At 72.0% G+C, this 54,924-nt stretch carries 61 protein-coding genes and 3 tRNA genes (1 of these 64 running past the window's edge); 29 read left to right on the top strand and 35 right to left on the bottom strand.

Annotated elements, in window-relative coordinates; genetic code table 11:
- Together ASG04_RS16840 and ASG04_RS16835 are read right to left on the bottom strand one after the other, a co-directional pair.
- Positions 1-87, bottom strand: partial view of an MATE family efflux transporter gene (locus ASG04_RS16840; RefSeq protein WP_056126658.1) — the 5' end (the start) only. 1,224 nt of this gene lie to the left of the window's left edge; 87 of the gene's 1,311 nt are visible here — the first part of the coding sequence; its start codon is at positions 85-87; its stop codon lies off the left edge, out of view.
- A gap of 118 nt (positions 88-205) precedes the next feature.
- Complete coding sequence (locus ASG04_RS16835; RefSeq protein ID WP_056126656.1) at positions 206-1,543, bottom strand: uracil-xanthine permease family protein; 1,338 nt, start codon at positions 1,541-1,543, stop codon at positions 206-208.
- A gap of 76 nt (positions 1,544-1,619) precedes the next feature.
- On the opposite strand from ASG04_RS16835, the gene ASG04_RS16830 reads away from it, so the two are divergent.
- Both ASG04_RS16830 and ASG04_RS16825 read left to right on the top strand, forming a co-directional pair.
- Positions 1,620-3,584, top strand: a complete 1,965-nt coding sequence (locus tag ASG04_RS16830; protein WP_056126655.1) for a M13 family metallopeptidase — start codon at positions 1,620-1,622, stop codon at positions 3,582-3,584.
- Positions 3,584-4,522, top strand: a complete 939-nt coding sequence (locus ASG04_RS16825; protein ID WP_056126653.1) for a serine hydrolase — start codon at positions 3,584-3,586, stop codon at positions 4,520-4,522. Before ASG04_RS16830 ends, ASG04_RS16825 begins: the two co-directional genes overlap by 1 nt.
- A 99-nt stretch (positions 4,523-4,621) precedes the next feature.
- Here ASG04_RS16825 and ASG04_RS16820 read toward each other — a convergent pair whose 3' ends face one another.
- From ASG04_RS16820 to ASG04_RS16770, 11 genes are all read right to left on the bottom strand, one after another.
- Positions 4,622-4,813: a hypothetical protein gene (locus tag ASG04_RS16820; protein WP_056126650.1), complete on the bottom strand. Its 192-nt coding sequence runs from the start codon at positions 4,811-4,813 to the stop codon at positions 4,622-4,624.
- 32 nt (positions 4,814-4,845) lie between these two features.
- Positions 4,846-5,268: a hypothetical protein gene (locus ASG04_RS16815; protein WP_056126648.1), complete on the bottom strand. Its 423-nt coding sequence runs from the start codon at positions 5,266-5,268 to the stop codon at positions 4,846-4,848.
- Positions 5,265-6,407 (bottom strand): Asp23/Gls24 family envelope stress response protein, encoded by a 1,143-nt coding sequence (locus tag ASG04_RS16810; RefSeq protein WP_056126647.1) that lies wholly within the window; start codon positions 6,405-6,407, stop codon positions 5,265-5,267. Before ASG04_RS16810 ends, ASG04_RS16815 begins: the two co-directional genes overlap by 4 nt.
- 75 nt (positions 6,408-6,482) lie before the next feature.
- Positions 6,483-6,656 (bottom strand): CsbD family protein, encoded by a 174-nt coding sequence (locus tag ASG04_RS16805; protein WP_056126645.1) that lies wholly within the window; start codon positions 6,654-6,656, stop codon positions 6,483-6,485.
- 92 nt (positions 6,657-6,748) lie between these two features.
- The gene (locus ASG04_RS16800; protein WP_056126643.1) at positions 6,749-7,312 is read right to left on the bottom strand and encodes a hypothetical protein; all 564 of its coding nucleotides are present in this window, start codon (positions 7,310-7,312) and stop codon (positions 6,749-6,751) included.
- Positions 7,309-7,884, bottom strand: a complete 576-nt coding sequence (locus ASG04_RS16795; protein WP_056126641.1) for a DUF6286 domain-containing protein — start codon at positions 7,882-7,884, stop codon at positions 7,309-7,311. Before ASG04_RS16795 ends, ASG04_RS16800 begins: the two co-directional genes overlap by 4 nt.
- 8 nt (positions 7,885-7,892) lie before the next feature.
- Positions 7,893-8,207, bottom strand: coding sequence for a hypothetical protein (locus ASG04_RS16790; RefSeq protein ID WP_056126639.1), 315 nt, complete (start codon positions 8,205-8,207; stop codon positions 7,893-7,895).
- A complete protein-coding gene (locus ASG04_RS16785) occupies positions 8,204-8,395 on the bottom strand; it encodes a DUF2273 domain-containing protein (protein ID WP_056126637.1) in 192 nt (63 codons plus the stop codon). Before ASG04_RS16785 ends, ASG04_RS16790 begins: the two co-directional genes overlap by 4 nt.
- A complete protein-coding gene (locus ASG04_RS16780) occupies positions 8,392-8,847 on the bottom strand; it encodes an Asp23/Gls24 family envelope stress response protein (RefSeq protein ID WP_056126635.1) in 456 nt (151 codons plus the stop codon). Before ASG04_RS16780 ends, ASG04_RS16785 begins: the two co-directional genes overlap by 4 nt.
- Before the next feature lie 160 nt (positions 8,848-9,007).
- Positions 9,008-10,204: a helix-turn-helix transcriptional regulator gene (locus tag ASG04_RS16775; protein WP_056126633.1), complete on the bottom strand. Its 1,197-nt coding sequence runs from the start codon at positions 10,202-10,204 to the stop codon at positions 9,008-9,010.
- Between the two features lie 24 nt (positions 10,205-10,228).
- Positions 10,229-10,894, bottom strand: a complete 666-nt coding sequence (locus ASG04_RS16770; RefSeq protein ID WP_056126729.1) for a DUF4232 domain-containing protein — start codon at positions 10,892-10,894, stop codon at positions 10,229-10,231.
- 111 nt (positions 10,895-11,005) lie between these two features.
- Between ASG04_RS16770 and ASG04_RS16765 the strand changes: the two genes are divergently transcribed.
- Positions 11,006-11,302, top strand: a complete 297-nt coding sequence (locus tag ASG04_RS16765; protein ID WP_056126631.1) for a hypothetical protein — start codon at positions 11,006-11,008, stop codon at positions 11,300-11,302.
- A 71-nt stretch (positions 11,303-11,373) separates the two neighbouring features.
- Here the strand turns inward: ASG04_RS16765 and ASG04_RS16760 are convergent, their stop codons facing one another.
- Together ASG04_RS16760 and ASG04_RS16755 are read right to left on the bottom strand one after the other, a co-directional pair.
- Positions 11,374-11,781, bottom strand: coding sequence for an NUDIX hydrolase (locus tag ASG04_RS16760; RefSeq protein ID WP_268750911.1), 408 nt, complete (start codon positions 11,779-11,781; stop codon positions 11,374-11,376).
- Positions 11,781-13,097 carry a glutamyl-tRNA reductase gene (locus tag ASG04_RS16755; protein WP_056126724.1) on the bottom strand — a complete coding sequence of 439 codons (1,317 nt, stop codon included), beginning with the start codon at positions 13,095-13,097 and terminating at the stop codon, positions 11,781-11,783. The genes ASG04_RS16760 and ASG04_RS16755 overlap by 1 nt, the downstream gene beginning before the upstream one ends.
- Before the next feature lie 52 nt (positions 13,098-13,149).
- Here ASG04_RS16755 and hemE point away from each other — a divergent pair, with 52 nt between their 5' ends.
- The 11 genes from hemE (at position 13,150) to hemL (ending at position 22,934) form a co-directional block, all read left to right on the top strand.
- The gene (gene hemE / locus ASG04_RS16750; protein ID WP_056126629.1) at positions 13,150-14,262 is read left to right on the top strand and encodes a uroporphyrinogen decarboxylase; all 1,113 of its coding nucleotides are present in this window, start codon (positions 13,150-13,152) and stop codon (positions 14,260-14,262) included.
- Positions 14,259-15,575: a protoporphyrinogen/coproporphyrinogen oxidase gene (locus tag ASG04_RS16745; protein WP_056126626.1), complete on the top strand. Its 1,317-nt coding sequence runs from the start codon at positions 14,259-14,261 to the stop codon at positions 15,573-15,575. The genes hemE and ASG04_RS16745 overlap by 4 nt, the downstream gene beginning before the upstream one ends.
- Positions 15,576-15,670: 95 nt before the next feature.
- A complete protein-coding gene (locus tag ASG04_RS16740; protein WP_056126623.1) occupies positions 15,671-15,925 on the top strand; it encodes a hypothetical protein in 255 nt (84 codons plus the stop codon).
- Positions 15,922-16,380 carry a phage holin family protein gene (locus ASG04_RS16735; protein WP_056126621.1) on the top strand — a complete coding sequence of 153 codons (459 nt, stop codon included), beginning with the start codon at positions 15,922-15,924 and terminating at the stop codon, positions 16,378-16,380. The genes ASG04_RS16740 and ASG04_RS16735 overlap by 4 nt, the downstream gene beginning before the upstream one ends.
- Before the next feature lie 41 nt (positions 16,381-16,421).
- Positions 16,422-16,658, top strand: coding sequence for a DUF3618 domain-containing protein (locus tag ASG04_RS17675; protein WP_056126619.1), 237 nt, complete (start codon positions 16,422-16,424; stop codon positions 16,656-16,658).
- 104 nt (positions 16,659-16,762) lie between these two features.
- Positions 16,763-17,524, top strand: a complete 762-nt coding sequence (gene hemQ, locus ASG04_RS16725; protein WP_056126617.1) for a hydrogen peroxide-dependent heme synthase — start codon at positions 16,763-16,765, stop codon at positions 17,522-17,524.
- A complete protein-coding gene (locus ASG04_RS16720; RefSeq protein ID WP_082518324.1) occupies positions 17,521-18,756 on the top strand; it encodes a ferrochelatase in 1,236 nt (411 codons plus the stop codon). Before hemQ ends, ASG04_RS16720 begins: the two co-directional genes overlap by 4 nt.
- Positions 18,753-19,730 (top strand): hydroxymethylbilane synthase, encoded by a 978-nt coding sequence (hemC, locus tag ASG04_RS16715; protein WP_056126615.1) that lies wholly within the window; start codon positions 18,753-18,755, stop codon positions 19,728-19,730. The genes ASG04_RS16720 and hemC overlap by 4 nt, the downstream gene beginning before the upstream one ends.
- A gap of 35 nt (positions 19,731-19,765) precedes the next feature.
- Positions 19,766-20,539, top strand: a complete 774-nt coding sequence (locus tag ASG04_RS16710; protein ID WP_082518322.1) for a uroporphyrinogen-III synthase — start codon at positions 19,766-19,768, stop codon at positions 20,537-20,539.
- Positions 20,536-21,591, top strand: a complete 1,056-nt coding sequence (gene hemB / locus ASG04_RS16705) for a porphobilinogen synthase (protein ID WP_268750909.1) — start codon at positions 20,536-20,538, stop codon at positions 21,589-21,591. The genes ASG04_RS16710 and hemB overlap by 4 nt, the downstream gene beginning before the upstream one ends.
- Positions 21,588-22,934: a glutamate-1-semialdehyde 2,1-aminomutase gene (gene hemL / locus ASG04_RS16700; RefSeq protein ID WP_056126608.1), complete on the top strand. Its 1,347-nt coding sequence runs from the start codon at positions 21,588-21,590 to the stop codon at positions 22,932-22,934. Before hemB ends, hemL begins: the two co-directional genes overlap by 4 nt.
- Positions 22,935-23,005: 71 nt before the next feature.
- On the opposite strand, the gene ASG04_RS16695 is transcribed toward hemL, so the two are convergent.
- From ASG04_RS16695 to ASG04_RS16675, 5 genes are all read right to left on the bottom strand, one after another.
- Positions 23,006-23,800 carry an ABC transporter ATP-binding protein gene (locus tag ASG04_RS16695; protein WP_056126607.1) on the bottom strand — a complete coding sequence of 265 codons (795 nt, stop codon included), beginning with the start codon at positions 23,798-23,800 and terminating at the stop codon, positions 23,006-23,008.
- Positions 23,800-25,158, bottom strand: a complete 1,359-nt coding sequence (locus tag ASG04_RS16690; RefSeq protein WP_056126605.1) for a hypothetical protein — start codon at positions 25,156-25,158, stop codon at positions 23,800-23,802. Before ASG04_RS16690 ends, ASG04_RS16695 begins: the two co-directional genes overlap by 1 nt.
- A 2-nt stretch (positions 25,159-25,160) precedes the next feature.
- Complete coding sequence (locus ASG04_RS16685; RefSeq protein ID WP_082518338.1) at positions 25,161-25,829, bottom strand: GntR family transcriptional regulator; 669 nt, start codon at positions 25,827-25,829, stop codon at positions 25,161-25,163.
- Positions 25,830-25,917: 88 nt separating this feature from the next.
- Complete coding sequence (locus ASG04_RS16680) at positions 25,918-26,895, bottom strand: MDR family oxidoreductase (protein WP_056126601.1); 978 nt, start codon at positions 26,893-26,895, stop codon at positions 25,918-25,920.
- Between the two features lie 61 nt (positions 26,896-26,956).
- Positions 26,957-27,985, bottom strand: a complete 1,029-nt coding sequence (locus tag ASG04_RS16675) for a 6-phosphofructokinase (protein ID WP_056126599.1) — start codon at positions 27,983-27,985, stop codon at positions 26,957-26,959.
- Positions 27,986-28,057: 72 nt separating this feature from the next.
- Between ASG04_RS16675 and ASG04_RS16670 the strand changes: the two genes are divergently transcribed.
- Complete coding sequence (locus ASG04_RS16670; protein WP_056126597.1) at positions 28,058-29,008, top strand: DNA-3-methyladenine glycosylase family protein; 951 nt, start codon at positions 28,058-28,060, stop codon at positions 29,006-29,008.
- A gap of 47 nt (positions 29,009-29,055) precedes the next feature.
- Here the strand turns inward: ASG04_RS16670 and ASG04_RS16665 are convergent, their stop codons facing one another.
- Positions 29,056-29,520 (bottom strand): MarR family winged helix-turn-helix transcriptional regulator, encoded by a 465-nt coding sequence (locus ASG04_RS16665; RefSeq protein WP_056126596.1) that lies wholly within the window; start codon positions 29,518-29,520, stop codon positions 29,056-29,058.
- A gap of 115 nt (positions 29,521-29,635) precedes the next feature.
- Here ASG04_RS16665 and ASG04_RS16660 point away from each other — a divergent pair, with 115 nt between their 5' ends.
- On the top strand, positions 29,636-33,193 hold the full coding sequence (locus ASG04_RS16660; protein WP_056126594.1) for a proline dehydrogenase family protein: 3,558 nt from the start codon (positions 29,636-29,638) through the stop codon (positions 33,191-33,193).
- On the opposite strand, the gene ASG04_RS16655 is transcribed toward ASG04_RS16660, so the two are convergent.
- Positions 33,174-33,791, bottom strand: coding sequence for a hypothetical protein (locus ASG04_RS16655; RefSeq protein WP_056126592.1), 618 nt, complete (start codon positions 33,789-33,791; stop codon positions 33,174-33,176). The two genes, ASG04_RS16660 and ASG04_RS16655, sit on opposite strands and share 20 nt — an antisense overlap.
- Before the next feature lie 49 nt (positions 33,792-33,840).
- On the opposite strand from ASG04_RS16655, the gene ASG04_RS16650 reads away from it, so the two are divergent.
- A complete protein-coding gene (locus ASG04_RS16650; RefSeq protein WP_056126589.1) occupies positions 33,841-34,566 on the top strand; it encodes a tyrosine-protein phosphatase in 726 nt (241 codons plus the stop codon).
- Between the two features lie 27 nt (positions 34,567-34,593).
- Here ASG04_RS16650 and ASG04_RS16645 read toward each other — a convergent pair whose 3' ends face one another.
- From ASG04_RS16645 to ASG04_RS16635, 3 genes are all read right to left on the bottom strand, one after another.
- Positions 34,594-34,794, bottom strand: a complete 201-nt coding sequence (locus tag ASG04_RS16645) for a hypothetical protein (RefSeq protein WP_056126587.1) — start codon at positions 34,792-34,794, stop codon at positions 34,594-34,596.
- 346 nt (positions 34,795-35,140) lie between these two features.
- Positions 35,141-35,485 (bottom strand): hypothetical protein, encoded by a 345-nt coding sequence (locus tag ASG04_RS16640; protein ID WP_056126584.1) that lies wholly within the window; start codon positions 35,483-35,485, stop codon positions 35,141-35,143.
- A complete protein-coding gene (locus ASG04_RS16635) occupies positions 35,482-36,477 on the bottom strand; it encodes an SDR family oxidoreductase (RefSeq protein ID WP_056126582.1) in 996 nt (331 codons plus the stop codon). Before ASG04_RS16635 ends, ASG04_RS16640 begins: the two co-directional genes overlap by 4 nt.
- 79 nt (positions 36,478-36,556) lie before the next feature.
- Between ASG04_RS16635 and ASG04_RS16630 the strand changes: the two genes are divergently transcribed.
- Positions 36,557-37,171, top strand: a complete 615-nt coding sequence (locus tag ASG04_RS16630; RefSeq protein WP_056126581.1) for a hypothetical protein — start codon at positions 36,557-36,559, stop codon at positions 37,169-37,171.
- Positions 37,172-37,377: 206 nt separating this feature from the next.
- Here the strand turns inward: ASG04_RS16630 and ASG04_RS16625 are convergent, their stop codons facing one another.
- From ASG04_RS16625 to ASG04_RS16610, 4 genes are read right to left on the bottom strand one after another with little or no spacing between them, the layout of a single operon-like run.
- Entirely contained in the window at positions 37,378-38,163 is a 786-nt protein-coding gene (locus ASG04_RS16625; RefSeq protein ID WP_235515580.1) for a YqjF family protein, read from the bottom strand.
- On the bottom strand, positions 38,160-38,990 hold the full coding sequence (locus ASG04_RS16620; protein ID WP_056126579.1) for a nitroreductase family protein: 831 nt from the start codon (positions 38,988-38,990) through the stop codon (positions 38,160-38,162). The genes ASG04_RS16625 and ASG04_RS16620 overlap by 4 nt, the downstream gene beginning before the upstream one ends.
- A gap of 20 nt (positions 38,991-39,010) precedes the next feature.
- A complete protein-coding gene (locus tag ASG04_RS16615) occupies positions 39,011-39,385 on the bottom strand; it encodes a hypothetical protein (protein ID WP_056126577.1) in 375 nt (124 codons plus the stop codon).
- 9 nt (positions 39,386-39,394) lie between these two features.
- Complete coding sequence (locus ASG04_RS16610) at positions 39,395-39,832, bottom strand: Lrp/AsnC family transcriptional regulator (RefSeq protein ID WP_056126575.1); 438 nt, start codon at positions 39,830-39,832, stop codon at positions 39,395-39,397.
- 216 nt (positions 39,833-40,048) lie between these two features.
- Here ASG04_RS16610 and ddaH point away from each other — a divergent pair, with 216 nt between their 5' ends.
- Positions 40,049-40,939 carry a dimethylargininase gene (ddaH, locus tag ASG04_RS16605; RefSeq protein ID WP_056126574.1) on the top strand — a complete coding sequence of 297 codons (891 nt, stop codon included), beginning with the start codon at positions 40,049-40,051 and terminating at the stop codon, positions 40,937-40,939.
- Positions 40,939-42,171 (top strand): ornithine--oxo-acid transaminase, encoded by a 1,233-nt coding sequence (gene rocD / locus ASG04_RS16600; RefSeq protein WP_056126572.1) that lies wholly within the window; start codon positions 40,939-40,941, stop codon positions 42,169-42,171. Before ddaH ends, rocD begins: the two co-directional genes overlap by 1 nt.
- A 109-nt stretch (positions 42,172-42,280) precedes the next feature.
- Here the strand turns inward: rocD and ASG04_RS16595 are convergent, their stop codons facing one another.
- Positions 42,281-43,279: an NAD-dependent epimerase/dehydratase family protein gene (locus ASG04_RS16595; RefSeq protein ID WP_056126571.1), complete on the bottom strand. Its 999-nt coding sequence runs from the start codon at positions 43,277-43,279 to the stop codon at positions 42,281-42,283.
- Positions 43,280-43,352: 73 nt separating this feature from the next.
- A complete protein-coding gene (locus ASG04_RS16590) occupies positions 43,353-43,979 on the bottom strand; it encodes a hypothetical protein (protein ID WP_162241737.1) in 627 nt (208 codons plus the stop codon).
- Positions 43,980-44,216: 237 nt separating this feature from the next.
- Between ASG04_RS16590 and ASG04_RS16585 the strand changes: the two genes are divergently transcribed.
- On the top strand, positions 44,217-45,227 hold the full coding sequence (locus ASG04_RS16585; protein WP_056126567.1) for an aldo/keto reductase family protein: 1,011 nt from the start codon (positions 44,217-44,219) through the stop codon (positions 45,225-45,227).
- A 129-nt stretch (positions 45,228-45,356) separates the two neighbouring features.
- On the opposite strand, the gene ASG04_RS16580 is transcribed toward ASG04_RS16585, so the two are convergent.
- From ASG04_RS16580 to ASG04_RS16570, 3 genes are all read right to left on the bottom strand, one after another.
- Positions 45,357-45,429, bottom strand: a tRNA-Phe gene (locus ASG04_RS16580).
- Between the two features lies 1 nt (position 45,430).
- Positions 45,431-45,507, bottom strand: a tRNA-Asp gene (locus tag ASG04_RS16575).
- A 53-nt stretch (positions 45,508-45,560) separates the two neighbouring features.
- Positions 45,561-45,633 (bottom strand) — tRNA-Glu (locus ASG04_RS16570).
- A 311-nt stretch (positions 45,634-45,944) separates the two neighbouring features.
- Between ASG04_RS16570 and ASG04_RS16565 the strand changes: the two genes are divergently transcribed.
- Both ASG04_RS16565 and ASG04_RS16560 read left to right on the top strand, forming a co-directional pair.
- Complete coding sequence (locus ASG04_RS16565) at positions 45,945-47,279, top strand: M23 family metallopeptidase (RefSeq protein ID WP_056126565.1); 1,335 nt, start codon at positions 45,945-45,947, stop codon at positions 47,277-47,279.
- 32 nt (positions 47,280-47,311) lie between these two features.
- Complete coding sequence (locus ASG04_RS16560; protein WP_056126563.1) at positions 47,312-48,769, top strand: NlpC/P60 family protein; 1,458 nt, start codon at positions 47,312-47,314, stop codon at positions 48,767-48,769.
- Positions 48,770-48,893: 124 nt separating this feature from the next.
- On the opposite strand, the gene ASG04_RS16555 is transcribed toward ASG04_RS16560, so the two are convergent.
- Positions 48,894-49,385 carry an inorganic diphosphatase gene (locus ASG04_RS16555; protein WP_056126560.1) on the bottom strand — a complete coding sequence of 164 codons (492 nt, stop codon included), beginning with the start codon at positions 49,383-49,385 and terminating at the stop codon, positions 48,894-48,896.
- 64 nt (positions 49,386-49,449) lie between these two features.
- Between ASG04_RS16555 and tilS the strand changes: the two genes are divergently transcribed.
- The 6 genes from tilS to folK all read left to right on the top strand — a co-directional run.
- On the top strand, positions 49,450-50,469 hold the full coding sequence (gene tilS, locus ASG04_RS16550) for a tRNA lysidine(34) synthetase TilS (RefSeq protein ID WP_056126558.1): 1,020 nt from the start codon (positions 49,450-49,452) through the stop codon (positions 50,467-50,469).
- Positions 50,470-50,488: 19 nt separating this feature from the next.
- The gene (hpt, locus tag ASG04_RS16545; RefSeq protein ID WP_056126556.1) at positions 50,489-51,040 is read left to right on the top strand and encodes a hypoxanthine phosphoribosyltransferase; all 552 of its coding nucleotides are present in this window, start codon (positions 50,489-50,491) and stop codon (positions 51,038-51,040) included.
- Positions 51,041-51,156: 116 nt separating this feature from the next.
- Positions 51,157-53,145 (top strand): ATP-dependent zinc metalloprotease FtsH, encoded by a 1,989-nt coding sequence (ftsH, locus tag ASG04_RS16540; protein ID WP_056126554.1) that lies wholly within the window; start codon positions 51,157-51,159, stop codon positions 53,143-53,145.
- Positions 53,146-53,151: 6 nt separating this feature from the next.
- Positions 53,152-54,036, top strand: coding sequence for a dihydropteroate synthase (gene folP / locus ASG04_RS16535; protein ID WP_082518319.1), 885 nt, complete (start codon positions 53,152-53,154; stop codon positions 54,034-54,036).
- Positions 54,033-54,467, top strand: coding sequence for a dihydroneopterin aldolase (gene folB, locus ASG04_RS16530; protein WP_056126550.1), 435 nt, complete (start codon positions 54,033-54,035; stop codon positions 54,465-54,467). Before folP ends, folB begins: the two co-directional genes overlap by 4 nt.
- On the top strand, positions 54,464-54,924 hold a 461-nt coding region (folK, locus tag ASG04_RS16525), incomplete at its 3' end, for a 2-amino-4-hydroxy-6-hydroxymethyldihydropteridine diphosphokinase (protein ID WP_156463728.1). The genes folB and folK, both read left to right, overlap by 4 nt.

The raw sequence follows: 54,924 nt of genomic DNA, 5'->3' as shown, positions 1-54,924 counted from the left end.
GAACAGCGGCTCGACGACGAGCGCACCGAGCGCCGGCAGCGCCAGGCGGACGATGTCGCGGTCGACGGCGCGACGGGACGGGGGCATCAGGTCATCATGCCGGACCGGCCGGGAGGCCCTGGTCGCCCCGCGTGCACACCGTGCGGTGCGTGGACACGGCGACCACGGCCTCCCGTCCGGGGGGCGGGACCGGACCGGCTGCGCGTCAGTCGGCGCGCGGTTCGGCGGGGACGCCGCCGGTGGCGGCGTGCGCGGTCTCCGACGCGTCCGGGACCGCGGGGTCGGTGCCCCGGGCGCGACCGATCAGGTCCATCAGGTGGTAGACGACGATCGCGGCGACGGTACCGACGATGATGCCGCCGAAGCTGGCCTGCCCGAACGAGAACGTGAAGTCCGCGATGCCGATGATGAGCGCGATGCCCGCGGTGAGCTGGTTCTTCGGCTTGGCGAAGTCGACGCGGTTCTCGACCCAGATGCGGATGCCGATGACGCCGATCAGGCCGTAGAGCGCCGTGGTCGCTCCGCCCAGGACACCCGCCGGCACGCTCGAGATGACCGCGCCGATCTTCGGGGACAGCCCGAGCAGCACGGCGGCGATCGCGGCGACCCAGTACGCGGCGGTCGAGAAGACCCGCGTGGCCGCCATCACGCCGATGTTCTCGCCGTAGGTCGTGGTCGCGGACCCGCCGCCGACACCGGCCAGCACCGTCGAGATGCCGTCCGCCATCAGGGCCCGGCCGGTCAGCGGGGTGAGGTCACGGCCGGTGAGCTGTCCGACGCCCTTGACGTGCCCGACGTTCTCGGCGACCAGCGCGAGCACGACCGGCACGAACGCCAGGTAGATCGGCAGCTGCGCGGGGTCGAACGCCGGCGCGGTGAACTCGGGCAGGCCGATCCAGGGCTTGTCGGCCACCGTCGAGAAGTCGACCTGCCCGCCGATGAGCGCCGCGACGTACCCGATGACGACACCGATGACGATCGACAGCCGCCCGAGCAGGCCCTTGAAGAGCACCGTGACCAGGATGATCGACAGCAGGGTGATGAGCGCGACGACGGGGGACTTCGTGAAGTTGTCGCGGGCCGCCGGCGCGAGGTTGAACCCGATCAGGGCGACGATCGCGCCGGACACGATCGGCGGCATCAGCCGGTCGATCCACCCCGCGCCCGCCAGGTGCACGACCAGGCCGACCACGGCGAGCAGGGCACCGACCACGATGATGCCGGACAGGGCGAGCGGGATGCCGCCGATCTTCGTCGCGGCACCGATCGGCGCGATGAACGCGAACGAGGAGCCGAGGTAGCTCGGCAGCCGGTTGCCGGTGATGAGCAGGAACAGGATCGTCCCGATGCCGCTGAACAGCAGGGTGGTCGACGGCGGGAACCCGGTCAGCAGCGGGACCAGGAACGTCGCGCCGAACATCGCGACGACGTGCTGGACGCCGAGCCCGATCGTGCGCCCCCAGGTCAGGCGCTCGTCGGGCGCCACGATCGTCGTCGCGGAGACGGTCGTGCCGTCGCCGTGCAGCTTCCACGGAAGTCCCATGCGACGACCGTACCGGCCGGGCGCGGATCCCCGACGCGGGGTGGACCGCAGGGCACCGGTGACTATCGTGGATCGCATGACCGACGTCGCAGGCACCACAGGGATCCAGACCGACGAACTCGACGAGACCGTGCAGCCCGGGGACGACCTGTACCGCCACGTCAACGGACGGTGGATCGACGCCACGCCCATCCCGGACGACAAGGCGCGCTACGGCTCGTTCACCGTGCTGGCCGAGGCCGCCGAGGTCGCCGTCCGCGAGATCATCGAGCGCTCGCAGCAGGCCGCACCCGGCACCGAGGAGCGCAAGGTCGGGGACCTCTACACGTCGTTCACCGACGAGACCGCACTCGAGGCACTCGGCACCGGCCCGATCGAGCCCCTGCTGGCCGAGGTCGCCGCCGTCGAGACCACCGCTGACGTCATCCGCATGGTCGGCCGCTTCGAGCGACTGGGCCTGCCGAGCTTCCTGCAGCTCTTCGTCGACAACGACCCGGGCGACCCCGAGTCCTACGTGGTGTTCCTCGAGCAGTCCGGTCTCGGGCTGCCCGACGAGTCGTACTACCGCGAGGAGCGCTTCGCCGACATCCGCGACAAGTACCGCGAGTTCGTCGCGGCGATGTTCCCGCTCGCCGGGTACGACGAGAGCGCCGACCGCACCGAGCACGTCATCCGGCTCGAGACGGCGCTCGCCGGCAAGCACTGGGACAACGTCGCCACGCGGGACAGCCAGAAGACCTACAACAAGCTGCCCTGGTCCGAGGTGGCGGCACTCGCCCCCGGCATCGACCTGCAGCTGTGGTGGGAGGCGATCGACGCCCCGCTCGGCGCGTTCGAGACGGTCGTCGTCCGCGAGCCCTCGTTCCTGACCGGCCTGGCCGAGCTGCTGCAGTCCGAGACCCTCAGCGCCTGGAAGGACTGGCTGGCGTGGCAGGTCATCCGGGGTTCGGCGCCCTACCTGACCAGTGCCTTCTCGGCGACGAGCTTCTCGTTCTACGGCACCGCCCTCACCGGCGCACCCAAGCAGCGCGAGCGCTGGAAGCGGGGCGTCTCGCTCGTCGAGGGCGCGATGGGCGAGGCCGTCGGCCGGATCTACGTGCAGGAGCACTTCGACGAGACCTCGAAGGCGACGATGGACGACCTCGTCGCGCACCTGGTCGAGGCGTACCGGCAGAGCATCACCGCGCTCGACTGGATGACCGACGAGACCCGTGGCCGTGCCCTCGAGAAGCTCGACAAGTTCACCCCGAAGATCGGCTACCCGGTGCGGTGGCGCGACTACTCCGCGCTGCCGGTCACGGCGGACGACCTGCTCGCGAACGTCCGCGCGGTGGCGAGCTTCCAGGTGGACCGCGAGCTCGGCAAGATCGGCAAGCCGATCGACCGCGACGAGTGGTTCATGACCCCGCAGACCATCAACGCCTACTACAACCCGGGCTTCAACGAGATCGTGTTCCCGGCGGCCATCCTGCAGTTCCCGTTCTTCGACGCCGGCCGGGACGCCGCCGCGAACTACGGTGCGATCGGTGCCGTCATCGGGCACGAGATCGGTCACGGCTTCGACGACCAGGGCTCGCAGTACGACGGTGACGGGCGCCTGCAGAACTGGTGGACCGAGGCCGACCGCGCCGCGTTCGAGGAACGCACGAAGGCCCTCATCGCGCAGTACGACGCCCTCGTGCCGGCCGAGGTGCCGGACAACCACGTCAACGGGGCGCTCACGATCGGTGAGAACATCGGCGACCTGGGTGGGCTGTCCATCGCGTGGAAGGCCTACCTGCTCTCGCTCGACGGCCACGAGCCCGCCGTGATCGACGGGCTCTCCGGTGCCGAGCGGTTCTTCCTGAGCTGGGCCCAGGCCTGGCGGATGGCGATCCGACCGGAGGAGGCCGAGCGGCTGCTGACGATCGACCCGCACTCGCCGAACGAGTTCCGCTGCAACCAGGTCGTCCGGAACATCGACGTGTTCCACGAGACCTTCGGCGTGACCGAGCAGGACGCGATGTACCTCGACCCCGCCGAGCGCGTCGCGATCTGGTGATGGTCGAGCCCGACGCGGCCCCGTCCTCGCGGCGGCGACGCCAGGACGGTCGCGCGGGCGCGGGGAGCCGTGCACGTGGTCGCCACCGCGGCGGCGGCGAGGACCGGTTCTCCGCGACGGTCGAGGCCCTCGGGGGACTCGCGCTGGACGGAGCCGGTGTCAGCGCGTCGGTCATCGACACCTCGAGCGGTCGAGCGCTGCTGGCCGTCGACGACCGCATGGTCCAGTCCGTCGGCGGACTCGGACGGGTCCTGCTGCTGATCGAGGTCGCGGCGCGGCTCGAGGACGGTCGGCTGCACGGGGACCGGCTGCAGCGGATGGCGCGCGACACCGCCGCCGGGCCGGGCCTCTGGCAGTTCCTGCAGGAGCCGACGATGCAGGTGTCCGACCTGGCGACCCTGGTCGGGGCGACCGCCGACGCGTGGGCGACGAACGCCCTGCTGTCGACGGTCGGCATCGACGCCGTCCGTGAGCGCGCCGAGTCGCTCGGGGTCGAGCGGTCCGCGTTCATCGACCGTGTCCGTGACCGCCGGGGCCCGGACGACGCGCCCGACGTCGCCGTGGCGGCGGCCGGCGAGCTCAGCTGGGTGATGCGGGGCCTCGCGCTCGGCGAGGTCGTGGACGAGGGCGTGTCGAACCGTGTGCTCGGGTGGTTGTCCCTGGCGAGCGACCTCAGCCTGGTCGCGGGGTCGTTCGGTCTCGACCCCCTCGCGCACCGGGCGCTCGACCACGGTCTGCAGGCGGTCGCCGTCACCGGGACGGGCCCGGGAGTCCGTTCCGAGGCGGGGGTCCTGCGCGGTCCCGGCTCGTCGGTCAGCTACGCGGTGACCGTGACGTTCGAGGACGACACCCTCGACCGGCGTCTGGCCGTCGTCGAGGCGCTGCGGACCATGGGCACCGAGGTGCTCGACGCGGTCCACGTGACCGTGACCCGCTGACCCGCTGACCCGCTGACCCGCTGACCCCACGCACGAACGCCCCGGCCGTGTGACGGTCGGGGCGTTGCGTGACGGAGGCGGGTCGTGCCTCCAGGCCGGTCAGCTGTGCTTCTTGGCGGCCTTCTCGAGCTTCTTGCGGAGCTTCTTCCGCGACTTGCGGGCGTGCGGGTCGTTCCACATCTTGCGGGCGGTCTCGCCCTTGGACTGCTTGATCACGGTGCGGTTGGACCGCGAGCCGAACCAGAACCCGATGAGCACGATGGCGGCGATGACGAGCAGGCGGTTGCGCATGGTGATTCCCTTCAGTGTCGGATCCCGGCCGGTCAGCCGGTGATCCGTCGTACGAGGTCGGTGATGATCGGCCACACGTCGCCGGCCCGGTCTGCCGAGCCGATCGCGACGGTGACGAGCGGGTAGGCCGTCACGGCGAGGGTGACGAGGACCGCGAGGACGACCGGCACCCACGCTGCCACGCTACGACGCCGGGTCACGGCGAGGATCAGCAAGGCGAGCACGACGACCCCGCCCAGGATCGTCACGAGGGTGACGCGGACGAACGGGAACGGCACCAGGCCCGCGGTGGTGGCCGTGACGCCGGCCAGGAAGCCCGTCAGCGGCAGGAACGCGCCGACGAAGAGCAGGAGGACGGCGAGGACGCCGACCACCGTGGCGATCCAGACGCCGCGGGCGCGCGGCGGACGTTCCCGACCGAAGCGACGGCCGCGGCCTCCGGACCAGACGGTCATGCGCGTGCGTCCGTGTCCCGCGCCGTGGCTGCGGCGTCGTGTGCGTCGTCGGCAGCGGCCTTGGTCGCGTCAGCGGCGTGGGCAGCGGCGTCCGCCATGTCGTCCGCTGCGCGCTTGGTGGCGTCGACGGCGTCCTCGGCCTCGGGGCTGACCGTGTCAGCTGCGTCGTCGGCCTTCGCCGCGACCGTGTCAGCAGCGTCGTCGGCCTTCGCCGTCGCGGTGTCGACGGCGTCGCCGGTCTTGTCGGCGACGACCTCAGCCGCGTCCTGGGCTGCGTGCCGTGCGTGCGTCGCGGCCTCCTTGGCGGAGTCCGCGGCGTCCTCGGCGGCGTCGGCCGCGTCCCCGGCTGCTTCGGAAGCGCGGTCCAGCGCGTCGGAGCCGGCCTCCTTCGCGCGGTCCAGCGCGTCCGACCCGGCTTCCTTCGCGCGGTCCACGCCCTCGGCGGTGGAGTCACGGACCTCGGCTGCGGCCTCGCGGGCGCGGTCGGCGGTCTCGGACGCGGTGTCGCGCACCTGGTCGAGCGCCTCGGCGGCGGCCTCCTTGGTACGGCCGGCGGCGTCACGGGTGCGGTCCGCGACGTCGGCGCCGACTTCCTGTGCCTTCGCGGCGGCGTCGGACGCGACGTCCTTCACCGACTCGGCGGCGTCGGACGCGACGTCCTTCACCCGGTCGGTCGCCTCGGACGCCTTCTCGCGGGCGGCGTCGACGGCCTGGGAGACCTTCGAGGGCTCGTCGTCGAAGGGGCCGTGCACGTCGGTGACACGGACCTCGACGGTCGCCGGCTTGCCGGCCACCTGTGCGACGGCGTGCGCGACCTGCGAGCGGACCTCCTCGGCGACCCGCGTGACGGGTTCCGGGTAGGTGACCACCAGGGACACCTGGACGGCGAGGGCGCCGTCGGTGTCGTCGACCTTCACGCCCAGGGCGCTTGCGGTCCGGCCGAGTCGGGAGCGGACCTGGTCGGCCGCGCGTTCGAGCACGCCACCCAGGTGGTGCACCCCGTCGACACCGATCGCGGTCACGGCCGCGGTGCGTGCCGCGACGGTGAGGGCGCTGGCGTCCTCGGGCAGTGGTTCGGTGAGCGACGCGGGCAGTGCCACGTCGACGACCTGTGTGCGGGCGTGGGTCTCGTTCTCCATGATGTCCTCCTCGGTCCGGACAGGAGACGACGGGGCACCCGATCGCGGATGCCCCGTCGTCGTCACTGCAGCTGCCTAGTTCTTGAAGACGTCCTTGACGTCCTCGCCCGTCTGCTTCGCGCTCGCGGCGGCCTGGTCCTTCTTGCCCTCGGCGACCTTGGAGTCGTCGTTGGTGGCGTTGCCGAAGGCTTCCTTCGCCTTGCCGGCGATGTCCTGAGCAGCGTTCTTGATCTTGTCGTCGAGACCCATGAGGGTGTCCTTCCGGTGGTCGGGCTCATGCCCGGGGTGGTGTTCGAGGAGGAGGTGGGCCGGGAGGCCCGTGGTGCGTCCGGAGACCGGGGTCAGTGGACGCGGACCGACTTCGCGAGCGCGGAGCGGGTCCCGCCGGTCAGGTGCACGAGCACCGGAACGGGGCGGCCGAGGGTGCGGTCCAGCACGGCGAGCGTGCGGTCGACCGCGTCGAGCACGGCGACCGCGTCGCCACCGCGGCGGACCGCGACGCGGATGCGAGCGGCGCGCTGCTTGCGGACCTGGTAGACGTCGACCTTCGCGTTGACGACGTCGCCGACACCGCTGAGCTCGTGGTCCACGAGGTCACGGACGAGCGCGACGTTGATGGTGACCGCGTCGTCGCCCGAGCGTTCCCGCACGGCGACCGAGGTCCCGCCGCCGCCACGGGTGAAGACCCAGATGAGCGACAGGACGATGACGACGGCGCACACGGCGGCGACGATCCACAGCGACGCCGCGGGGACGTCGACGCTGCGCGGGAAGGTGACGTAGGGCTTGATCGCGTCCCGGACGGCCGGCAGGACGCCGGCGCCGATCGCGAGTCCGACCACGACGGCCACGAGGCCCAGGACGAACAGGATGATGCGGTTCATGGTGCGGTTGCTCTTGGTCATGACAGCCTGCCCTGTTCTGCGATGCGGACCTTGACGCGGCGGCCGAAGCGCTCGTCGAGCCGACCGAGGCGTTCCTCGACGGCGGACTTCACCGCGGACTCGTTGACGGCGACCCCGGAGACCGGGACGATCCGGACCTCGGTGGTGGTGCCGCGCGAGCTGGCCGTGGTGTTGTCCTCGGGCACGCCGGCGGCGGAGCTCGCCGCGTTGGCGGCGGTCGCGGCGATGATGCGGGTGTCGATGACGACGGCACCGCGGTCGTGCGGCACCACCGAGCGGTGCTGTCGTCCCGGCTTGAGGGCCAGGACGACCAGGATGACGCCCAGGACCACGAGGACGACTGCGATCACCTCGGCGATCGTCAGGAACGCGGAGTCCGGACGGAGTGCCGTGTTGACGGCGGTCTGCGGGTCCGCCAGGAGCGGAGCCGAACCGACCGCGCGCAGGACCGACTCGGTGCCGATCCATGCCGCCACCAGGACGAGGACCACGAGCGCGATGGACACCGCGGTCGACCGGGAGCTGTGGATGCTCCGGCGACGGATGCGACGCTCGACGCTGTTGTTGCTCATGATGTCTCCTACCGGACTCGGGTGTCGCGCTCGCGCACGATCCCGGTCAGTTCGATGTGGGCACTGCCGACCTGTCGGCCGGTGAGGGCGCCCACCCGGTCCTTGACCTCGGACGCGGCAGCCGTCGCGCGGCCGACGATGTCGTCAGCCGCGGCGATCGGCCCCGTGATGTCGAGGGCGAGGAGGCCCTGGTGGTCGCCGAGGGCGACGCGGACCTGCTTGGCCGGAGCGCCGAGGCGCTCGGCGGCGACGGCGCGGGCGCACGAGGTCAGGGCCCGCGCCGTGATCTCGACGCGGCCCGGGACGTCCGGGCCGCCGGTCACCGGGAGCTCCGGCGTCCGGTCAGCACGTCGGTGAGGGCGCCGCGGTCGATCTTGCCGGAGACGAGCGCTGCGACGAGCGCACCGATCGCACCGAAGACGATGACCAGGACGAAGCCCCAGAACCCGAACTGCAGTGCGACGACTGCCAGGATGGCGCCGATCAGGGCGCCGATGAAGGTGGTGCTCATGCGACTCGCGACTCCTTCTTGTCGTCATCGTCGTCGTCGTCGCCCGGGATGAAGACGTCCTGGACGGTGACGTTGACCTCGGCGACCTCCATGCCGACGATCTGCTCGAGGGCACGGGCGACCGAGGAGCGGACGCCGTCGGCGACCTGCTGCAGCGGCACCGGGTACTCGGCGACGATGACGATGTCGGCGGCGACCTGCTTCTCGCCGACCTCGACCTTGACGCCCTGACCCAGGTCGCGCTGACCGATGGCGTCGCGGATGGCGCCGATGGCGCGGGCTGCGCCGCCGCCGAGGCCGTGCACGCCGTTGACCTCGCGGGCGGCGATGCCGGCGACCTTCGAGACGACGGTGTCGTCGATGACGGTCTTGCCGGCCGTGGAGCCGGAGGTGTTCTGGCTGCGGGCCGCCGTGGTGGCGGTGGAAGCGGTGGTGTTCGTGGTGTCGGCCATGGGGTCTCCTTCCGAAGTGCCCGCCGGGTGTTCCCAGCGGTTGCTGTTCACGGATGAGACGGGCTGGATCCGAGAGAAGTCACGCCGCCGTCACGCTTCCCAGCGAGCTGCCAGGCTCGGGCCGTTCCGGGCTGTCTTTGTCCCCCGGAAGCCGGACACGTCAGCGGTCAGCGCGCTTTTCGTCCGCCCCGTTGCGCTCGGCACGTTCCGCGCGGACACGCCGGAGTGTGGCCATCGGGCTGCTCCCGCACTCGGCCTGGAACAGCTGCTGCAGTCGACGTGGTCGTACCCCGACGGCATCGGCGATGCGCTCGATCGTCACCGGTTCGTCCGCGTGGTCCTCGATGAACGACAGTGCCCGCCGCACCCGCTCGGACACCGCGCCGGTCCCCGGTCTCGGTCCCCGTGCCTCCCGCATCGTCGTCCCGGGGCTCTCGCCGAAGCGCTCGCGGTAGGCGGTGGCGAAGCGGCCCGGGTTGGAGAAGCCCCACATCCGGGCGACGTCGGACACGCCGCCCTCGACGCCCCCGTGCAGGAGCACCTGCCGCGCCCCGTCGAGCCGGGTGTCGCGGAGGAACCGGCTGGGCGTCACGCCGAGCGTGCGCAGGAAGACGTCCTGCAGGCTGCGCTCGGACAGCCCAGCGGCCTCGGCGATCGCCCGGACTGCCGGCCGCTCGCGTGCGTGCTCCTCGATGAAGCGGATGGCGTCCCGCAACCGGCTGGCCACCGGGACGTCGTCGCCGCGGTCACGCAGGGGGAAGGTGTCGAGGATCACGACCGCGAGGCGCCGGTTCAGGGCGGTGCGCATGGCTCCCTGCACCCGCTCGTCGAGCAGCGCCGGGCCGAGTTCGCGGATCAGACGACGCAGCGGCTCGCGCCGGGCGATGAGCTCGTCCTGCTGCTCGAACAGCATCGGGCCGTCGGGCTGGTGGTACCCGAGCTCGCGGCCGACCCGGCGGAGGAACGCGTCCGCGACGTGGACGCCGTTGTAGACCGTCTCCTCGGACTCGAACCGGTAGGCCTCGGATGCCGAGGCGATGTAGGGCGACCCCGGCCGCACGACACGGACCCGGTCGGCGAAGTGCATCTCGAGGTGTCCCTGTGCGAGCCAGAAGACGACGTGGTCCTCACGCGGCCCGATCACGCCGGACCGGCGCCCCCCGGTGGCCCGCATCGTCCGCAGGGACAGGTCGTCGTCCCCGACGACGAGGTACTCGTAGTGCGTGCCCGGCGCGGCCTCGGTCTCGGTCGCGAAGTCCGAGCCGTGGTACTCCGAGCTGAAGATGGCGGCGTAGTCGGAGCCGTCGTCGTCCGTGAACCGCTGCTTGCGGAATCCGTTGCTGGACGACGTGCTCACGCAGACATCATCACATCCTCGTCGTCAGGACGTCGCCTGCCCCTCGGGGACCAGGGCCTGCACGGCGAGCAGCGTCGCGGACGTGTTGCCGCAGGCGCGGTAGTCGGTGTCCTTCACGAAGAGCGACTCCTTCGACCCGGGCGGGTACACGCGGAAGCCGTCGGGCGTCGTGGCGTCGCAGTCGGCAGCGCTGTAGTTGCCGGCCTGTCCGATCTTGAGCGGCGCGACGGCCGCCTGCCCCGGCGTGAGCGTCACGGTCGGGTTCGGCGACCCCTGCTCCTGCGTGGCCGCCGCGCCGATCTGTGTCCCGGTGCCGCCCCCGACGAACGAGACGCCGGGCCAGCCCTGCAGCGTGCACGTGGTAGAACCCGTGTTGGTCAACACGAGGTGGACGATGACGCTGCCGGCCGCACCGCCGCTGCCGGGCGCGATCGACCCCGTGAGGTCGGCAGTGGCGCACCGACCGGAGGCCGAGCCGCCCGTCCCGCCGGCGCTGCCCGTGCCGCCCGTCGCGCTCGGCGCGGACGAGGGGGATGCCGTCGTGGTGGCAGTCGGGGTCGGGGTCGCGGTGACGGTTCGGGTGGCGGTCGCCGTCGCGTCGGAGCTGCCGCCCGACGCGCACCCGGCGAGCGCCCCGACCGCAGCCAGCGCGACTGCTCCGATGACGATCGGTCGTGCGGTGTGTTGCATGCCCACAGGAAACCACTTCCACACCGGTACGTCCGAGGGAGCACTCAGGGACCCCGAGCACACTCGCGGGCGTGCGGCGCAGTGGCCGTCACACCGATCTGGAGGATCACCATGGCAGGCAAGCACGAGCAGGTCCGCGGCGAGGCAGACCGGTCCGACGGCGTCGAGACGCGGGCGGGCGCCTTCACCGACAGCGACATCCCGGGCGAGCCCACGGTCCACTCCGACGAGCCCGTCGGCGAGTTCGTCGGCAGTGACATCCCGGGCGAGGACGTCCCCACGAGCACCCAGACGGACGGTGAGTACGTCGAGTCCGACATCCCGGGTGAGAACGACCCGCGTCCGTCCGGCGAGGTCGGGCACTACGTCGACTCCGGATCCGGCACCGACGACACAGAGAACGGCTGAACAGCAGACGGCTGAACAGTCGACGGCTGAACAGCAGACGGCTGAACAGTCGACGGCTGAACAGCCGGACGTCAGTCGAGCAGGCCAGCCCGGACCAGCAGGCGGAGGGTCTCGACCCCGGCGGGTGGGCACCGGTCCGCGTCGGCGGCGGTGACCCACTCGACCTCGTCCACCTCGGCCGAGGCGACGGGTCGGGCCGTGTCCAGGACCCCGGGCGTCCGGGCGACGAACAGGGTCATCGCGACCACCGTGCCCGGCTCCTGGCCGTGCGCCGGTTCGGTCACGACGGCGAACTCGTCGACGTCGTCCGGCGTGAACGTCAACGACGTCTCCTCGCGTGCTTCGCGCACGACGGCCTGGACCGCTGACTCACCCGGTTCGACCTTGCCGCCCGGCAGGTAGAGCACGTCACGGCCGCGCGCGCGGACCATCAGGACCCGGCGGTCGCGCACCAGCACCAGGGCGCTGACCTGGAGGATCAGCTCGCGTCCGCCTCGGAGTCGTTGCGCGGGCAGGCGGTACGGTCCGCCAGCGGGACGACCGGAGCGGCGACGTCCGGCAGGGCCTCCGGCTCGGGCCGCACGCCGAACAGTGCGTCGAGCGCCCCGACGAACTCCTCACCGCGACCGGCTCGACCGAGTTCCCGCGCGCGCACCGACGGGCGATGCAGCAGCACCCCGACCAGGTGACGCAGCGCACGCTCGGTCTGTTCGGCGGACTCCGGCGTGACGTCGCCCCGTCGGGTGGAGCGCTCGATCTCGTCGTCGAGGATGCCGAACACGTGCTTGCGGAAGGCCACGAGCGCCGGCGTGGTCGACTGCTCGAGCGCCTGGGCGCGGAAGCGGGAGACGGCGTCGTCGACCATCGCGCGGGCCTCGGACTCGGCGTTCAGCTCGGCGACCGGGGCGTGGATGCTGATCGTCTCGAGGTCGAGCAGCTCGACGCCGGCGACGTGCACGGCCTCGGGGTCGACGTTGCGCGGCAGCCCGAGGTCGATGACGATCCGGCGGACACCGTCGTCGAGGTCGCCCGCGCTGATGACCGGTGCCTCGTTCGACGTGCAGGTGATGACCACGTCGCTCGAGGCGATGGCCTGGCGCAGGTCGTGTGCGGCGACCAGGTCGTGCTTGGTGGCGAACCACGGTGCACGGCCCGATGGCGAGTAGACCTGGATGCGCTGCGCGCCGCGGTCGCGCAGCGCGGCGATGGTCGTGGCGGCGTAGCTGCCGGTACCGACCAGGAGGACGTGCGCCCGGCCCCAGTCCGTCACGCGGGAGGACGCGAGCTCGAGTCCGAGGCGGACGAGCGAACGGCCGGCGGCGCCGATGCGGGTGCGGGTCTTGACGCCGCGCGAGGTGTGGGCGGCCTCTTGGAACAGCCGCTCGAGGTCGGACGTCGTCGTGCCGTTGGCGCGGGCGTCCTCGAGGGAACGACGGACCTGCCCGGAGATCTCGGTCTCGCCGATGACCACGGACTCGAGCCCGCTCGACACGGCGAACAGGTGCTGCACGACGTCCTTGCCGTCGAGCACCGTGACGGAGTCGAGGACGTCGGTGCCGGACAGACCGCTGGCGGTTGCCACCGCGTCGACCGTGGTGGCCACGGCCGAGTCGCCGTCGTCGCCGGCGATGTCGAGGTATGCCTCGAACCGGTTGCACGTCGCCAGGACCACGGCGCCGTCGAGGACGTCGGAGTCGGTCACCAGACGGGAGGCGGCCGCGGGCGCGCCGATGCTCAGTCGCTCCAGGAGATCGAAGCTGGCGTTGCGATGCGACGCCGTGAGACAGATGAGCACGTACTCGAGGGTACCGCGCCCGACCGACAGTCGCTGCTGCGACAATCGACAGGTGACCGATGCACGCACCACAGCCCTCCCGTCCACGCACCCCCTGGCGGACGGACGCACCGCCGGATCCGCGCTGGTGCGGGCTCTGCGGGGGGACCGACCGGAGACGCTGCCGGTCTGGTTCATGCGACAGGCCGGGCGTTCGCTGCCCGAGTACCGCGAGCTCCGGGTCGGCACGGACATGCTCGACGCCTGCCTCGACCCGGCGATGGCGTCCGAGATCACCCTGCAGCCGGTCCGTCGGCACGGCGTCGACGCGGGCATCTTCTTCAGCGACATCGTCGTGCCGATCAAGCTGGCGGGCGTCGACGTCGAGATCGTCCCCGGCCGCGGTCCGGTGCTCGGGTCGCCCATCCGCACGCCCGCCGACGTCGACGCGCTGCAGGACCTCGACCCGGACGCGCTCGCGCCGATCCGCGACGCCGTGGCCCGCACCGTCGCCGAGCTCGGGTCGACGCCGCTCATCGGGTTCGCCGGCGCGCCGTTCACCCTGGCCGCCTACCTGGTCGAGGGCGGCCCCTCGAAGGACCACATCCGCGCACGCACGCTCATGCACGCCGACCCAGAGACCTGGTCGCGACTGCTGTCGTGGGCGGCCGGGGTGTCCGGCACGTTCCTCCGGGCGCAGGTGCTCGCGGGGGCGTCGGCCGCGCAGCTCTTCGACTCGTGGGTCGGCTCGCTGTCGCGGGCGGACTACGTCGAGCACGTCGCACCGCACTCGGCCGAGGCGCTGTCGCACGTCGCCGACCTCGGGGTGCCGCGCATCCACTTCGGCGTCGGCAGCGGCGAGGTCCTGCGGGACATGACCACCCTGGGCGACGAGTCCGCGGGCCCCCGCGTCGACGCCGTGGGAGTGGACTGGCGTCTGCCGCTCGACCAGGCCGTCGAGCGCGTCGGCACCGGCGTCACCGTGCAGGGCAACATCGACCCGGCCGTGCTCGCCGCCCCGTGGGACGTGCTCGAGTCGCACGTCCGCGACGTCGTCCGACGTGGCGGCTCCGCGCGCGCCCACGTCGTGAACCTCGGGCACGGGGTCCCGCCGGAGACGGACCCCGCGGTCCTGACCCGGGTCGTCGAGCTCGTGCACTCGCTCGGCAGCGGGGTGTCGGCGTGACGGACGTCGTCGTCGTCGGTGGCGGGTTCGCCGGGCTCCTCGCCGCACGCGACCTCGCCAAGGCCGGCGTGCACGTCGTCCTGGTCGAGGGTTCCGGCGACCTGGGCGGCATGGTCCGCCGGCACACAGTCGCCGGGATCGACCTCGACATGGCGGCCGACTCGTTCGCGACCCGCACGGACGCCGTCGCGACGCTCGCGATCGAACTCGGCCTCGGCAACGAGCTGGTCGACCCGGACCCGCGCGGTGCCTGGCTCATGACGCGCGACGGTCGCACGGCGAAGATGCCCGCGACCGGCCTGCTCGGGATCCCCGGCACGCCGATGGCCGCCGACGTCATCGCCGTCGTGGGGCAGCGCGCGGCGATCCGGGCGCAGATGGACTCCCTGCTGCCGTCCCCGGTGGGCGCCCGCGCCGCATCGCTCGGTGAACTCGTCCGACGACGGATGGGCGCGCGGGTCCTCGACGACCTGGTGACCCCGGTCGTCGCCGGCGTGCACTCGACGCACCCGGACGACCTCGACCCCGACCGCGTGGCTCCGGGGCTCCGCGCGGCGCTGCAACGACAGGGGTCGCTCGCGCGCGCCGTCCTCGCCCTGCGCGAGCGTGCCACCGCCGGGTCCGCCGTGCAGGGCATCCGCGGCGGCATCGTCCGGCTGGTCGACGAGCTCGTCGCCGACCTCGACACGTACGGCGTCGACGTCCGCCTGCACACGCGAGCGACCCGCGTCGAGCGGGCCGCGGTCCAGGTGGTCGGTCCCGACGGCGCCGCCGAACGGTTGGTGGCCGACCACGTCCTCGCCACGGTGCCGGACCCGGAACGACCGGTGTCGCCGACCCGCTCGGGCATCGAACTCGTGACCCTCGTCGTCGACGACCCGGCGCTCGACGCCGCCCCGCGCGGCACGGGCGTGCTCGTCCACCCGGACGCCACCGGTGTGCGGGCGAAGGCGATCACCCACGCCACGGTCAAGTGGCCGTGGCTGGCCGAAGCTGCCGGCGGACGCCACGTCCTGCGGCTCAGCTACCGCACGACCGCAGCCGACGCGGCGGACGTGGCCACGAGCCTCCCGGTCGACCCGTCGGACGCGACCGGCGTCCGCGCCGTGACCGACGCCGCGGCGCTCCTCGGTGTGCCGTTGGAGACCGCGCGTGTCGTCGGCGCCGCGATAGTCCGGTGGCACGGCCCGGACACCCAGGCGGCGGGTCTCGCCGAGGGCGTCGTGGGCATCGGCGAGGCGTCGAGCGGACGGGGTCTCGCCGGCATCGTCGGCACCACCCGGTCGCGCATCCGGGACCTCCTGGGTTCCTGAGCGGACCCCGCACCCACCGAGGGCTACTGTTGGTCAGACGTCGAGACATTCCGCTCGGCGTATGACCACTGCACACTTGAACTCTCGGAGGAACCATGCGAGGCAGGCTCCTGTTCGTCGCCGGCGCAGCACTCGGGTACGTCCTGGGATCGCGAGCCGGACGGGCGCGGTACGAACAGATCAAGACCGTCAGCGGCAAGATCTGGAACAACGGGAACGTCCAGAAGGGCGTCCACACGGTCGAGGAGTTCGTCGCCGACAAGACGCCGGACGTCGCCGAGTTCGTGGGTGAGCAGACGAAGAAGGTCGTCCGCAAGGTCGGCCAGAAGAAGGACCAAGCGACCTCATGACGGACACCCGTGACCGGAAACCGCGATCGCTGTTCGGTCTCGTCGGGGACGTGCCCCAGCTCGTCAAGAACCTCGTCAAGGGTGAGATCGCACTCCTCAAGGCCGAGCTGACCGGCAAGGCCAAGGTCTTCGCCCTGGCGGCCGCGCTGCTCGTGGTGGCGCTGGTCATCGTGCTGTACGCGATCGGCGTGCTGCTGACCGCAGCGGTCATGGGCCTCGCGACCGTCATGCCCGCGTGGCTGGCAGCCCTCGTGCTCGCGTTCGTGATGCTCGTCGTCGCCGCGATCCTGGGCTTCGTCGGGTGGAAGCGGTTCAAGAAGGGGCTGCCCGTCACACCCAAGCGCACGATCGCCAGCGTCAAGAACGACATCAACGCGGTCAAGGGGCTCGGCAAGAAGCCCACGCCCGAGACCCAGCACGCGTCCCGCAACCCGGACGTCGGCGGCCGGTTCTGACGCTGCCGCGTCGCGACCCCGGCACCATCCTTGGAGTACCTGTGACCGACCAGCACCCGCACGACCGACTCGCCGACGACGTCGCCTCGACCCGGGCCCAGCTCTTCGACACCCTCGACGCGATCGAGGACAAGCTCAACGTGCCGAAGCAGCTCGGCATCGCCGCATCGAAGGTGAAGCGTGGCGTCCTCGAGAAGCGTCCCCCGTACCTGGTCGGTCTCGCAGCGGGCGTGGCGGTGGTCGGGGGTATCGTCATGACGGTGCTCCGACGGCGGTAGGTCCGGATCACCGGGCCCACGGCCCAGGGGCGCCCGCCGGCCCGGTGCCCATCGGCGCAGGAACCGGCGCTCCAGTTCCTGCAACCGATAGGACCAAGGACCACATGAGTTCCGACGTGCCCACGCAGGGCGTGCCCGACCAGGGCGCAACCGCGTCCGCCCACCCGCACGAGACCGCTCCGGACTCGGGGATCGACCCGAACCTGCTGACCGCCTACGCGCTGTGGGCCGTCTTCCGCCGTCCCGTGGGTGCGGTCCCCACCCCGGGTGACGACGCCGTCGCCGAGCTCGACGCCGTGGTTGCCGCGGGTGCCGACCAGGGTGTGACGATCCGCGGCTTCTACGACGTCTCCGGCTTCCGCGCCGACGCCGACGTCATGATCTGGCTGCACGGCGACGACGCCCAGGTCATCCAGTCCGTGCTCCGCAGCATCCGCCGCACCGCGCTGTTCCAGGACGCCGAACCGGTGTGGCACGCCATGGCCATGCACCGCGAAGCCGAGTTCAACAAGCGGCACACCCCCGCGTTCCTGCGCGGCAAGGACCCCGAGGCCTGGATCACGGTCTACCCGTTCGTCCGCTCCTACGAGTGGTACCTGCTGCCGGAAGCAGAGCGCTCGACGATGCTCCGCGACCACGGTGTCGCCGGTGCCAAGTACCGTCGGGTCCTGACGAACACCATCGCGTCGTTCGCACTCGGCGACTACGAGTGGATCCTGCCGCTCGAGAGCCCCGACCTGGTCGACCTCGTCGACCTGATGCGTGACCTGCGCTACACCGAGGCCCGCATGCACGTGCGCGAAGAAGTGCCCTTCTACACCGGTCGTCGCGTGACGACCGCCGAACTCCCGGAGGTCCTGTCGTGACCGACACCACCCTGATCACCAACGGCCAGGGCGTCCTCGCCGCCACCCCGGCTGCGGCCTCGGGCCCCGAGCACGTCGAGACCCCGACCGCGTACGACGCCATCCTGCTCGCCGGCTTCGGCGGTCCCGAGGGCCAGGACGACGTCATCCCGTTCCTGCGCAACGTCACCCGCGGGCGCGGGATCCCGGACGAGCGCCTCGAAGAAGTCGCCCACCACTACCGGCACTTCGGCGGCGTGAGCCCGATCAACGCCCAGAACCGCGCGCTCAAGGCCGCGCTCGAGGGTGAACTCGCGGAGCGCGGCATCGACCTGCCCGTGCTGTGGGGCAACCGGAACTGGGAGCCCTACCTCGAGGACGCCTTCACCGAGGCCGGCGAGAAGGGCTACACGAAGCTCATCGCCATCGCCACGAGCGCGTACTCGTCGTTCTCCAGCTGCCGGCAGTACCGCGAGGACTACGCCCGCGTGCTCGACGCCACCGGGCTCATCGACACCATCCAGATCGACAAGGTCCGGCAGTTCTTCGACCACCCCGGGTTCGTCCGCCCGTTCGTCGACGGTGTGCGCGACGGCCTGGCCCGGGCGATCGCCGAGAACGACGGGCTCGACGTCGCGACCGAGCTGCACGTCCTGTTCTCGACGCACTCGATCCCCTCGACCGACGCGGCGAAGTCCGGACCCGACTTCCGCGGCTTCGGGGACGGCGGCGCGTACGCGGCCCAGCACCAGGCGGTGGCGCAGGTCGTCCTCGACCAGGCCTGGGCCGAGCTGCTCGAGCAGCCCGAGCACGCACACCTGCAGGGCACGGCGAAGCCGGCCTGGAAGCTCGTCTACCAGTCGCGGTCCGGCCCCCCGTCGCAGCCGTGGCTCGAGCCGGACATCAACGACTTCCTGAACGAGGACCTCAAGGGCGGCCCCACCCGCGCGGTGCTCATCGTGCCGCTCGGCTTCGTGAGCGACCACATGGAGGTCATGTGGGACCTCGACGAAGAAGCGACCGAGACCGCCGGCGAGCTCGGCTTCTGGTCGCTCCGCACGCAGACCCCCGGTGTGGACCCGGCGTACGTCTCCGGGCTCGTGGACCTCGTGCTCGAGCGGGTCAACGGCCTGTCCAAGGCCGAGCGGCCGCACATGACCGACATCGGGCCCTGGTACGACGTCTGCCGTCCGGGGTGCTGCGAGAACGAGCGCGCCGGGTTCAAGCCGGCGGCCGCCGGCGTTGCCCCGTGACCACACCCACCGACCAGTCCGACGCCGTCCGGCCCATCCGCCTCGGCACCCGCGCCAGCCGCTTGGCGGTCGCCCAGTCCCAGGACGTGGCGGACCGTCTGGCCAAGGCGGCGGGTCGTCCGGTCGAGCTCGTGACCGTGACCAGCGAGGGCGACACGAACCGTGCCTCGCTCGCCAGCCTCGGCGGGACGGGCGTGTTCGCGTCCGCGCTGCGCGAGGCCCTCGTCGCCGGCCAGGTGGACGTCCTCGTCCACTCCCTCAAGGACCTGCCGACCGCGTCGTACCCGGGGCTCACCATCGCAGCGGTGCCCAAGCGTGCCGACGCCCGTGACGTCCTGGTGGCCCGGAACGCGGCCACGATCGAGACCCTGCCCGAGGGCGCCAAGGTCGGCACGGGTTCGCCCCGCCGTGCGGCGCAGCTCCGGGCCAAGCGTCCCGATCTCGACGTCGTGGACATCCGCGGCAACATCGACACGCGGCTCGGCCGGGTACAGGACGACCTCGACGCCGTCGTGCTGGCTGCGGCCGGGCTCGGGCGCATCGAGCGGCTGGCCGAGGCGACCGAGCTCCTCGACCTGGGCTTCTGGCCGAGTGCTCCGGGGCAGGGTGCACTCGCGATCGAGGTCCGAGCGGACGAGTCCGACCGGAACCTGGTGGCTGCACTGCGCAAGATCGAGCACGCGCCCACCCGCCTGACGGTGTCCGCCGAGCGTGAGGTGCTCGCGAAGCTCGAGGCCGGCTGCTCGGCCCCGATCGGAGCGACCGCCATCGTCGACGCCGAGATGCTCCTCGTGTCGGCCACGGTCTACCGCCCGGACGGCTCCGAGTACCGCACGGCGTCCCACGCCGCGGTGCTCGACGGCTCCGCTCAGGACCGCCTGTCCGAGGCGCTCCAGGTGGGTGGCCGTGTCGCCGCCGAGCTGCTCGAGAACGGCGCGGGTGACCTCGCCGACCTCGCCGACAGCGTGCAGTAGGACCCGCCACGGACACGCGCTCGCCCGTCGTCGTCATCCCCCGGGGTGGCGCGTGGGGCGAGCGCGTCGCCCTGGCCGCTCGGGCCCGCGGGCTCGACCCCCGGGTCGTGCCGCTCATCGCGACCGAGCCGCCGCTGGATCCGGCACCGCTGGACCGTGCCGTCGCGCGGCTGGTCGCGGCCACGAGCGACCGGTCGGACTCGCCTGCTGACGGCGTGCGAACCAGCATCGACGGTTACGCATGGATCGTCGTCACCAGTGCGACCGCGGTGACGGCCCTGGCAGGCCTCGTCCCCGGCCTCCCGTCCGGTGTCCAGGTGGCGGCAGTCGGCGAGGCGACGGCTCGGGCCGCGCGTGCTGCTGGCTGGCGCGTGGACCTGGTGCCGGACGACGCGTCGGCGGCGGGCCTGGTGGCGGCACTGCCGCACATGGACGGCACCGTGTTGTTCCCCCGGTCCGAGATCGCCGCGCCCACCCTGGTCGACGGCCTGCGCGCACGCGGGATCGACGTCGACGACCCGGTCGCGTACCGTACCGTGGGGACCGGCGACGAGCCGGTCGTCCTCGACGCGGTGCCTGGCGCGGTGCTCGTGACGAGCGGCAGCGTCGCCCGCGAGGTCGCCCGCCGGATGACCCCGCTCGACCCCACGACCCTGGTGGCGTGCATCGGGCCCGGGACCGCCGCCGACGCCCGTGCCGCCGGACTCCCCGTGCACGTGACCGGAGCCTCGCGCTCCGCAGAAGCCCTCCTCGATGCCGTCGTCGAGGCCCTCGACCCCTCCACTCCCGATCAGGAAGGCCACCCGTGACTGGACGCTTCCCCCAGGTCCGCCCGCGTCGACTGCGCGCGACCCCCGCCATGCGACGCCTGGTGGCCGAGACCCGGCTGCACCCGGCCGAACTCGTGCTGCCGATGTTCATCCGCGAAGGCGCCACCGACGCCGTCGACATCTCGAGCATGCCGGGCGTGCAGCAGCACTCGCTCGACTCGTTCCGCCGGGCGCTCGTCGGGGCGGCCGAGCAGGGCGTGGGCGGAGTGAACCTGTTCGGCGTCCCCACTGCGAAGGACGCGACGGGGTCTGGCGCGACCGACCCCGACGGCATCCTGAACGTGGCGATCCGGGTCGCGAAGGCCGAGGTCGGTGACGCCCTGGTGGTGCAGTCCGACCTGTGCCTCGACGAGTTCACCGACCACGGGCACTGCGGCGTCCTGGCCGCCGCCGGCTCGGTCGACAACGACGCCACCCTGCTGCGGTACCGCGACATGGCGGTCGCCCAGGCCGAGGCCGGCGCCGAGCTCGTCTGCCTGAGCGGCATGATGGACGGCCAGATCGCGGCGGCCCGCGACGCGCTCGACACGGCCGGTCACAGCGGGACGGCACTGCTGGCGTACGCGGCGAAGTACGCCTCGGCGTTCTACGGCCCGTTCCGCGAGGCCGTCTCGTCCTCGCTCGTCGGGGACCGTCGCACGTACCAGATCGATGCCGCCAACGGGCGTCAGGGACTCCGCGAGGTCGCCCTCGACGTCGACGAAGGTGCCGACATCGTGATGGTGAAGCCGGCGATGAGCTACCTCGACGTGCTCGCCGAGACGGCCGCCACGTCGCCTGTCCCGGTCTGGGCCTACCAGATCTCGGGCGAGTACGCGATGATCACCGCGGCCGCGCAGAACGGGTGGATCGACCGGGACGCCGCCGCCATGGAGTCCCTCGTCGGCATCAAGCGCGCCGGGGCGGACGCGATCCTGACGTACTTCGCCGTGGACATCGCACGCAAGCTGAACCAGGAGGCCGGGCTCCGCACCTCCGGCACCACCGCCGACGTCCCCGGCATCGCATCGACCGGGAAGGCCCCCGAATGACCGCCACAGCCACCGCGACCAACGACCAGCTCTTCGGCCGCGCCAAGAACAGCATCCCGGGCGGTGTGAACTCGCCGGTCCGCGCGTACGGCTCGGTCGGCGGGACGCCTCGCTTCCTGGTGTCGGCGAAGGGCCCGTACGTCACCGACGCCGAGGGGCGCGAGTACGTCGACCTGGTCGCGTCGTGGGGCCCGGCGATCCTCGGGCACGCGCACTCCGGCACGGTCGAGGCCGTCCAGCAGGCCGCCGCACGCGGGCTGTCCTTCGGGGCGTCGACCCCCGGCGAGACCGAGCTGGCCGAGCTCGTGAAGCAGCGGGTCTCGGTCGACGGCGACGGCCCGATCGAGAAGATCCGCATGGTGTCCACCGGCACCGAGGCGACCATGACCGCGATCCGTCTGGCACGCGGCTACACCGGCCGCGACCTGCTCGTGAAGTTCGCCGGCCACTACCACGGCCACTCCGACTCCCTGCTGGCGGAGGCCGGCTCGGGCGTCGCGACGCTGGCGATGCCGGGCAGCGCGGGCATCACCGCCGAGACCGCGGCCCAGACGCTGGTGCTGCCCTACAACGACCTCGACGCCGTCCGGGCCGCGTTCGACACGCACTCCGAGCGCATCGCCGCCGTGATCGTCGAGGCCGCCGCGGCGAACATGGGCGTGCTGGCCCCGGACCGTGGGTTCAACCGCACGCTGGCCCAGATCACCCAGTCGCACGGTGCGCTGCTCATCGTCGACGAGGTCCTGACCGGGTTCCGCGTCGGCTCGGCCGGGTGGTGGGGGCTCGAGGCCTCGCGCACGGTGCCGGACGGCGCCGGCTGGAAGCCCGACATCATCACGTTCGGCAAGGTCATCGGTGGTGGCATGCCGCTCGCCGCGCTCGGTGGCAAGCGCGAGGTCATGGACTTCCTCGCACCGCTCGGACCCGTCTACCAGGCCGGCACCCTGTCCGGGAACCCGCTCGCGGTCGCTGCGGGCATCGCGACGCTGCGTGCGGCGACGCCGGCCGTGTACGAATCCCTGAACCGGACGGCGGCGGTGATCTCGTCCGCGACGAGCGAGGCACTCAGTGCCGCCGGTGTCGCACACACCGTGCAGCACGCGGGCAACCTGTTCTCCTTCGCGTTCACCGACACCGCGCCGCGCAACTACGACGACGTCCGCGCGCAGGAGACCTGGCGCTACGCCCCGTTCTTCCACGCCATGCTCGACGCCGGCGTGACCCTGCCGCCGAGCGTGTACGAGGCCTGGTTCGTCACGGCCGCGCACGACGACCGCGCTGTCGACCGGGTGCTGCAGGCGCTGCCCGCCGCGGCGCGCGCGGCCGCGAGCGCGCAGCCGTAGACCGGCGCACGCAGCGGACGGGAGGCCCGTGGCGCGACCGTCACGGGCCTCCCGTCCGTCGTGCGGACCGGTCAGTCGGGCCGCACGGCTCGCCGTGCGTGCCAGCGGCCCTCGGAGCGGACGATCGCGAGCGGGAAGTCGAAGGCGTGCGACACCGCTGACGACGTGATCACCTGGTCGGCATCCCCCTGGGCCACGACGGCCCCGTCCCGCAGCAGCATCGCGTGCGAGGTCGACGCCGGCAGGTCCTCGAGGTGGTGCGTGACCATCACGCTGCCGAGGTCGGGGTGGCGGTGCCGGAGCGCGTCGACGGTCTCGAGCAGGTGTTCGCGTGCGGCGACGTCGAGCCCGGTCGCCGGCTCGTCGAGCAGGAGCAGCTGCGGGTCCGCCATCAGCGCACGGGCGATCAGCGCGCGACCCCGCTCGCCCTGCGACAGCACCGGCCAGCGGGCGTCCCGGCGTGCGGTCAGCCCGACGTCGGCGACGTGCTGGTCCGCGCGCTCGAGGTCGTCGGCGGTCGGTTCCCACCGCGGCATCAGGTCGGTCGTCCCGGTGCGCCCGGTCAGGACGGTCTCGTGCACCGTCAGCGGGGTGAGCATCCGGTGCCGGGGGTCGACGTGCGCGATGTGCTCGCGGAGTTCCCGGACGTCGACACGGCCCAGGCGACGTCCCAGGATCTCGACCGACCCGGCGGTGGGGTGCCCGGTGGCCCCGAGGACTGCCAGCAGCGTGGACTTGCCCGCGCCGTTCGGTCCGAGGAGTGCCCAGTGCTCGCCTCGGCGCACCGTCAGGTCGACGTCGTGCAGCAGGTCCCGGCCGGACCGGGTGACGCGGACGGCGGTGGCGCGGAGCAGGACGTCGGACATCACTCCATCGTGCCGTACCGCGCGCGGACCTCGGCGACGTGGGCGTCGATGTGCAGGCCGTACGCGTGCATGGCCGCGGTGGCGACGTCGGGGTCGCGCTGGTGGACCGCGTCCGTCGCGAGCTCGAGGAAGTCGTCGAGCGCGAACTGTCGGAAGGCCGTGCGGTCCTCCATGATGTACGCGGTCCGGTCCAGGGCGATGCGGCCCGAGTCGCGCAGGAACGAGTTGCCGAGTCGGTCGACGCAGGACCGCGCGAACGACAGCAGTGCGACGACGTAGCCGAAGTCGCGCGCGCGACCGAGACGGCCGATCCGGCGCAGGGTGGCGACGGCCACCGCGGCGTCCGCGTCGGACAGGTCGGCGACCATCCGTCGGAACGCGGCCTCGAAGACGCCGGTCGCGACCTGGACGGAGTCCTGCCAGTCGCGCAGGTCCGGTGTGCGGACGACCACGGTGTCCTGCGTGCCGGGGACAGCCCGCAGCAGGCTCATGAGCTCGAGACGACGGACGATCGGCACCAGGCGGGCGGCGGGCAGGTGGAACCGCCGGGCGAGGTCGCGCATCGAGACGGGTTCACCGGCCGACCACGTCCCGTCGCGGACTGCGCCGAGCACGTCGAACCACGCGGCATCGGGCTCGTCGTCCACCAGCACGGTCGCGTCCGTCGCCGGCGCGGGGTTCCGGAGCACGTCCGGGTCGTCCGTCCCGGTCGCCGCCGCCACGTCCGTCAGGTGGTCGGGCCACATCCGCGCCAGGACGTGGACGGCCTGCTGGGCGCTGACGACGTCAGCACGCTGGACAGCCCGCGAGGACGCCGCGAGCCAGCGGTCGATGCCGTCGACCCGCCACCGTGGCGACGGGTCGAGGCCGTACCGGTACTGCTCCAGCGTCCGGTGCAGCAGTCGTCCGACGAAGTGGTTGGGCGTCTCGTCAGCCCAGAAGGCGATGGTGGCGAGCATCGACGTGTCCAGCCCGTCGGAGCGCAGTCGGACGTCGCGGTCGGCCGCGGCGACGAGCTCCCGGTACCGGCGCGCCTGGTCGGGAGTGAGATCCGGCACCGTCGCTCGGAACGCGATCTCGAGCAGGTCGAGCACGGCCCAGCTGCCCTCGGCCCACCGCTCGGGCGTGAGGGGCTCGAACCGCACGGTCGTCGGGCCCGTGCGACGCGCCAGACCGAGGTACACCAGGCGGAAGAGGGCGCCGCGCAGCTCACCGAGACCCGCGTCGACGCGGTGTTCGAGCTCGAGCTCGTCGTGGTCGGTCCCGCGCTCGAGACTGCCCTCGCGGATCGCGGCGAGCAACCGACGGTAGGTGCCCTCGAACGGCTGTGGGTCCGCGTCCTCGCCGACGGGCAGCATGGTCAGGCGCGCGCGGCGCGGACCGACTCGATGTGCTGCTCGAAGTTGCGGGTCAGGGCACGGCCGGCTTCGGCAGCGGTCTCGCCGTCGCGCTCCGGCAGGGCTTCGCGCAGGATCGAGAAGAACGCCTCGGACCCGTACTGCTCGAAGGCCGGCGTCGGGTTCAACGTGAAGCGCACGCGTTCGAGCGCACCCTGGGCCGCGTTCTGGACGAGCGGGTTGCCGGAGTGGGCGATCGCGAACTCGACGATGTCGGTCACGGCGCCGCTGAAGCCGTTGTCGCGGACCTTGCGGAGTCCGTCCGCCCGGTCGAGCAGCCGCTCCAGGGCATCGGCGTCGTCCTCGGAGTACTCGGGGACGCCCCACCGCAGGCTGAGCTCGAAGAAGCCCACCATCGCGCGGGTCGCGGTCACCCAGTCGTCGAGCGTGGGGGTCGCGACCCGGGTGTACCGGTTCGCCTCCATCTCGACCAGGCCGATGTCGACGAGCTTCGCGATCGCCTCGCGGATGGGCGTCCGACTGACGCCGAGCCACTGCACCAGTTCGTCGTCGTTGAGCCGCTCACCGTGCTGCAGGGTGCCGTCCCGGAGGGCGGCGAGCATCTTCTCGTAGACGACGTCGCGCAGGAGCTTGCGGGGCGAGGTCTCGACCGTGGACTTGGGGACCGGCATCAGGAACTCCACTCAGTGGCGCGTGTGTGACATGCCGATCCTAACGTGTTGATGTGCAAGCGCTTGTGAAATGCGGTGCGACTGCATCTCAGCGGCGGACGTCGACGATCGTGCGTCCGTGCACCCGTCCGGCGACCACTTCTGGGCCGACCGCGATCGCGTCGGACAGCGTGACCGTGCGCGTCACGTCGGTGAGCAGCGCGGGGTCGAGTTCAGCGGCGAGCAGGTCCCAGGCCTGCCGGCGGAGCGCAGCCGGGGCGTCCACCGAGTTGATGCCGAGCAGGGAGACCCCGCGCAGGATGAAGGGCAGCACGGTGGTGTGCAGCTCGACGTCCTGCGCCAGGCCGCACGCCGTCACGGCCCCGCCCCACCGGGTCGACGCGAGCAGGTTCGCCAGGGTCGCTCCACCGACGCTGTCCACCGCGCCGGCCCAGGTCGCCTTCTGCATGGGCCGGCCGCGGTCGCTGAGCGTGGCACGGTCGACGACGTCCGTCGCACCGAGGGCACGGAGCGCATCGGCGTTCCCGGTGCGGCCCGTCGACGCGGTCACCCGGTACCCCCGACCGGCCAGCAGGGGGATCGCGACCGACCCGACGCCGCCGGAGGACCCGGTCACCAGGACCGGCCCGTCGGTGGGGTCCACGAACCGCGCGAGGGCGAGCACGCTGAGCGCGGCGGTGAACCCGGCGGTGCCGATCGCCGCCGCGAAGTCGTCGCCGACGCCGTCGGGCAGCACGACGAGGGCGTCGGCGGGCACGACGGCCCTGGTCGTCCAGCCGCCGTGCCGGTTCTCGCCCGCGCCGGCGCCGTTGAGCACCACGCGGTCGCCGATCCGGACCTGGTGCACGCCCGGTCCGACCGCGGCCACGGTGCCGACGACGTCGATCCCGGGCACGAGCGGGTCGATCCGCGCGACGCCGGGGTCGCGAGCCAGGGCGAGCCCGTCCTTGTAGTTGACGCTCGAGTACACGACGTCGACGAGGGCCTCGCCCTCACCGGCGTCCGGGACGTCGACGTCGGTGACGGTGGGGGCGGCGGAACTGGAGACGAGGACGGCGCGGGTCACGCGCCGAACGCTACCCGCGCCTCCAGGCCGTGGACCGGGCTGACCGGCCCGAACCGGTGCGTCAGCCGAACAGGATCGCGGCCTCGTCGAAGCGCGACTGCGGCACGGTCTTGAGCTCGCCGAGCGCGTCCGCGAACGAGACGTGCACGATCTCGGTGCCGCGCAGCGCGACCATGCGTCCCCAGCGCTCCTCGACGACGGAGTCGACCGCGGCCAGCCCCAGGCGCGTCGAGAGCACCCGGTCGTAGGCGGTCGGCGTGCCGCCGCGCTGGATGTGCCCGAGGGTCGTCGCGCGCGTCTCGATGCCCGTCATCTCCTCGATCAGCGGTGCGAGGCGCTCGCCGATGCCGCCCAGCCGCGGACGGCCGAACGCGTCGAGGCCGCGCTCGGAGTGCGCGTTGTCCTCGTGGTCGGGGACGAAGCCCTCGGCGACGACGACGAGCGGGGCCCGTCCGCGGTCGTACGCCGACCGCACCCAGGCGGCGATCTGCGCGAGCGAGGTCTTCTGCTCGGGGATCAGGATCGCGTGCGCGCCCGCGGCCATGCCGGACTGCAGCGCGATCCAGCCCACGTGCCGTCCCATCACCTCGGCGACCATGCAGCGGGAGTGCGACTCGCCGGTGGTGCGCAGGCGGTCCATGGCCTCGGTCGCGATCTCCACCGCGGTGTCGAAGCCGAACGTGTAGTCCGTCGCGCCGAGGTCGTTGTCGACGGTCTTCGGGACACCGACGATCTTCAGCCCGGCGTCGGTCAGGCGCTTCGCTGCCGCAAGGGTGCCCTCGCCGCCGATCGCGATCATGGCGTCGATCCCGTGGCGCTCGAGGACGCGCTGGATGTTCTCGACGCCGCCCTTCTCGCCCTCGAACGGGTTCGTCCGGCTGGTGCCGAGGATCGTGCCGCCCTGCTTGGCGATGCCCTGGATGTCCTTGCGGCCGAGCGGGACGATGTCGCCCTCGACGACACCGCGCCAGCCGTCCCGGAACCCGACGAACTCGTACCCGTGGATCGCGATGCCCTTGAGGACCGCGGCCCGGATCACCGCGTTGAGTCCGGGGCAGTCGCCGCCGGACGTGAGGATGCCGATGCGCATGGGAACTCCGTTGTCGGGTGGGTGGGACAGGACCCATCTTGGCCGACGGTGGTTTCGCTTACCATCCCTGTCATGCAGCAGGTCCGTCTCGCCCCGCGTCCGTCAGGGGACACCCGGCTCGACACGGTGTACCGACCAGCAGGACCCGTGGACGTGGCCGCGACGCTCCGGCCCCTGCAGCGCGGCTCCGGCGACCCGGCCTTCCGCGTGGTCGGGTCGGACGTCTGGCTCGCCCTGCGGACGCCTGACGGCCCGGCGTCGGTGGCGATCCGCCAGGCCGGCGACACGATCGCGATCTCGGCGTGGGGCGACGGCGCCGCGTGGGCTGTGCAGCACGGGCCCGACCTGGTCGGCCGCGGGGACGACTGGAGCGACCTCGACGTGTCGGGGCACGGGTTCCTGGCCGACGCGCGGCACCGGCAGCCCGGGCTCCGGCTGTGCCGCACGAACACCGTGGTCGCGATGCTCGTGCCGGCGGTCATGGAGCAGAAGGTCACCTCGCGTCAGGCCTGGGGTGCGTGGCGGTACCTGCTCCGTCGCCACGGCACGCCTGCACCCGGTCCCGCCCCGGCCGGCATGGTGGTGCCGCCCTCCGCCGACGAGTGGGCGCGGATCCCGAGCTGGGAGTGGCACCGCGCGGGCATCGAACCGGGACGCTCGGCCACGGTCATGCGGGCGGTCCGGGTCGCGCCGGCCCTCGAGCGGACCCTGGCGCTCGGCCGTGGTGGATCCGTCGTCGCCGCGCGGCTGCAGACGATCCCGGGCGTCGGGGTGTGGACCGCAGCCGAGACGACGCAGCGGTCACACGGCGACCCGGACTCGCCGAGCGTCGGTGACTTCCACGTGCCCGCGCTCGTCGGCTGGGCGCTGACGGGCGGGCCCGTCGACGACGACGGCATGCTCGAACTGCTCGAGCCCTGGCGCGGTCACCGGCACCGGGTCGTCCGGCTGATCGGCGGCAGCGGCTTCCGCAAGCCCGCCTTCGGTCCGCGCATGACGATCCAGGACCACCGGCACCACTGACGGGTCGGACGCCGGCCGGTCGGAGACCCGGGTCGGACGCCGACCGGTCAGAGACCCGGGTCGGTCGGGCCGAGCGCGTCCTGGACCCGCGCGCTGACGGACCGCAGCGTGTCCGCGTCCCCCGCCACGGGCCTCCAGAACAGCTGCTCGAGTGCGGCGGTGTGTGCGCGGATGCCGGCGAGCACCGCGCGCCGACCGTCCGGGGTCATCACGACCCAGCTGCCGCGCCCGTCGGTGGGGCAGTCGGAGCGCTCGACCAGCCCGCGGCTCACCATGCGCGTGACCTGGTGGCTCACGCGCGACTTCTCCCAGCCGATGCCCGCGGCGACGTCGCGCACGCGCAGGCGGTGGTCCGGCTGCCGGTGCAGGCCGATCAGGATCTCGAACTCCGGGATCGAGATGCCGGCGCCCTGCTGCACGGCGTGGTCGAGGGCCCGGTCGAGCCGGCGCCAGACGTCGTGGTAGGCGTCCCACGTCGCCCAGTCGTGACGGTCGGCCCCCTGCTTCGGCATCCCCCCAGCGTATCCATCCGGGTCGCAGGTGGCGCATCGCTGACACGTCGCTGACTGTTGGCCCGCACCCGGCGCGCTCCGAGGTCGCGTCGGCCCCGCGGCATACGATCGGAGGATGCCGCGCGCCCGCCTCCAGGACTGTTCCGACGACGCCGCTGCCCTCGTACGACGGTGGCTCGCAGCGTCCGCGGACGTCAAGCCCGACCCCGGTGCGGCGCGGCTGGCCGATGTCCTCCGTGACGAACAGGGCCTGGACTTCACGCTCGGCTTCATCGACCGCGTGGTCCGCCCCGAGGACCCCCGCGTGGCCGCGCGGCACCTCGAGCAGCTCAGCCAGGGCGTGCCGGACGCGCTCGCCTGGTACCTCCGCGGCGCCGTGTCCCTCGGCGGCGGCTTCGCGACGATGGCACCGTGGGCCGTCATCCCCACCGCTCGCCGGATCCTGCGCCGCATGACCGGTCACCTGGTCGTGGACGCCGCCCCGTCGAAGCTCGGGTCGGCACTCGCCAAGCTCCGCGCCGACGGCACCCGCCTCGATGTCAGCCTGCTCGGCGGCCCGGTGCTCGGCAGCGCCGAGAGCGACCGCCGGCTGCAGGGCACCATGGACCTTCTCGCCCGCGACGACGTCGACCGCGTCTCGGTGGCCATCGGCACCGTCGTGCCGCAGTCGGCACCGTGGGCGTTCGAGGAGACGGTCGCACGCGCGGTCGACCGACTGGTCCCGCTGTACCGTCTGGCGGCGTCCGCCCCGACGCCCAAGACGATCACGCTCCACCTCGACGAGCACGGCGACCTCGACCTCGCCGTCGCGGTCTTCCGGGCCGTCCTCGACCGGCCGGAGTTCCTCGGGCTGCACGCCGGCATCGTGCTGCAGGCGTACCTGCCCGACAGCGCCGGGGCGCTCGAGTCCCTGACGCAGTGGGCGCTGACCCGGCGGGCGCACGGCGGCGCACCGATCACGGTCCGGCTGGTCAAGGGCGCGCACCTGGCTGCGGAACGCGTCGACGCGATCCTGCACGACTGGCCCCTCGCCACGTGGGGCAGCAAGCGTGAGACCGACACGGCCTACCTGCGCATGCTCGACGCCGCGCTGACGACCGAGCGCACGGACGCCGTCCGGATCGGCGTGGCGAGCCACAACCTGTTCGACCTGGCCACCGCGTGGGTCCTCGCCCAGCGCCGCGGGGTCACCGACGCCGTGCACGTGGCGATGCTGCTCGGGATGACGGCGACGCACGCCGACGCCGTCCGCGCCGAGGTCGGCGACCTGGTGCTCTCGACCCCGGTCGTGCACCCGGACGACTTCCGCGGGGCGATCGGGTACCTCGCCCAGCGACTGCAGGAGCACGCCGGCGGCGACAACGCCATGTCCACGGCGTTCGAGATCGGCCACGACCAGGCCGCCCTCGACCGCGAGCAGGCACGGTGGACGGCCTCGGTCGACGCCCTCGACGCCCCCGTGCCGCCGACCAACCGCACGCAGGACCGTCGACTCTCCCCGGGCGACCCCATCCCGCGCGACGCCTTCCGGAACGCCCCCGTCACCGACCCGACGCTGCCCGCCAACCGGCAGTGGGCCGCTGACGTGCTCCGGCGGGTGCCCCGTTCGCAGCTCGGCGCGCAGACGATCCGCGGGTCGCGAGTGCTCGACCGCACCAAGCTCGAGCGGATCGTCCGCAGCACCGCCCAGGCCGGCGTCAACTGGGGGCGGCAGGACCCGGTCGACCGCGCCGAGCTGCTCGAGCTCATCGGGCACGAGCTCGAGGGCCGCCGCGCCGACCTGGTCGAGGTCGCCGTCGCCGAGACCGGCACCACGCTCACCGAAGCCGACGCCGAGGTCAGCCGGGCGATCGACTTCGCGCACCACTTCGCCGACCGCGCGCGGCACCTGGTGGACGTCACCGGCGCGACCTTCGTCCCGCCGCGCCTGACCGTGGTCGTGTCGGAGTGGACAGAGCCAATCGCCGGACCTGCGAGCGGCGTGCTGGCGGCGCTCGCCGCGGGCAGCGGGGTGCTGCTCAAGCCGGCACCCCAGGCCAAGCGGTCCGCAGCCGTCGTGGCCGACGTCCTCCACGACGCCGGGGTCCCGCACTCCCTGCTCCAGCTCGTCGACCTGGACGAGGACGTCCTCGGCCGCCAGCTCATCGCGCACGCGGCGGTCGACCGGATCGTGTTCTCCGGCGCTGCCGACACCGCCCGGTCGTTCACGTGGTGGCGTGCCGGGCTGCCCCTGACCGCGGCCACCGGCGGCAGGAACGTCGTCGTCGTGACCCCGTCAGCGGACGTCGAACTCGCCGTCCGGGACATCGTGCGCTCGGCCTTCGTCCACGCGGGGCAGCGCCCCGACGCCACGTCGCTCGTGGTGCTGGTCGGGTCCGTCGCCGAGAGCGAGGGGTTCCGCCGACAGCTCGTCGACGCTGCCCGGACGGTCCGCGTGGCCTGGCCGGACGACCCCACGGCGCAGATGGGCCCGCTCGTCGCCGAACCGACCGGTCCGCTCCTGCAGGCCCTCACCGAGCTCGAGCCGGGGGAGTCGTGGTTGCTGCAGCCCGCCCCGCTCGACGACTCCGGCCGGCTCTGGTCGCCGGGCATCCGCGACGGCGTCCGTGCCGGCAGCGACCGTCACCAGACCGACCACGCGGTGCCGGTCCTCGACCTGATGCACGCCGAGACGCTCGACGACGCCATCGCGATCCAGAACGGGACCGACCACGGGCTCGTCGCGGGGATCCACTCCCTCGACGTCGACGAGGTCGGGGACTGGGTGCAGCGGGTCCGCGCGGGCAGCCTCGTCGTCAACCGCGGCACCACGGGCTCGGTCGTCGGCCGGAGCCCCCTCGGCGGGTGGAAGCGCTCAGCGGTCGGCACCGGAACGAAGCCCGGTGGCCCGATGTACGTCGCGACGCTCGGCCGCTGGGAGCCCACACCCCGCACGGTGCACAAGAGCATCCAGTTGCACGGCTTGTCCCAGCGCGTGACCGCGGTGATCGAGGCGGCGCGCAGCGGGCTGTCGTTCGAGGAGTTCGACCAGGTCCGCGCCGGAGCCACCAGCGACGTGCAGGCCCGCGCGGCCGAGTTCGGCGTCTCGCACGACCCGGCCGGGCTGGTCGTCGAGCGGAACGTGCTGCGCTGGCGGCCGCAGTCCGTCATCGTGCGCCAGGCCGAGGACGCGTCGAACGGCGACCTCGTGCGCGCCCTCGTCGCGGCCACGGCCAGCCGCGCGCACGTGCTGCTGAGCACGTCGCGGCCGTTGCCCGCGCCGCTCACGCAGCTGTTCGCGGCACGCCGGTCGCCGCTCGACGTGGTCGACCACCTGGTGGAGTCGGACGAGGAGTTCCTGCGCCGCGCCGCCTCGGGCGCGGTGTTCCAGGACAACTGGTCCGACCCCGACGACGAGCCGCAGGACGCGATCGACCTCGTCCTCTCCCAGGGTCGCGAGCGTCCCGCGCACACGGTGTTCGGTGGCCCGGGAGCCCGCGTCCGGCTCATCGGCGGCGACGCCCTGGCACTCGAGGAAGCGCTGGGCGCGAGCATCGACGTCGCGGTGTTCGCCGCGCCCGTCGTCGAGGCCGGCCTGATCGAGATGCTGCCGTACCTGCGTGAGCAGTCGGTGTCGATCACCGCCCACCGGTTCGGCGAGGTCGACTCGGAGTTCAGCCACCTGCGCGTCTGAGGAGCGCGCGCAGGCCGCTCGTGTCCGGGACGACGTCGGGTTCTCGTTCGGCGCGCCACCTGCCCACCAGTTCCAGCGCGCGCAGCGCGGTCCCTGGGACCAGCGGGCTGGCCGTCAGCGCCGCCACCTCGGCAGCCCGTGCGTCCCAGGGGGTCGGCAACGGGTGGTGGTCGGTCCCCGTGGCGGCGTCCGCGGTGCGCATCGACTCGACCAGGGCCTCCCGTCCGATGCCCAGCACCAGGTGGAGGCCGATGAGGAGGTTGCCCCGCCCCAACCGCACCGCGGCGAGTGCCGCGTCGAAGCGGACGGCGAGGTCCGCCGGGGGTGTCGGCAGCACCACGTCGGCGCCCTCGACCGCCAGGTCGACGAACCGCCCGTCGGCGGTGACCAGCCGGACTCCCGCGCCGGACGCCTGCCATGCCCAGAGGCGCGCACCGAGCAGGCGCTCGACGTCGAGCGGCCCCCGCGTCCCGACGCGCACGTCCAGGTCACTCCAGCCGTCGGTCCGGCCAGTCGTGACCGACCCGTAGGGTTCGACCGCGGTGAGCAGCGGCGACGCGCGCAGCCGGTCGAGCAGGTCCTGCCGCCAGTCGTTCATGCCCCACTCCTCTCAGCGGTCCATGAGGATCATGCACTTCCCTGGCCGGATGCTCCAGGACCGCACCCTCGTGGCCGACGGCCTCCGCAACGCCCGCGACCTCGGCGGGCTCCCGCGTCGCGGGGGCGGCACGACGCCCGTCGGCCGGTTCTTCCGGTCCGAGTCGGTCGACCACCTCACCGATGGCGGGTGGGACGCGGTCCACGGGGCGGGCATCCGGACGGTCGTGGACCTGCGCACCCCCTCCGAACGTGCGCGGGACACGACCCCCCGTCCGTCGTGGCTGTCGACGGTGGCGGTCGACCACGACGACCTCGAGGACACGGCGTTCTGGGACGACTTCTGGGCGAACGGCCTGGTCGGCACCCCGCTGTACTACGGGCCGCACCTGGACCGGAAGGCGGACCGGACGGGCGCAGCACTGCAGGCGATGGCTCGCGCCGCACCGGGAGGCGTGCTCTTCCACTGTGCGGGCGGTCGCGACCGGACGGGCATCGTCGCCCTCGCGCTGCTGACACTCGCCGACGTGGAGCCGCAGGCCATCGTCGACGACTACCTGCTGACGGTCCGGACCTCGGACGCCCTGTTCGCGTCGATCGGCAAGCCGGGGCAGGAGGCCCGCATCGAAGCGCTCTGTGCGGAACACGGGACGACCGTCGCCGACGCGTTCCGCGCGGTCGTTGCCGGTTTCGACGTGGACCGGTTCCGGGCGCGGTCCGGTCTCGACGCGGCCGACCTGGAGGCCCTGGGCACCTTCCGCGACCCCGTCACCTGAGTGACGTGGTCGCGTCGGCGCTCGGGCTCAGTCCTCGGTGTCGCCGCGGTCCTCGTCCTCGACACCGGTCTCGTCCATGCGGTCGCGCAGGTGGTCGGCCATCGACGCGGCACCCTCGTGTCCGTGGTCGTGGTTGACCTGCTCGATGAGGCCCGAGAGCTTCTCGTGGTTGGTGGCATCGGTGGCGCCGTCCATGACGGGCTCGGTCTGTTCTGCGTCGTTGCTCATGCGACGGAGGCTACGCGGCGATCCGGGGAGCGTCTCGGGGTTCAGCCGGTTGACGCCCGAAGTGGGGTACCGACCTGTCTGTCCCCCTAAGGGCGGACCGGGTACAGTCGTCATCAGCGAGCCACCCCCGATCGGCGGGTCCCCTGCCCCCGAGGCTCGTGAGAGCGTCGACGCTCCGGCTCTTGAGCGTCCCCTGTGCTCGAGCCGGAGCGCGACCGCCCATCGCCGGAGCCGCAGAGCATGCAACCAGGCAGCGCGCCCGATCGGTCCGCGTGCTGCCGGTCAGCGCTTGCGGCCGGACCGCGCGCTGCCGGTCAGCGCTTGCGGCCGGACCGCGCGCTGCCGGTCAGCGCCTGCGGCCGGACCCGACCAGGGCGACCTCGGCGATCGCCAGGGCCAGCGCGATCACGAACTGACCGACGGCGACGCGGCGCCACCGCCGTCCCACGAACATGAGCGGCAGCATGGTGACCGCGTGCGTGGCGTCCACCGCCGCCCCGAGGGTGTGCGCGTCGCCGGAGCCAGCCCGCGAGAGCACCCCGGCCTGCACCAGCTGCCGGACCCCGAGGACCCGGTGGAACGTCGCGGTCGCCGGGTCGGACCCCGCGCGGATCAGGTGCAGCGCGCCGAGCACGGCACGGGCTCCCTCGACGACGGTCGCGCTCCGGCGTCGGTCGCGTGCGCGGGTCATCGCCGACGCCCGATGGCCAGGGCTGCTGCTCCCGCGACGCCGAGTGCCGCACCGAGCAGCCCGTTGCCGAGCCGGCGGTGCTCCACCCACCAGGTCTGCGGGGACCAGGCGTGGGCGCTGTCGTCGAACACACCGTGCGCGCCGTGGTCGCCGGCGACCGGCTCGTAGAGGTTCGAGGGGAGCGACTCCCCGTCCTTCTCGGCGATCTGCTGGCCGGACACCAGGGTCTTCGCCGCGTACCAGTCCGCGAACCGACCGCTGATGCGGTTGCCGAGGATCGTGTACACCGTCGACTCGCCGACCCAGGTCCGACGACGCGGTCGCTCGGCCGTGGCGGCGATCGCGCGCGCACCGACCTCGGGCTGGTAGATCGGGGCGACGGGCTGCGGGTGGTGCGGCAGGTTCGACTTCACCCAGTCGAACTGGATCGTGTTGAGCGCCGGCATGTCCACGCGGGACACCTGCACCTTGCTGCCCTGCTCGATGAGCTCGGAGACGACGGACTCGGTGAACCCGACGATCGCGTGCTTCGCGCCGCAGTACGCCGCCTGCAGGGGGATGCCCCGGAAGCCGAGTGCCGAGCCGACCTGGATGACCTGCCCGCGGTCGCGGGGGACCATCCGCGACAGGGCCGCCCGCGTGCCGTTCACGAAGCCGAGGTACGTCACGTGCAGTGCGCGCTCGAAGTCCTCGGGTGCGGTGTCGAGGAAGCGGCTGAACACCCCGACCATCACGCCGTTCACCCATAGGTCGATCGGACCGAGTTCGGCCTCGATGCGGTCAGCCGCCGCCTCGACGGCTTCGCGGTCGGAGACGTCCACCGACAGCGCGAGACCCCGCCGCCCGGCTGCCACCACCTCAGCGGCTGCGGCGTCGACGCCCTCCTGGCCGCGGGCGATCACGGCCACGTCCCACCCGCGCGCCGCGAGTTCCCGCACCGTCGCCCGTCCGAGTCCCGCTGATCCACCGGTCACCACTGCCACACGTGTCATCTGCCCGTTGTACCGGTGCTGCCCCCGGACGACCTCAGGCGCAGCGCCCCGTGGACCACCGGACGGGCAGACTGGACCGGTGGAGACGCACGACCAGGACGAACGCGAACCGGCGCCGCCGAGCTGGGTGCTGCGGACGCCGACCCGGCAGCGCGAGGTCTGGACGCTGCCCGCACTCGCACTCGTGCTCGCCGTGGTGTTGGTCACCCTTGCGGCGCTGTTCGGCGACCGACTCACGGCTGTCGTCGGCATCGTGACCGGTGGCCTCGTCGCCGGAGGTGCCGTCGCGCTCGCGGTCGCCGGTCTCCACGCGTACTCGGAGCAGTCCCGAGCCGCGTCGTGGCGGCTCCACGTGGTGCGCGTCGTCGTCGGGTTCGGCACGGCGACGATCATCACGGCCGGCGGTCTGATCGCGGGAGCGTCCGTCGGCACCGCGGCGGGCGTGCTCGGAGCCGGTACGCAGGTCTTCCGGAACGCACGATCGGTTCCCCGGCTCGATCGTCTCGTCGCCGCGGTCACTGCGTTCGTGATGGCGGTCACATCGGTGGTGCTGGTCCTGCTCGGGATCCTGCTGCCCGCGGTGCCCCACCACCGCGCGTCGGTGTGGGTGGGCGGAGGATGGGTGGTCGCGGTCGTTGCCGCGGCCATCGCGGTGGTCCAGTTCCGCGCCGCGTCCCGGGCACCGCGCGACTGACGGTCGACGCACCTTCCGCCCTGACCACCGGTGGAACGACATCCGTGCTGTCGTGCGACATCGGCGATGTCGTTCGGGCGGCGGCGTGCAGCCGGGGCGACAACTGCGCTGTCGTACGACATCGGTCCTGTCGTACGACATCGGTCCTGTCGCACCAGCACCCGCCCGACCGGCCCGACCCGCAGCACCCGCCCGCAGCGCCCGACTCAGCGCCGTCCGGCCCCGAAGCGCGTGGTCACCCCCGGCGAGTACAGCACCGAGTCCGGCTCGAGCTCCGTCAACGCGAACGGCAGCCCCGCAGCGCCCACCAGGTCGTCCCGCAGCGACACCACCGACGCCCGGTGCAGTGCCCACGACGCGTGCTCGTTCGGCCAGAACCGCGTCGCACCCGCCCGGTGCACGTGCATGCCCCACCGCGCCGTCAGGAAGGTCTCGAGCGCGGTCGGCTCCGCGACCTCCGGCCCGACCTGCACGTCGAACATCGACCGCAGATGGGTCCCGTGCCGCCGCATCGCGTACCCGACCCGCCCGTCGCCCGTGCGCATCTCGGCGTTGGCCCACCAGTACGGCAGGCCGGTCGCGACGCGCGCTCCGACCGTCGGCAGGAGCTTCCCCGCGTCGAGGGACAGGAACACCACGCCCCGCCGTCCCTGGTCGTCCCGCGTGTAGACGCGCACGTTCACCTCCACGAAGTCACCGATGCGCCCGGTCCGCCCCAGGGCGCCGAGCGGCGGGAACCGCGTGTCCGTGAACCGGAAGCCGATCAGCCCGACCCAGGTGGTCGCGTCGTCGTCCGTGCCGTCGAGCGCCATGGTGTCCGGCCGCGTGCCGGCCGGCAGCAGCGGCGCGACGGCCGACGCGTCGACCCGCCAGTGCACGAAGACCACGTCGAGCCAGTCCTGCGAGATCCACGGGCGCCCGGTCAGGTCCGGTGCCGCGGCCGTCACGGACTGGAGGACCGGTTCGCTCCCGCCGACCCGGCCGGCGGTCACGACCCGCTCCGGTCGTCCAGGTGGGTCGCGACGGACACGTCGTCCCACCCCTGCTGCGGGGTGTCGCAGGTGTCGCGGAAGACGTACTGCGACGGCCGCTTCCGTTCGCTCGACGTCCAGTCGATCGCGGGTCGTCGACGCTCGGGCGGGAGGTACCCGATCCGGTACACGGCCATGAGCTCGAGTTCCGACGGCACGCGCAGCAGGTCCTCGATCTCGGCCCAGGCGCCCGGTGTCTCCATCGGGAACGACACGAACTGGATGCCGAGGCCGAGCTCGGTCGTGGCGAGCCAGACGTTCTCCATCGCCGCACCCATGCTGAACACCGAGTAGAAGCCGGAGAGCTCCTCCTTCCGGTACTCGTGCCGGTCGAGCATCACGCCGAGCAGCAGCGGGGAGCCGGCGACGAGCTTCCGGTTCTCCTCGCCGAGGGTCTGCGGCACGCGCAGGGTGTTCATCAGCAGCTGCCCGCGCCTGGTGAAGACCTGCTTGGTGAACGGCTTGAGCGGACCGGGCAGCTTGTCGAAGAGCATCCCGTCCCGGCGCTCGTCCATCTCCTGCTGGCTGAACCGGAAGTACGGCTTGTAGCGCTGGAAGAACGTGCCCTCGGCCATCGTGCGGGTCATCGAGCGCCCGCTGATCTCCGCGACCCGGTCGATCGTCGTCCGGTCCTCGACCAGGACGAAGCGCCACGGCTGGCTGTTGAGCTGCGACGGAGCCCGACCGGCCAGCTCGACGAGCAGCCGCTGGTGCACCTCGGAGACGGGGTCGGGCAGGAACGCCCCGTTCGTGGTGCGTCGCCGCCGGATCGCTTCGAACAGTTCCACCGTGTGTCCTTCCTCGCGTCTCAGCGCCGCGCGAGCAACGCCCCCAGGTAGGACGGTGCGGCGGCGACCGCGACGCTCCAGTGTGCTCTCGACCTCGGGTCCGTGCGTGGAGCGACCGCCAACGGGACGAGTGCCGGCAGCAGGAACAGCGCCGACCGTGAGCGGGTCCACAGCGGGGTGGTGGCCGCGACGCCCGTCAGGGTGGCGGTCACGACGAACAGGCCGTGGTGCACCACCCGGAGCTTCTTCGTCCGGATGACCCCGACTGCGACGGCGGTACCCCACAGGCAGTTGGTGACGTAGGCGATCGACGCGGCCGCGACCAGACGGCGGGCGGGACGCGATCCTGCGTGCGTCGGGCCGGGCCTCCAGGACGTCGAACGGAACCGGGACACGGCGGTGACCTACGCGGACTCGCGCGAGACCAGGCGGGAGAGCACGATCGCGCTGCGCGTGTGGTCGACCTGCGGCGCGAGCCGGACGCGGTCGAGCGCTTCTTCGAGCGCGGGGAGGTCCTTCGAGCGCATGTGCACGACGGCGTCGGCGCTGCCGGTGACCGTGCCAGCGTCGACCACCTCGGGGACGGAGTCGAGCAGCGACCGGAGTTCGTCGGGGGAGACCGTGCCGCGGCAGTACAGCTCGACCCAGGCCTCGGTGCCGCGGTCCTCGACCGCGGGGTCGACCTTGATCGTGAAGCCGCGGATCACGCCGTCAGCGACCAGACGGTCGACGCGGCGCTTGACGGCCGACGCCGAGAGCCCGACGACCGACCCGATGTCGCCGTACCCGGCGCGGGCGTTGTCCCGGAGTCGATCCAGGATGCGGTGGTCGAGCGAATCCATTGCCGCAATGCTACGCGTGGTTTCTTGCGAGGAGCCCGGCTGCACGCACGAAACGTGCGCGCGTCCACAGGCTCCGGGCCTCGGGCGTTCCCTAGACTGAGCCTCGGCGTCGACCTGGTCCGCCGCGGTACCGGTGAGTGAGCCTGCATCTCACCGAGATCACCTCAGGAGTGGTTCCTGGCAGGCTCGGGCCCGAAGTCCCCCAGGAGGACTCCAGTGTCGAACGCAGCAACCGAGACCGTGGCGGCTCCGGCCCGCACCGCCACCAAGCGCACGATCCTCATGTGCAAGCCGGACTTCTACACGGTCAGCTACCGGATCAACCCGTGGATGCACCCGGAAGAGCCGACGGACACGTCCAAGGCCGTCCAACAGTGGCAGTCGCTCGTCGCGGTCTACGAGCAGCTCGGCTTCGACATCTCGTACATCGACCCCATCGACGGCCTGCCGGACATGGTCTACGCGGCGAACGGCGGCTTCGTGCTCGACGGTGTCGCGTACGGCGCCAAGTTCCAGTACCCCGAGCGGCAGCCCGAGGGCCCCGCGTACATGGACTGGTTCCGCAGCGCCGGCCTGACCGTCGCAGAACCGCGTGAGACGAACGAGGGCGAAGGCGACTTCCTGCTCATCGGGAACACGATCTACGCGGGCACCGGCTTCCGGTCGGACAGCACGTCGCACGAAGAGCTCGCCGAGGTCTACGGCCGCGAGGTCGTCACCCTCAAGCTCATCAACCCGAGCTTCTACCACCTGGACACCGCCATCGCCGTGCTCGACCCCGAGCCGTCCGCGGACGGGACCAGCAACATCGCGTACCTCGAGAGCGCGTTCGACGAGCCCTCGTTGGCGATCCTGCGCGAGCGCTTCCCGGACGCGATCATCGCGACGGAGGAGGACGCCGCGATCCTCGGGCTGAACTCCTACTCCGACGGCTACAACATCGTGATCGCCTCGCGTGCGACCACGTTCGCCGAGCAGCTGCGCGAGAAGGGCTACAACCCGATCGGCGTCGACCTGTCCGAGCTGCTGCTCGGCGGCGGCGGCGTCAAGTGCTGCACGCTCGACCTGCACCCCGTCGGCACCGGCAACTCCGTGGCACGGTCCTGATGACCACCGCATCCACGGCGCTCGGCACCGCGACCGCGGCGGCGCTCGCCGTCGAGGACCGGGCCCTCGCCCACAACTACAGCCCCCTGCCCGTCGTGATCGCCTCCGGGGACGGCGCGACCGTCACCGACGTCGACGGCCGCACCTACCTGGACGGCCTGGCGGCGTACTCGGCGGTGAACTTCGGCCACGGCAACCCGCGGCTGCTCGATGCCGCGCGGGCACAGCTCGACCGCGTCACGCTGACCAGCCGTGCCTTCGTCAACGACCGCCTCGGGCCGTTCGCGGCGAGCTTGGCTGAGCTCACCGGTACCGACATGGTGCTGCCGATGAACACCGGTGCCGAAGCCGTCGAGTCCGCGATCAAGGTGTCGCGGGCGTGGGGCTACCGCGTCAAGGGCGTGCCCGCCGACCGCGCGACGATCATCGTCGCGAGCGGGAACTTCCACGGCCGGACGACGACGATCATCTCGTTCTCGGACGACCCCGACGCCCGCAACGACTTCGGTCCGTACACGCCGGGGTTCCGTACCGTGCCCTACGGTGACGCCGAGGCCCTCCGTGCCGCGATGGACGAGACCGTCGTCGCCGTGCTGCTCGAACCGATCCAGGGCGAGGGCGGCGTGGTCATCCCACCCGCGGAGTACCTGCCGTCCGTGCGCGACATCTGCGACGAGTTCGGTGCGCTGTTCGTCGCCGACGAGATCCAGTCCGGGCTCGGGCGCACCGGCCACACGCTCGCGGTGTCGCGCGTCGGTGTGCGGCCCGACCTCATCACCCTCGGCAAGGCGCTCGGCGGCGGGATCGTCCCGGTCTCGGCTGTCGTCGGCTCGCGTGACGTGCTCGGCGTCCTGCGTCCCGGCGAGCACGGGTCGACCTTCGGCGGCAACCCGCTGGCCGCGGCCGTCGGGGCCGAGGTCGTCGCGATGCTCGCCGAGGGCACGTTCCAGCAGCGGGCACTCGACGGTGAACCGCTGCTGCGCGGGCTGCTCGAGGACCTGGTCGGCAAGGGCGTCGTCGCACACCGCGTCGCCGGGCTGTGGGCCGGCATCGACATCGACCCGGTGATCGGCACCGGCAAGGAGATCGCGAAGGCCATGGCGGCACGCGGGGTCCTCGTCAAGGACACCCACGGGTCGACGATCCGCTTCGCGCCCCCGCTCGTCGTGACCGACGACCAGGTCGCCGAGGCGATCGACGCACTGGGCTCGGTCCTGCGCGACCGCAGCTGACGCGCCGGACCCGCACCGGGCCTCCCGTCCNCTCGCACCACGTGATCACGTGGTGCGAGCCGGTTCGCGTTGTGCGTCGACGTGTGGAACCGCGGTTCGCGGGCCGCGTCTAGACCGCCCAGCGCTCCGCGAGCTGGTCCATCAGCGCATCGAGACGCTCGTCGATGACCTGTTCCTCCGGGTGCGCCTCGTACCAGGCGATGACCTCGCGCACACCCTGCCGGTAGGGCGTCCGCGGCCGGTACCACGGCACGAGCGAGCGGATCTTGCTGTTGTCGAACACCGAGCTGTTCGCCTTGTCGCCGAGCAGCGCCGCCCCCCACTCGGCGTCGACGGCGTTGATCGCGTCCGCGGGCACGTGCACGATCTGCAGGTCCTCGACGCCGGCCGCTGCTGCGATCTCGTGCGCGATCGCGTTCCAGGTCGGGGCCTCGTCGCTCGTGATCGTGAACGCCTCGCCGATCGCCGACGCGTTGTCGAGGAGCCCGGTGAACCCGACCGCGAAGTCACGGCTGTGGGTGAGCGTCCACAGGCTGCTGCCGTCGCCCGTGATGATGACGGGCTTGCCCGCGCGCATCCGCGCCACCGCCGTCCACCCACCAGACAGCGGCAGCTTGGTCTCGTCGTAGGTGTGTGAGGGCCGGACGATCGTCACCGGGAAGTCCTGCTCGCGGTACGCCTGCATCAGCAGGTCCTCGCACGCGATCTTGTCCCGCGAGTACTGCCAGAACGGGTTCTTCAGCGGCGTCGACTCGGTGATCGGCAGGTGTGTCGCCGGGGTCTGGTACGCCGAGGCCGAACTGATGAACACGTACTGGTTGGTCCGCCCGGCGAAGAAGTCGATGTCCGCCTGCACCTGGTCCGGGGTGAAGGCGATCCAGTTCACCACCGAGTCGAAGCGGCGGTCACCGAGTGCCGCCGCCAGGGCGTCGCGGTCCGACACGTCGGCCTGGAGGCGCTCCACACCCTCGGGGAGCGGCCTGCCCCCGGTGGTCCCGCGGTTCAGGACGGTGACGTCGATCCCCTGTCGGGTCGCCTCCGTCACGCACGCGGCACTGATGACGCCGCTCCCGCCGATGAACAGGACACTCGCTCCGTTGCTGGTCATGTGCCCACGAAACCACGTGGGGCGTCGGGTGCCGCGCAGTTTCGGTGGTGGAGGTCCGTGGGTCGCCGCTCGCTCACGGTCGCGCCGCGATCACCGCGGGGAGGTCGGACACCTCGTCCGCCCAGGTGCCGGCGTGGGGCGAGACCCAGCGCAGGAGCTCCAGCGCCATCCGGTGGTCGCGTGCGAGGTCGCGGGAGTGGATCGGTTCGTGATGCGCAGCGCGGTTGCGGACGAAGTGCAGTTGCTGGAAGCGGCGCGCGACTTCCGCTCGTCGGACCCGGAGATCGGACGGGCCGCACGCGAACGCCCTGTGCAGCGCCGGTACCCAGAGTGACGCGTGGTACCGAGACTCGACGAGGTACCGCCAGAAGCCGAAGGTGAGTTCCGCGACCACCCGGCCGTGCACCTCCTCCCGTCGCCCTGCTCTCGTCGCGCGATGGCGGGCCTTGGCGAGGTCGCCGGAGCCCTGGCGGTCGAGCGGGACCACATCGAACCAGTCCGCCCGCGGCGGGCGGCGGTCGGCCCAGGCCACGAGTTCGCGATCGAGCGCATTGCGCGTCACCACCTCGACCAAGCCGGTGATGACGAGGACGCTGGCGGAGGCGCGGAGGTTCCACTCGTACAGGCGGACCGCCTCCGCGACGCTCGTCGTGTCGCGCCGGTACGACGCCAGTCGCACCGGAGAGATCAGCGCTGTCACTCGCTCAGGCGATGTTGCCACCCGCCCCCTCCAACCATGTACCCTCGATCACGAAGACCCCGGAACGATCCCTGGCTCAGGCCACATCGCCGGGGTTTCGTCTTTCTCGGCTTCCCCAATCCTCTGGTACTTCAGCATACTGGTCAGCGAGCTGCGGGTTGAGAGTCGTATCTGACCCCGGGACTACCGTCGCCCCGTGAGCCGCATCGACGCGGCCACGACAGGAGTGACACGCACATGGAGTACCGCTACCTCGGCAACTCGGGCCTCAAGGTCTCCGAGATCACCTACGGCAACTGGCTGACCCACGCGTCCCAGGTCGAGAACGACGCCGCGATCGCCTGCGTCCGGGCCGCGCTCGACGTCGGCATCTCGACGTTCGACACGGCCGACGTCTACGCGAACACCGGCGCCGAGACCGTCCTGGGCGAAGCCCTCAAGGGGGAGCGTCGTCAGTCGCTCGAGATCGCCACGAAGGTCTTCGGACCGACCGGCCCGAAGCAGCACAACGACACCGGGCTGAGCCGCAAGCACATCCTCGAGTCGATCGACGGCTCGCTCGGCCGCCTGCAGACCGACTACGTCGACCTGTACCAGGCGCACCGCTTCGACCACGAGACCCCGCTCGAAGAGACCATGCAGGCGTTCGCCGACATCGTGCGGCAGGGCAAGGTCCTGTACGTCGGTGTCTCGGAGTGGACCGCCGACCAGCTTCGGGCCGGAGCCGCACTGGCGAAGGAGCTCGGGTTCCAGCTCATCTCGAACCAGCCGCAGTACTCCGCGCTGTGGCGGGTCATCGAGGGCGAGGTCGTCCCCGCCTCGAAGGAGCTCGGCATCTCGCAGATCGTCTGGTCGCCCATCGCCCAGGGTGTGCTCACCGGCAAGTACAAGCCGGGACAGCCGCTGCCCGAGGGATCGCGTGCCACCGACGACAAGGGCGGCGCCGACATGATCAAGCGGTTCATGCGGGACGAGGTCCTGTCGTCCGTGCAGGAGCTCGAGCCGATCGCGAAGGAGCTGAACCTGTCGATGGCGCAGCTCGCCGTGGCGTGGGTCCTGCAGAACGAGAACGTCGCCTCGGCGATCATCGGTGCGTCGCGCCCGGAGCAGGTGCACGACAACGCCGGCGCCGCTGGCGTGGAGATCCCGGCCGAGCTGATGTCCCGCATCGACGACGCCCTCGGTGGTGTCGTGGAGCGCGACCCGGCCAAGACGAACGACAGCAGCCCGAAGACCCGCGAGGCCTGACCCCGGCACAGAACCACGAGACGGACACGGCACCGCGAACGACCACGGTGCGGTGTCCGTCCCGAGGTTCCGTGCGGACGACCCCGGAAACGGAGAAGGCCCCTCACTCGCGTGAGGGGCCTTACTCCGTGGCTGGACACGGCATCGATCCGTGGACCTTTCGATTTTCAGTCGAACGCTCTACCAACTGAGCTATCCAGCCGTGGCGACCCTGACGGGACTTGAACCCGCGACCTCCGCCGTGACAGGGCGGCACGCTAACCAGCTGCGCTACAGGGCCATGTTGAATTGCTGTTCGATGCTGATCTGTGCTGCTTGCTGTCTCACGAGGAGTGACCCCAACGGGATTCGAACCCGTGCTGCCGCCGTGAAAGGGCGGTGTCCTAGGCCACTAAACGATGGGGCCGCAAGCAGTACATCGCTGCACCGGAGACCAAGCATACGGAAGCCCTGCGTGGATGACAAATCGAGTCGCTCGAGCCCGGGCCGCCCGGCGTGTCGCCGCCGCATCGTCCCCGTCGGCGGGCTTCACTCGCGACGGACCCGGCAGTGATCCGGGATCCGATTCTGCGCCGTCGGTGTTCGAGTGCGACCATCGTCGTCGGACCCTGTCCCTCGTGCGAGGGGCTGCCCCGGGCCGGCACCTGTTGTTACTGTTGCGGTTGTTGACAGTGTTACGTGCGTGAGCCATGCCGCGCTGTTACGAAATCGAGATGTATGTCGACCTCACTCACTCTGATCCCCCGCTTCCGCCGCCGCGTCATCGCCGCCGCGGTCGCCGTCGTCCTCACCGCAGGGGCGATCGCCGCGTTCGCACCCGCTGACGGGGCGTCGGCGACCAGCTACCCGAGCTGGGACGACGTGCAGGCCGCCAAGGCGTCCCAGTCGGCGCAGCAGGACAAGGTGACGGAGATCAAGGGCCTGATCGCCGACCTGACGAGCCAGGCCGCCGCCAAGCAGAAGTCGGCCGAGGCTGCCGGCACGGCGTACCAGACGGCGCAGACGAAGTACGACGCCGCGACGCTGCAGCAGCAGAAGCTCCAGCAGCAGGCCGACGAGTCCGAGAAGACCGCCGCCCAGTCCGAGGCCCAGGCCGGACAGCTCGCGGCGCAGCTCGGGCGAGCGAGTGCGAACGACGTCACGACCGACCTCCTGACGCACCCCACCGACTCGAAGGACTACCTGTACGAGCTCGGCGCGATCTCGAAACTCAGCGAGCAGGCCGACGGCATCTACTCGCAGGCGACGCAGGACCGCGGCACGGCACAGGCCGAGTCGGACAAGGCGGACGTCGCGAAGAAGGCCCTCGGGGACCTGGCCGACGCCGCCCAGCAGAAGATGCGGGCTGCCCAGTCCGCCGCCGACGCTGCTCAGACGGCCGTCGACGCCCAGAACGACAACCAGTCGCGGCTCGAAGCGCAGCTCACACTCCTGACGTCGAACGCCACCGACGTCGAGGCCAAGTACAACAAGGGCGTCGAGGTCGAGAAGGCCCGGCAGGCCGCGCTCGCCAAGCAGCGCGCTGACCAGGCCCGAGCGGCGGCAGCGGCTGCTGCGGCGGCCGCGCGGAACGCGCCCGCGCCGAGCAGCGGCGGGTCCAGCGGCTCCGGGTCCAGCGGATCCGGCGGCGGTGCCCCGACCTCGTCCGGCTGGGTCCGCCCGAGCGCCGGCTACCAGACGAGCCCCTACGGCTACCGCATCGACCCGTACACCGGCGCGCACGCACTGCACGCCGGCGTCGACCTGGCACCGGGCTGCTACTCGCCGATCTACGCCGCGCACGAGGGCACCGTGACCTTCGCCGGCAACGGTGGCGGGTACGGCAACGAGGTCATCCTCGACAACGGCGGCGGCATCTCCACCGCCTACGGCCACATCGTCAACGGCGGCATCATGGTCGGCAACGGCCAGCACGTCTCCGCCGGGCAGCAGATCGCCCAGGTCGGTTCGACCGGCTGGTCCACGGGCTGCCACCTCCACTTCGAGACCCGGGTGAACGGCGCCGCCGTCGACCCGGTCCCCTTCATGGCTGCGCGGGGGATCTCGGTATGACCGTGTGCGCGCCCGAGAGGCACTGACACCACATGAAGAAGCCTGCGCGTTCCCTCGCCTGCGGCATCGCCACCGTCTCGTTGCTCGGCATCGGACTCTCGGTGGGGATCGCGGGACCAGCCGGAGCGACCCCCGCGAAGGCCCCGTCGTGGGCGGACGTGCAGGCGGCGAAGTCCGACCAGGCCGAGTCGCAGCAGACGGTCGACGAGCTCGCCTCGCGCCTGTCATCGCTGCAGGACTCCGCCGACCAGGCCGGCGTCGTGGTGCAGCAGGCCGGCCAGACCTACGCGTTGGCCGCGTCCGAGCAGCAGGAGGCCCAGTCCACGCTCGACGACCTGACCTCGCAGGCCAAGCGGGCGAAGGCAGCGGCGGACGAGTCCGCGGGCCAGGTCGCTGCGCTCGTGGTCGAGCTCTCGCGGAGCGGCGGTGGTGACCTGTCGACGAGCATGCTCGTGGACGCCTCGGACGCGAAGGACCTGCTCTACCAGGTCGGCACGATGACGCACCTGTCCGAGCGGTCGGCCACGGTCCTGGCCAAGGCGCAGGCGGACCAGAACACCGTGGACGCACTCGCGGCGCAGAAGCGCCAGGCGACCACGGCCCTGGCGACCGCGACCGACGCCACGAAGACCGCCCTCGACACCGCGAACTCCGTCGCGGCCCGGGCGAACGGCAAGCTCCAGGACGCGCAGAGCCAGCAGGACGAGGTGCTCGAGCAGCTCGCCTTCCTCAAGGGCACGACGGTGGCAACCGAGAGCGCGTACTACAGCGACCAGCGCGCGAAGCAGGCGGAGACGCAGCTCGCGGCGCAGGCGACGAAGGACGCCGCCAGCGGAACGGGTGCACCCACGCGCACGACGACGTCGAACAACCCCGCACCGAGCACCGGGTCCGGCAACACCGGCGGTGGCAACACCGGCGGCGGCAACAGCGGCGGCGGCAACAGCGGCGGCAGCAACAGCAACCCGGCCCCGGCTCCCGCAGCACCTGCCCCGGCGAAGCCGAGCACGCCGTCGAAGCCGGCACCCGCACCGGCACCGGCTCCCGCCCCGGCCCCGGCCCCGGCTCCCGCGCCGGCACCAGCCCCGAGTACCCCGTCGAAGGCGGCCGGCGCGATCGCCTACGCCCGCGCCCAGCTCGGCAAGCCGTACGTGCTGGGCGGCGCCGGCCCGAACACGTGGGACTGCTCCGGCCTGGTGATGATGGCCTACAGCTCGCAGGGCATCTCGACCGGCGGGCACAACGTCGTCTGGCAGTACAACCACTTCGCATCGATCGGACGCCTGGTCCCGCTGTCGCAGCGTCAGGCCGGCGACATCCTGTTCTACTCGTCGAACGGTGCGGCCTCCGGCGGCTACCACGACACGATCTACACGGGCGGTGGCCGCATGATCGAGGCCGCTCGCCCCGGGGTCGGCGTGGTCGAGCGCGCGGTCTGGGGCACCGGTGACCTGCTGCCCTACGTCGCCCGCCCCTCCGGCTCGATGTAGCTCCTGCACACCGAGGCGCATCGCGCCCCACAACGAACATCGCGCCCCGTGGAGACGGGGCGCGATGTCGTTGCGGGGGTGCGATCGGCTGGCGACGGCGACGCCGCCCGCTGAACGACCGGTGTCAGTGCGCGCTGGGCACGTACGCGGCCTGGCCGGCCGTGACGATCGCCTCGGCCTCGGCAGCGTCGCCCCAGCCCTCGGCCTTGACCCACTTGTTCGGCTCGAGGTCCTTGTAGCGCTCGAAGAAGTGCGCGATCTCGGCCTTGGTCTGCTCGTCGACGTCCGAGATGTCCTGGATGTGGGCCCAGCGCGGGTCCTTCGCGGGGACGACGAGGACCTTCGCGTCGATGCCGGCCTCGTCGCTCATCTTGAAGACGCCGACCGGGCGGACCTTGACGCCGACGCCCGGGAACGTCGGGTACTCGAGCAGCAGCAGCGCGTCCACGGGGTCGCCGTCGTCCGCCAGGGTCTGCTCGAAGAAGCCGTAGTCGGTCGGGTAGACGAACGACGTGAACAGCACGCGGTCGAGGTACACGCGACCGGTCTCGTGGTCCACCTCGTACTTGTTGCGGCTGCCCTTGGGGATCTCGACGACGACGTCGTACGCGGCCATGTCTGCACTCCTGGTGTGTCGGTGGGGCTGTCGGTGGTCCCGAGAGCGCGGCTAACGTTACCGGGTGAACTCTCCGCGTCCCCGGCTCGACCCCGCCGTCGCCGCGACCCGGCTGGCGGTCCGCGGCCTGCTCGCCCGGGCACGGGACGAGCGGCTCGTCCACGACGGCGACGTGGTGCTCGTCGCGCTGAGCGGCGGGCCGGACTCGCTCGCGCTCGCGGCGGCCACCGCGTTCGAGGCGACCAAGCAGGGGCTCCGCGCCGGCGCGGTGGTCGTGGACCACGCGCTGCAGGCGGGTTCCGAGGCGGTGGCGAGCCGGGCCTCCAGGCAGGCCGCCGAGCTGGGACTCGAACCGGTGACGGTCCGTCGGGTCATGGTCGGCTCCGACGGTGGTCCCGAGGGCGCCGCCCGGGAGGCCCGCCACGCGGCCGTCGCCCAGGTCGCGGCCGACGTCGGGTCACCCCTGGTGCTCTTCGGTCACACCCTGGACGACCAGGCCGAGACGGTGCTGCTCGGCCTGCTGCGCGGCAGCGGGCCGGACAGCCTGTCCGGCATGCCGCCGCTCGCGCGGCGGGACGACGGGCCGGCCTACGGTCGACCCCTGCTGACGGTCCGGCGTCACACGACCCGGCAGGCCTGCGCTGCCGCCGGGCTCGCGCCGTGGCACGACCCGCACAACGACGACGGGGCGTTCACCCGCGTGCGTGTCCGGAACGCCGTGATGCCGGTGCTCGAGCGGGAGCTCGGCGTCGACGTGGCCGAGGCCCTGGCCCGCACGGCCGACCAGCTGCGCGAGGACGCGGCGGCGCTCGACCACTTCGCCGAGGAGATGGCCGAGGACCTCGCCGAGCACTCCGAGGCCGGCATCGCACTGTCGGTGCGGCAGCTGCAGGCGAACCCGCCGGCCCTCCGCCAGCGCCTGGTGCGCCTGGCGGTCGAGAGCGAGTTCGGCGTGACGCTGTCCCGCCTCCAGACGCTCGAGGTCTGCCGGCTCGTGACCGAGTGGAACGGGCAGGGGCCGATCGACCTGCCCGGCATCCGGGTGTCCCGCGACGGCGACCGGCTGTCGTTCTCGGCCGCCTAGGGCCGGTTAGGCTGGACCGGTGGAACTCTCCGACGTGCAGGACGACCTCTCCGAAGTGCTCTTCACCCCCGAGCAGATCGACGACAAGATCGCCGAGCTCGCCGCGGCGGTCGACCGCGACTACGCCGACAAGGACCCGCTGCTGGTCGGCGTCCTCAAGGGCGCGGTCATGGTCATGGCGGACTTCTCCCGCCACCTGACCCTGCAGGCGAAGATGGACTGGATGGCCGTGTCGTCGTACGGCTCCGGCACGAAGTCGTCCGGCGTGGTGCGGATCCTCAAGGACCTCGACACCGACCTGCACGGTCGCGACGTCATCATCGTCGAGGACATCATCGACTCCGGGCTCACGCTGTCGTGGCTCAAGCAGAACCTCGAGTCCCGCGGCGCCGCCAGTGTCGAGATCGTCACGCTGCTGCGCAAGCCCGAGGCCGCCAAGGTCCAGGTCGACGTCCGCTACGTCGGCTACGACATCCCCGACGCCTTCGTGGTGGGCTTCGGGCTCGACTACGACGAGCGCTACCGCAACCTCCGGGGCATCGGCGTCCTGGCCCCGCACATCTACTCGTAGACGAACCGGGAGTTCGCCCGCAGAGGACACCCATTCTCGCCACAGAATCGCGGCCGTATGCTGGCGAGCACGCAACTTACGGCAGAGAAAGGCTCGGGCCACAGCGCCCGGATCACATGGACTTCAAGCGCATCCTCCGCGGGCCGTACCTCTACGTGCTCATCGCACTCGTGGGGATCTGGATCGGATGGGCTTTCATCAGCCAGTCCGGCACGCAGCAGATCGACACCCAGAAGGGGCTCGAGCAGCTCTCTGACGGCAAGGTCTCCTCTGCGGTGGTCAACTCCACCGAGCAGCGGGTCGACCTCACGCTCAAGGACGGCGGCACGACCGAGCAGTTCTACTACTCGACGCCGCGTGGTGCCGAAGTGGTCGACGCGATCGCTCAGGCCGACCTCCCCAAGGGCTACAACGACACCGTCCAGCAGTCGAACTGGTTCGTCTCGCTCGTCCTGACGCTCCTGCCGTTCCTGCTGATCCTCGGCCTGTTCTGGTTCCTGCTCTCGAGCGCCCAGGGCGGCGGCTCGAAGGTCATGCAGTTCGGCAAGTCCAAGGCGAAGATGAACAACAAGGAGAACCCGCAGGTCTCCTTCGCGGACGTCGCCGGTTCGGACGAGGCGATCGAGGAACTCCACGAGATCAAGGAGTTCCTGAAGGAGCCGGCCAAGTTCCAGGCCGTCGGCGCCAAGATCCCGAAGGGCGTGCTGCTGTACGGCCCTCCCGGAACCGGCAAGACCCTGCTCGCGCGCGCCGTCGCCGGCGAGGCGGGGGTCCCGTTCTACTCGATCTCCGGCTCGGACTTCGTCGAGATGTTCGTCGGTGTCGGTGCCAGCCGTGTGCGTGACCTCTTCGAGCAGGCCAAGGCCAACTCGCCCGCCATCGTCTTCATCGACGAGATCGACGCCGTCGGTCGTCACCGTGGTGCCGGCATCGGCGGTGGCAACGACGAGCGCGAGCAGACGTTGAACCAGCTGCTCGTCGAGATGGACGGCTTCGACGGCAAGACGAACGTCATCCTGATCGCCGCGACGAACCGTCCCGACGTGCTCGACCCCGCGCTGCTGCGCCCGGGCCGCTTCGACCGCCAGATCGGCGTCGACGCGCCGGGTCTCGCCGGCCGCAAGCAGATCCTCGAGGTGCACGCGAAGGGCAAGCCGCTCGCCGCGAGCGTCGACCTCGAGCTCCTCGCCCGCAAGACGCCCGGGTTCACCGGCGCCGACCTGGCGAACGTCCTGAACGAGGCTGCGCTGCTCACGGCCCGCTCGAACGCGCAGCTCATCGACAACCGTGCCCTCGACGAGGCGGTCGACCGGGTGATGGCCGGTCCGCAGCGCCGTACGCGCATCATGTCCGACCAGGAGCGCCTGATCACGGCCTACCACGAGGGCGGCCACGCCCTGGCGGCGGCGGCGATGCGGCACACCGACCCGGTCACGAAGATCACGATCCTGCCGCGCGGCCGCGCCCTCGGTTACACGATGGTGCTCCCGCTCGAGGACAAGTACTCCGTCACGCGCAACGAACTGCTCGACCAGCTCACCTACGCCATGGGTGGCCGCGTCGCCGAGGAGATCGTCTTCCACGACCCGACCACGGGTGCGTCGAACGACATCGAGAAGGCCACGGGCACCGCCCGCAAGATGGTCACCGAGTACGGCATGAGCCAGGCCGTGGGGTCCGTCAAGCTCGGCGCCGGGTCGACCGAGCCGTTCGTCGGTCGTGACATGAGCGGCGGCACGGGGCGCGACTACTCGGAGAACATCGCCGAGATGGTCGACGCCGAGACCCGTGCCCTGCTCGAGGCCGCGCACGACGAGGCCTACCAGGTGCTCAACGACAACCGCGACATCCTCGACCGTCTGGCGGGTGAGCTCCTCGAGAAGGAGACGCTCGACGCGCCGGAGCTCGTCGAGATGTTCAAGGACGTCCGCAAGCTGCCGGAGCGCCCGCAGTGGCTCTCCAGCGACAAGCGTCCGGTCAGCACGCTCCCCGCGATCGACGTCCCCGGCAAGGCGGCGAACACCGCGTCCGAGTCGAACGACCGCGAGCAGTCGAAGACCCCGCGTCACCGTCCGTTCGGCAACCCGGGCATCGCTCCCGCCTAGCCCCGGATGACCGACCTCCCGACGAGACGGGACCGCCGCCTCGCCGCGCCCGTCCGTCGCCATGACCCGGGTGTGCCCCAGAGCGGGCGCACCCGGGTCATGGGCATCCTCAACGTGACGCCGGACTCGTTCTCCGACGGCGGGCTGCATGCGGCGTACGACGCCGCGGTGGCGCACGCGCGCGACCTCGTCACGGCGGGCGCGGACCTCGTCGACGTCGGTGGCGAGTCCACCCGACCCGGTGCGGAGCGCGTGCCGGTCGAGGTCGAGCAGCAGCGGGTACTCCCGGTGATCGAGCAGCTCGTCGCCGAGGGCATCGCGGTCAGCGTCGACACCATGAACGCGGCGACGGCCGAGCGCGCGGTCGAGCTGGGTGCCGTCATCGTGAACGACGTGTCCGGCGGGCTGGCCGACGACGACATGGCCCGGGTCGTGGCGTCCACGGGCTGCGGCTTCGTCGTGATGCACTGGCGGGGCCACAGCGACCGGATGTACCGCGACGCCGTGTACGAGCACGCGGTCGACGAGGTCCGGCGCGAGGTCGAGATGCGGGTCGCCGAGCTCATCGTGCTCGGGGTGCGCCAGGAGCAGGTCGTCATCGACCCGGGGCTCGGGTTCGCCAAGGAGGGCGCCCAGAACTGGGAGATCCTGGCGGGGTACGAGCGGTTCGCCTCGATCGGCCTGCCCGTGCTCGTCGCCGCGTCGCGCAAGCGGTTCCTGGACGGTGTCGGCAGCCCGGCGGGCGCACCACCGGCGGAGCGCGACCTCGCGACCGCCGCCATCAGCCTGTTGGCAGCAGAACGCGGCGCCTGGGGCGTCCGCGTGCACGACCCGGAACCGACGCGGGCCGTGCTCGACGTCTGGGAAGCCTGGAGGGCAGCTCGATCGTGAACGACACCATCCGCCTGACTGGGGTCCGCGCCCGCGGCCACCACGGGGTCTTCGACCACGAGCGCGCCGACGGGCAGGACTTCGTCGTCGACGTCGCGGTCGAGATCGACGCCCGCGCAGCCGCCGGTCCCGACGACCTCGACCAGACCGTCCACTACGGGGTGCTCGCCGAGCAGGTCGTCGCCGAGATCGAACGCGACCCGGTCGACCTGATCGAGACCCTGGCCGAGCGGATCGCCGCCGCGGTGCTGACCCACCGCGCGGCGCTGGCGACCGAGGTCACGGTGCACAAGCCGCAGGCGCCCATCACGGTGCCGTTCACCGACGTGTCGATCACGATCCGCCGCGAGCGGATGGCGGTCGACCCGGTCCCCGGAGCCGCGACGCCCCAGCCGCCCACTGCCGCCGTCGACGACCCGGACGCCACGTGACCCGCGCCGTCGTCGCCCTCGGCGCGAACCTCGGTGACCGGGGGAGCACCCTCCGCGCCGCGGCCGCCGCCGTCGTGGCGATCCCGGGCGTCACGGCGGTCGCGTCGAGCCACGAGGTCGAGTCGGTCGCCCTGACACTCGACGGCCTCGACACGGCGAAGCCCCGGTACCGGAACGCGGTCGTCGTGCTCGACACCGAGCTGGGGGCCCAGGCGCTGCTCGAGGCGCTGCACGTCGTCGAGGACACCCACGGTCGCACCCGCGAAGTCCGGTGGGGCGACCGCACGCTCGACCTCGACGTCATCACGTACGGCGACGAGCGCATCGCGACCGAGACGCTGGACGTGCCGCACCCGCGTGCGCACGAGCGGGCCTTCGTGCTGGCGCCGTGGCTCGACGCCGACCCCGGCGCGGTGCTGCCCGGTCGCGGGCCGGTCGCCGACCTGCTGGCCGCACT

The sequence above is a fragment of the Curtobacterium sp. Leaf183 genome, from assembly GCF_001424385.1.
Taxonomy (GTDB): domain Bacteria; phylum Actinomycetota; class Actinomycetes; order Actinomycetales; family Microbacteriaceae; genus Curtobacterium.
This window is presented reverse-complemented; position numbering and strand designations above follow the sequence as displayed.

Excerpts from the sequence above, each read along its gene's own strand:
- ASG04_RS16835 (WP_056126656.1), bottom strand. The coding sequence starts at position 1,543 with ATGGGACTTCCGTGGAAGCTGCACGGCGACGGCACGACCGTCTCCGCG.
- ASG04_RS16830 (WP_056126655.1), top strand. The coding sequence starts at position 1,620 with ATGACCGACGTCGCAGGCACCACAGGGATCCAGACCGACGAACTCGAC.
- ASG04_RS16825 (WP_056126653.1), top strand. The coding sequence starts at position 3,584 with ATGGTCGAGCCCGACGCGGCCCCGTCCTCGCGGCGGCGACGCCAGGAC.
- ASG04_RS16820 (WP_056126650.1), bottom strand. The coding sequence starts at position 4,813 with ATGCGCAACCGCCTGCTCGTCATCGCCGCCATCGTGCTCATCGGGTTC.
- ASG04_RS16815 (WP_056126648.1), bottom strand. The coding sequence starts at position 5,268 with ATGACCGTCTGGTCCGGAGGCCGCGGCCGTCGCTTCGGTCGGGAACGT.
- ASG04_RS16810 (WP_056126647.1), bottom strand. The coding sequence starts at position 6,407 with ATGGAGAACGAGACCCACGCCCGCACACAGGTCGTCGACGTGGCACTG.
- ASG04_RS16805 (WP_056126645.1), bottom strand. The coding sequence starts at position 6,656 with ATGGGTCTCGACGACAAGATCAAGAACGCTGCTCAGGACATCGCCGGC.
- ASG04_RS16800 (WP_056126643.1), bottom strand. The coding sequence starts at position 7,312 with ATGACCAAGAGCAACCGCACCATGAACCGCATCATCCTGTTCGTCCTG.
- ASG04_RS16795 (WP_056126641.1), bottom strand. The coding sequence starts at position 7,884 with ATGAGCAACAACAGCGTCGAGCGTCGCATCCGTCGCCGGAGCATCCAC.
- ASG04_RS16785 (WP_056126637.1), bottom strand. The coding sequence starts at position 8,395 with ATGAGCACCACCTTCATCGGCGCCCTGATCGGCGCCATCCTGGCAGTC.
- ASG04_RS16780 (WP_056126635.1), bottom strand. The coding sequence starts at position 8,847 with ATGGCCGACACCACGAACACCACCGCTTCCACCGCCACCACGGCGGCC.
- ASG04_RS16770 (WP_056126729.1), bottom strand. The coding sequence starts at position 10,894 with ATGCAACACACCGCACGACCGATCGTCATCGGAGCAGTCGCGCTGGCT.
- ASG04_RS16765 (WP_056126631.1), top strand. The coding sequence starts at position 11,006 with ATGGCAGGCAAGCACGAGCAGGTCCGCGGCGAGGCAGACCGGTCCGAC.
- ASG04_RS16740 (WP_056126623.1), top strand. The coding sequence starts at position 15,671 with ATGCGAGGCAGGCTCCTGTTCGTCGCCGGCGCAGCACTCGGGTACGTC.
- ASG04_RS16735 (WP_056126621.1), top strand. The coding sequence starts at position 15,922 with ATGACGGACACCCGTGACCGGAAACCGCGATCGCTGTTCGGTCTCGTC.
- hemQ (WP_056126617.1), top strand. The coding sequence starts at position 16,763 with ATGAGTTCCGACGTGCCCACGCAGGGCGTGCCCGACCAGGGCGCAACC.
- hemL (WP_056126608.1), top strand. The coding sequence starts at position 21,588 with ATGACCGCCACAGCCACCGCGACCAACGACCAGCTCTTCGGCCGCGCC.
- ASG04_RS16695 (WP_056126607.1), bottom strand. The coding sequence starts at position 23,800 with ATGTCCGACGTCCTGCTCCGCGCCACCGCCGTCCGCGTCACCCGGTCC.
- ASG04_RS16690 (WP_056126605.1), bottom strand. The coding sequence starts at position 25,158 with ATGCTGCCCGTCGGCGAGGACGCGGACCCACAGCCGTTCGAGGGCACC.
- ASG04_RS16685 (WP_082518338.1), bottom strand. The coding sequence starts at position 25,829 with ATGCCGGTCCCCAAGTCCACGGTCGAGACCTCGCCCCGCAAGCTCCTG.
- ASG04_RS16675 (WP_056126599.1), bottom strand. The coding sequence starts at position 27,985 with ATGCGCATCGGCATCCTCACGTCCGGCGGCGACTGCCCCGGACTCAAC.
- ASG04_RS16670 (WP_056126597.1), top strand. The coding sequence starts at position 28,058 with ATGCAGCAGGTCCGTCTCGCCCCGCGTCCGTCAGGGGACACCCGGCTC.
- ASG04_RS16665 (WP_056126596.1), bottom strand. The coding sequence starts at position 29,520 with ATGCCGAAGCAGGGGGCCGACCGTCACGACTGGGCGACGTGGGACGCC.
- ASG04_RS16660 (WP_056126594.1), top strand. The coding sequence starts at position 29,636 with ATGCCGCGCGCCCGCCTCCAGGACTGTTCCGACGACGCCGCTGCCCTC.
- ASG04_RS16655 (WP_056126592.1), bottom strand. The coding sequence starts at position 33,791 with ATGAACGACTGGCGGCAGGACCTGCTCGACCGGCTGCGCGCGTCGCCG.
- ASG04_RS16650 (WP_056126589.1), top strand. The coding sequence starts at position 33,841 with ATGCTCCAGGACCGCACCCTCGTGGCCGACGGCCTCCGCAACGCCCGC.
- ASG04_RS16645 (WP_056126587.1), bottom strand. The coding sequence starts at position 34,794 with ATGAGCAACGACGCAGAACAGACCGAGCCCGTCATGGACGGCGCCACC.
- ASG04_RS16640 (WP_056126584.1), bottom strand. The coding sequence starts at position 35,485 with ATGACCCGCGCACGCGACCGACGCCGGAGCGCGACCGTCGTCGAGGGA.
- ASG04_RS16635 (WP_056126582.1), bottom strand. The coding sequence starts at position 36,477 with ATGACACGTGTGGCAGTGGTGACCGGTGGATCAGCGGGACTCGGACGG.
- ASG04_RS16610 (WP_056126575.1), bottom strand. The coding sequence starts at position 39,832 with ATGGATTCGCTCGACCACCGCATCCTGGATCGACTCCGGGACAACGCC.
- rocD (WP_056126572.1), top strand. The coding sequence starts at position 40,939 with ATGACCACCGCATCCACGGCGCTCGGCACCGCGACCGCGGCGGCGCTC.
- ASG04_RS16595 (WP_056126571.1), bottom strand. The coding sequence starts at position 43,279 with ATGACCAGCAACGGAGCGAGTGTCCTGTTCATCGGCGGGAGCGGCGTC.
- ASG04_RS16585 (WP_056126567.1), top strand. The coding sequence starts at position 44,217 with ATGGAGTACCGCTACCTCGGCAACTCGGGCCTCAAGGTCTCCGAGATC.
- ASG04_RS16565 (WP_056126565.1), top strand. The coding sequence starts at position 45,945 with ATGTCGACCTCACTCACTCTGATCCCCCGCTTCCGCCGCCGCGTCATC.
- ASG04_RS16560 (WP_056126563.1), top strand. The coding sequence starts at position 47,312 with ATGAAGAAGCCTGCGCGTTCCCTCGCCTGCGGCATCGCCACCGTCTCG.
- ASG04_RS16555 (WP_056126560.1), bottom strand. The coding sequence starts at position 49,385 with ATGGCCGCGTACGACGTCGTCGTCGAGATCCCCAAGGGCAGCCGCAAC.
- ftsH (WP_056126554.1), top strand. The coding sequence starts at position 51,157 with ATGGACTTCAAGCGCATCCTCCGCGGGCCGTACCTCTACGTGCTCATC.
- folP (WP_082518319.1), top strand. The coding sequence starts at position 53,152 with ATGACCGACCTCCCGACGAGACGGGACCGCCGCCTCGCCGCGCCCGTC.